A 53065-nucleotide genomic window follows, 5' to 3' on the forward strand; every position below is an offset into this window, starting at 1 on the left:
TGGTGGACCAGATTTCACGACACTCGCGGCTCGGCAGGAACAAGACTTTCAAGAAGGCGTAAAGGCAGTGTTGAATTATTTGGAGGGATTTTGGATGGGACTGGAAAGGCAACGATCCGCTGGCTTCAGGCAGCCGGTACAGCACGAAGTGCGAACGACGGCCTCTTAGCAGTGCTGGCGAGGGCCATGAGAACGTAGAACGTTGAGCGGCGGATGCGAGCTGGATGTTCGGGAGGGTCATATGGAACTGACCTGGATCAGTCACTACGACGCAGGCGTTCCTGCCAACGTCGGTTATCCCGATTGGACCGTGCCGGATCTCCTGCGACACTCATCGAACCGTTTTCCAGATTCTCCAGCACTGTTGTTTTATGGCACACGCATCTCTTATGGAAAACTGGACGACCTCTCGACCCAATTTGCGCTTGCGCTGCAGCAACTCGGCGTCAGTCAAGGAGATCGCGTCGCTCTCATGCTTCCCAATATTCCACAGACGGTCGTCGCTTATTACGGAATTTTGAAAGCCGGCGCCGTCGTCGTACCGATCAATCCGCTCTACGTTGAACGAGAAATTCAGATGCAACTGACCGATGCAGGGGCGGAGACAATCGTGGTTCTTGACCTACTCTATCCTCGCGTTCGAGCGGTGCAGGACGCGACGACGCTCCTCAAGCGGATCATCGTCACCAGCGTTCGGGACTATCTCCCCTTCTTTAAAAAACTCCTCTATCCCATCAAGGCTCGGTTAGCCAAACGTTGGGTTTCCATCGAGAAAGCTCCGCCTGTGTATGGCTTTCTCGAACTCCTACGCACCAACTCTGTACAGGGCGCGGATCATACCGACAGTCTGCCTCTCGTACGCCCGATCGATCTCGCACAATTACAATACACCGGTGGGACGACGGGAACAGCCAAAGGCGTGATGCTCACGCACCACAATGTGGTTGTGAATACACTTCAGGGCCGATACTGGTCCCCGAGCTTTCGTGAGGGTCGTGAAATCTTCCTGGGTGCCATCCCATTTTTCCACTCCTACGGTCAGACCACCTGTCAGAACCTAGCCATCGCGACAGGATGCGCAGTGGTCCTTCTCCCTCGGTTCCAACCAGCCGAGGTCATCAAGGCGATCCATGCCCATCGCATTACCATGCTTTCGGGCGTACCCATGATGTATTCGATGATCACTGAACATCCGGATGCGAAGCGCTATGACTTACGTTCATTGCGGGTGTGTCTGAGCGGAGCCAGCTCGCTTCCTGCCGATGTGCAGGAGCGTTTCGAACGCCTCACCGGAGCAAGAATTTCAGAGGGCTATGGCCTGACTGAAGCCAGTCCCGCGACCCACTGTAACCCGATGCACGGGGAGCACCCATCTGGTTCGATGGGACTTCCCTTCCCCGATACCGAGGCGCGGGTGGTGGACTCAGACACTGGACTGGAGGAAGTGCCGGATGGCGAAACGGGTGAATTGATCGTGCGAGGACCTCAGGTCATGCTGGGATACTGGAACAGGGAAGACGAAACACGCGCCGTGCTGCGAGACGGATGGCTACACACGGGCGACCTTGTCCGTCGGGATGATCGCGGATACTTCTACTTTGTCGATCGTAAGAAGGACATCATTAAGTCCCGGGGAGAAACGGTGTATCCGCAGGAGGTCGAAGAAGTCTTGCGTCAACACCCGGCGGTGAGCGAAGCCGCAGTAGTTGGGGTTGCGAACCACGAGTACGGTGAGGTCATCAAAGCCTACGTCGTGGCGAAACCGGGATCGTTCGTCACCGAGCAGACATTGATCACGCACTGCGCCGGACTGCTGGCGCGATACAAGATCCCGTCGACCGTGGAATTTCGCCAGGAGCTGCCGCGAACGGTCATCGGCAAGGTGCTGCGGCGGACATTGCGCGATCAGGCGGTCCGAACGAGCGATGCCGAAACGGTTCAACATCAGGCAGTGTGAGTAGGTGACCCATGAAAGACCTTGTGATCGTAGCCGGCGTACGAACTCCGATCGGCAACTTCGGTGGCGCATTGAAGGATGTGTCTGCTCAAAAGCTCGGAGAACTGGCGGTACGCGAAATTCTCGCACGGACCCGCCTGGATCCAAAACTGGTCGAAGAAGTGATCGTCGGTTGTGTCGGGCAGCCGAGCGATGCCTACAACATCGCCCGTGTCATCACCCTCCAGGCCGGTCTCCCCCTCCGGACTCCAGCCTATACGGTCCAACGAAATTGCTCCTCAGGCCTTCAGCCGTTTGTGAACGCCTACCAAAATCTCCAAAGTGAGGATGCCGATGTGCAAATCGTGGGCGGTGTCGAGAACATGAGCCGGGCCCCCTATCTCTCCCGAGACATGCGCTGGGGCAAACGCCTGCGGCATGCCGAGTTCGTCGACAGTATTTGGGAAGGATTGACGGACCCAGTCTGCGGCCAGCTCATGGGCCGGACAGCGGAAACCTTGGCTGAGGAGTTTGGTATCAGTCGTGTAGAGCAAGACCGGTTTGCGATCGACAGCCACCGCCGTGCATTCAAAGCCATACGGGAAGGTCGTCTGAAAGAGGAGATCGTGCCCGTTACCCTGTCCAAGTCAGTTGCAGGGCGCGAAGTCGCTCCACTTGTGGTAGCTCAGGATGAAGGTCCGAATGTCGGTCTAACCGAACCCCAACTGACCCTCTATCCTCCACTCTTCAAGGAGGGAGGCACCGTCACCGCGGGCAACAGCTGTCCGCTCAACGACGGAGGTGCTGCGGCGCTCGTCATGTCGGCTGAATGGGCCAAGGAACTTGGAATGCGTCCGCTCGGTCGCGTGAAAAGCTATGCATTTGTGGGCGTGGACCCGGCACGCATGGGCATCGGGCCGGCGGATGCACTCCCGGCAGCACTCAAACGAGCCGGCCTCGGTTTGGCCGATCTCGAACTGATCGAGGTGAACGAAGCGTTTGCCGCTCAGTACCTTGTCGTCGAACGATTGTTGGGACTTAAACGAGACCTCGTCAATGTCAACGGCGGCGCCATCGCCTTGGGCCACCCGGTCGGGATGACCGGCACCAGGCTCGTCATCACAGTCCTGTATGAAATGCGACGGCGTGGCGTGGCCCTGGGCGCCGTGACGATGTGCGTGGGTGGCGGACAAGGAGCGGCGATGGTCTTGGAGCAGGTGTAACCCGCACATGTCCATCGTCGCCCACCGCCCCATGACGACGCCGGATTATGAAGAGCGTGAGGCGAGACATGTACATCTATAAGGTCGGGATCGTTGGAGCTGGCACCATGGGAGCGCAGATCGCGGAGGTGGTGAGCTACGCCGGGGTGCCGGTCGTGCTGGCCGATGTGAACCACACGCTAGCGCAGCGGGGAATCGAGGCCGTGCGCGCAATCTACCAGGCGCGGGTAGACAAGGGGAAAATGAGCCCGGAGCAATTGGAAGAGAAGATGTTGCTCGTGACTCCATCGTCGGGCATGGAGGCATTTAAGGACGTCGATCTGGCGATCGAAGCGGTTTCGGAGGACATGAAACTCAAGGATCTGGTGTTCCGCGAGTTGGATCAGGTCTGCCCGCGTGGCGCGATCTTGGCGAGTAACACATCGGCGCTGTCTATTTCTGGACTCGGCGCAGCGACGAAACGTCCGGACAAGGTACTCGGTCTCCATTTCTTCAACCCGGCCTACGTCATGCGGCTCGTAGAGGTGGTGCCGGGGCTTGCAACCGCGCCGCAGACACTCGATGACGCGGTGAATTTTACCGAAAGCATCGGAAAACTGCCGATTGTGGTGAAGGAGTGCGCGGGATTCTTGGTCAATCGTGTGTTGATGGCCTATGTGAACGAAGCCGTTCGTGCCTTGCAAGACGGAGCCGCCATGCTACAAGAAATCGATCGGGAGATGGTGTCATTCGGCATGCCCGTCGGTCCACTTGCTCTCCTAGATGCGGTGGGTCTGGATATCTCCTTCGAGGTTGCTCGCATTCTATACCGCAGCTATGGGCCCCGCATGATGCCGGCTCCCCTGCTTGAAGCCATGCTGAAGGCGGGCCGTCTAGGAGTCAAATCGGGTCAGGGCTTCTACGACTATGTCAGCGGAGAGGAAGGCGGTCGTGATCAAGAACTTGAACGACTCCTCCAAGTATTCAGACCTGATTCCAATCATGCTGCGGCACGATGGAGTCGATCGCGATTGCTCCTGGCCATGACCAATGAGGCAGTCATCGCGCTCCAAGAAGGAGTCGCCTCTGCAGCAGATATCGACCTGGCGATGATGGCCGGGATCGGTTATCCCAAGGAAAAGGAAGGTCCGTTGCATTTCGCGGATCAGCTGGGCATTGATCAGGTTCTGCATGAGCTTGAGGATTTTGCGGAGACATTGGGTCCACGCTTTTGGCCTGCGCCGATGTTGCGCCGAATGGTGGATGCCGGATTCACAGGGCAGATGGCTGGGCGAGGCTTCTTCACATACTGAAAGTCGCCGGATCGGCGTTCGAATAGGGCGAGGAAGGAAACGCATCATGACTGTCATGTCAGGTGCCATGCACAGTTGCAAGATTGAAGAAGGCGTCGCGCTCGTGACCCTCAATCATCCGCCCGTCAACGCCCTCACACCTGAACTACTCACGGAGTTGAGCACCACGTTCGACTCGCTCGCGAACGATAAAGCCGTGAAGGCTGTGGTGCTCACGGGCGCGGGCCGATTTTTTGTCGCAGGTGCTGATATTCGCGTGCTGGCCTCCATTCCGTCGTCAGTTGAGGGCGAAGCGATGGCCCGCCGAGGGCAGATGATCTTGAACAAGATAGAGGCTCTTGAAAAACCGGTCATTGCGGCGATCAACGGGGCCTGTTTGGGGGGAGGATTGGAATTGGCCATGTGCTGTCACATCCGCCTTGCAGCAGAAGGCATCAGACTTGGCCAGCCAGAAATCAATCTGGGCATCATGCCGGGATTCGGCGGCACCCAACGCCTTCCTCGGCTGATCGGCCAATCCAAGGCCATGGAATTGATCCTGACAGGCGAGCCCGTTTCAGCTCAAGAAGCCATGAGCCTGGGTTTGGTGTCTCAGGTGGTATCCGCCGATGACCTCCTGCGACAAGCGCTGGGACTGGCGCGCACGATGGCTGCGAAAAGCCAAGTGGCGCTCCGGACGTCGCTCCAAGCGATTCGTCGGGGGAGTGAGGTGAATCTTTCAGATGGTTTGGATCTAGAAGCCCGGCTTTTCGGAACACTGTGCGATACCGACGATCGGAAAGAAGGAACAGCCGCTTTCTTGGAGAAACGACAGCCTCGGTTCAAGAACCGTTAGGCCTTCAGGGGACAGCGGGAAGGCTTTATGCAAACTCGACGATCGACAAAATTGGGATTGGCCCTAGCGGGTGGCGGTTTCACGGGCTATCTCTTCGAAGTCGGCGCCTTGACCGGGCTGGACGATCTCCTCGGTGAATCGTTCACCAGCAACGATTTCGACATGTATGTCGGCGTGAGTGCCGGTTCAGCTGTGGCTGCCCTGCTCGCGCAAGGGGTCAAGCCTGAAGAGATCCTCGAAACCAATCTGTCCGGGAAACGTCCCTACTATTTTGAGCACCGAGATATCTTCAGGCCTGCAATCGGGGAAGGTGTGAAAACGATCTGGCGGACGACCAAACAATTGATCCCATTGCTGAAGCTCTATGCGCGCCACTACCGGGAGATGACGCTCATCGACCTGCTCGGTAAGGCCCAGGATGCGCTCCCCAGCTGCATCTATCGATTGGAGCCCTTCGCCGGATATCTTGAGAAAACGTTCACAGCCAAGGGACTGGGGCTACGGTTTGCCGACCTCCGCAAAGACCTGTATATCCCGGCCATCGATTTGGAATCCGGGGAATGCGTCATTTTCGGCGAAGAAGGCCGACGGAACATTTCCATCGCCCAGGCGGTGACCGCTTCCTCCGCCGTACCGATCTATTTCTGTCCGGTGCGCATCGAGGGCCGCGATTATGTCGACGCGGGAATCGGTCGGCCGGCGTTCTTCGACTTGGCCGTCGCGAAGCACATCGACCTCATGGTGATGATCAACCCGATGGGTCGCATTCCACTCCCCGATTCATCATGGTGCGGTTCAGCCCACGCCAAACGTCCGTCTCGCCTTCGTGACAAGGGGTTCTTGACGATCGGCGAGCAGGCCAGCCGCATCAATCTCGACGCACGTATTTCGCAAGCGCTGACCATGTTCCGGCAAGACCATCCCGAAAAAGAACTATTGGTGGTCACACCGGGTGTCAACGATGCAGTTCTGTTTGAGCGGAGTTTTCTGAGCTATCAAGACCGCGTGCATCTCCTGCGAGCCGGCTATCTGTCGGTCGTGACGTTGGTGCGCGAAGCATACGAGAACGTTCAAGCGCAGTTTGCACGCCATGGGATCGTTCTCGAACGAACCAGCTTTGAGCACCGTGTTGCGTCACGCATGGCGCTCCTCGATCAGATCGTGGCGGCCTCTTCTCCTCCACAGCGACCGGTCACAGGCGTAGCGATTGGTCTCGACGCCTCTCGAACCGCTCTGCACCAAGCCAAGTAGGATGCGATGACGATAGTGAACAAGCACCCCTTCTTTCAAGGCTCGCTCGCCGTAGCAGAAGCCTCCCGGGATCGAACTCCTTATTCAGGTTTTCTGGCCGGCCTCTTCGAGGGGGTGGTTCGCCGCGAACTCTTCCGAGCGCAGTCGATCCCACCACTCCGCGACACAGCGAAGGAGTTCCTTGAACATCTTCGCCTCCTTCTGATCGAGAAAGTTGATGCAGAGAGCATCGACCGAGAGGGGGAAGTCGGCGAGGAGGTGTTGGTGGCTCTCAAGGACATTGGCGCCTTTGGACTGAAAATACCCACAATCTACGGAGGACTTGGCTTCACTCAATCGGAGTACCACCGTGTGGCGACCTTGCTCGGAAGCCATGACGCCGCGACCACGGTGCTGATTTCGGCGCATAACTCGATCGGAGTCGCGGAACCAGTCAAGCTCATCGGGAACCGCGAGCAGCAACAACGATTCTTGCCTCGCCTCGCTCGCGGCGACATTTCAGGCTTTGCGCTCACGGAAAAGGGAGCCGGCTGCGATATTTGGGATCTCCGAACCTACGCCATCCCGGTGCGAGAACAGGGCACCTTGGCGGGCTATAGACTCACCGGAGATAAATTGTACACGACGAACGCGCCTCGCCAGGACAATGAGTTTTTAGCGTCGCTCTTGGTGGTGATTGCTCAAATCGTACAGGAGCCTTGTGAGGTCACTCGCCCCAAATCGGAACGGCGGTTCGGCGCCTTTGTCGTCGACACCCGCACACCGGGGTGTCACTGCGCCAGGCTCCATTATATGGGTGTGCGCGGCATCTACAACGGCACAGTCCGGTTAGACAACATCTTCGTCCCAGTGGCCGACCGTTTGGGAGACGAGGGAGAGGGGTTACGACGGGCCCTAGAAAGCTTGACGATAGGCCGGCTCACCTTGCCCGCTGCCTGCTTGGGAAATCTAAAACAATGTTTGTGGCTGGCGCGAAGCCGGGCGCAACAACGCGTGCAATATGATCGTCCGATCGGCGAACATACAGATATCGGTGCCAAGATTGTGCGCATGGCCGCGCGGGTCTTGGCACTAGAAGCGTTGGTTACCATAACAGGGGCCTGGGCCGACGCCAAGATCGATGTGCGGCTTGAGTCGGCTGCTGCAAAAATTCTCGCCACCGAATGGCTGCTCGACTCAGTGCTCGACCTCTTTCGCATTTATGGCGGGCGTGGGTTCGAAACATCGGAATCGCTCCGACTTCATGGGGACCTGCCGGCACCGATCGAGCGCATGGTCCGAGATGCGCTGATCAATGTGATTTGGGAAGGGACGAACGGTATCTTGACCCTCTGGATCGGCCGTGAAGGATTGACCGAGTACGTATCCCACGGTAAAGCCTTCTTGGAATCGCAGATCGGCGAAATGGTACGTGCCCTGCCGTTCTTCGCCAAAATCGCGAGCCGTTCCCTCAACCGCTTGCCTCGGATCGGAGTGTGGTCGGCTTCCACCGCGCCTGAGTCGGTATGGGAGCGGTTTGTTACGGCGAAGTCCCGAGAACTCGCACAGAAGTCGCTGTGGGCCGCAGCCCATCATCGTCAAGGCCTGGCGCGTAAGCAACTGTTGACGACATGCCTGGTCAAAGCCGGGATGCAACTCTTTGCGGTGGAATCGTTGTTGTGGTACGTAGCGCAGCCGGCCGCGCGGACTCATCCGTTGGCCGAAAGGCTCTTGCAGCACTTTTGTTCACAGATCGAAGACGAGTTCAATCCGAAGCCCTTGCTCTCTTTCACGCAATCCCTATGGCAGGACGACTCGCATGTGTTCCGCTTGGCGCAGGATATTCTTGCCGGCAGGGCTGACTGGTTGGAAGAGGGGATCCTTGCCTGGCACCCTTCCGGACACAACCAGAAGAACCAGCTCGCGCCCACGATGGGAGAACAATTGGCGGACTTTCCAATGAAGCACTGAGCGATGTAAGCAGGAGTGAGCCGTTTCATCCAGACCGCCCCTAGACAGGAGGATCAGTCCCTAATGAGGTCAGCATGACAGAAATTGCGGGATACTTTGAATTGGTCAAGGGCCGGTATGGATTGAGCAGTGATTACGCCTTGGCAAAGAAACTCGGGATCGCCCAGCCGGAAGCCAACCTCATGCGACGCGGGCTGAAAATCCCCAAACCTGAAGTGTGCATCAGAATCGCCAAACTGCTCGACAAGAACCCGGTGGAGCTCTTGCTGGCGGCGCAGAAAGACAAGGCTCCCCGGCAGGCCAAGGAATACTGGACCCTCGCGCAAACGGCCGTTGACGTCATGCTTCATGTCCCTAAAAGCCCGAAATACATCCCACGGAAGGTGGCAGCCATCGGCCAAGAACTTCGCCAGCTTGAAACGCAAAGGCTGACGTACAAAGGGGCGGAAGCCAACGCCGAGGCGGTCCGGCTGGTCCAAACGGCCGAACATTCGATTGATGCGCTGATGGAACGCTGGAATATCTGGCAGAAGGGCGAGGCCCTCTATCCGAATTACCTCCTGGCGAACCAGGAGGCCGTGAAACGCGGCGTCATCGTCCGACGTCTGTTGGTGTTGACGCAAGAGCAAATGAGGCAGGAGTCGGATGTAGCCGATGCCATACAGGTCATGGAAGATCAACAGCGAGCCGGGATCAAGATATTCTACGCGTTCCGGGGGGAGCTGGAACGCGCTCCCACGTTCCAGCGCTTTGAGGAAGATTATAAGCGACAGGGCGCGGCGAGAGACCTCAATGCCGCCATGTTTGACGGGGAGATTCTCATTTTCTCTCAATCCTACGGCCAAGCGCAGCTGGGCGTGGTCGGTCCGCCGACACCCATTACGATGATCAACCAATTGGAGATCACGTGGAAACCGGACTTGCTGCGGGATCTCGATCCCGCCCCGCTCTTCGACATGACCCGGTATGTGTTTGAATACGGAGGACCCCACGCATTCCAGACGGAACTGACCAGGTTCAAGAGGTCTGTCCGATGAAATTTCTCTCCGAGCCGTTCAAGATCAAGGTTGTGGAATCCATAAGCCGAACCACGCGCGAGAAGCGGGAGCGGTTGTTCGGCTAGGCAGAACCGATGACTGTCTGAGGAACCATCATGGCCACTCTGTTCAAAGGGTTCGAGCGGATCGAAGAGGCCCGAGAGCGGTTAGCAGGCCAGAGTTTTATGGTGGGACTGTTCGCCGGACGGCCAGACTTTTCACTCCTCCTCATGCCGGAAGAGTCACCGGAAGACAAGGCTGATTGGGAAGCATTCCGTCCGCGTCTGGAAACGTTCCTCACGACGCAGGTCGATCCCGATGAAATCGAACGGACCACGAAGATCCCGGACTCAGTATTGAAGGGACTCTTTGCGCTCGGTGCCTTCGGCATGAAAATTCCCCGTCAATATGGAGGGCTCGGGTTCTCCTACACCAACTACGGTCGTGCCCTCATGCTCATGGCGAGCTGGAGCAACGCGCTCGCCCTCACCGTCGCCGTGCCGCAATCGATCGGCATTGCGATGCCGATACTCATGTTCGGCAACGAGGAGCAGCGGCGCAAATACCTCCCCCTTGTGGCCTGGGAAGCCGTTTCGGCATTCGCACTCACGGAGCCGATGACCGGATCCGACGCCGCAAACATTGCAACGGAGGCTATCTTAGATTCCACCTGGACGACGTTTGTCGTGAACGGCGAAAAGCTGTGGTGCACGAACGGTCCCATCGCCCACTACGTGACGTTGATCGCACGGGTACCGGCCAAGAGGACACAGCAGAATGGACACACGAGGTGGGAGCCGGTTCCGGACGGTAAGGGAGCCGATGACCACGTTCACACCGCTTTCATCCTCGACATGCAGACACCCGGCGTTCGTGTCCGACAACGATGTCAGTTTGAAGGCTGTAGGGGGATCGAGAATGCTCATATGACGTTCATAGATGTGCGCATCCCGACGGAGAATGTCATCGGTGAAGTGGGCCGTGGGCTCAAATACGCCTTGACCATCCTCAATGTGGGCCGAGCGGTCAGCATCCCCGCAATTTGCCTTGGCATGGCCAAACAAGCGTGGCAACCCACCCTCGATCGGGCCAACCAGCGAGTCACCTTCCAGAAACCTCTGGGCACCCGGCAGACGCAACGCATGAGGCTGGGCCGCATGGCTTCGCATCTCTTCGCGATGGAGGCTCTCGCACTCACGGCGTGGCGAATGGCGGATCAGCATACCTATGATGTCCGGATCGAGGCAGCCCTGGCCAAGCTCTTCTGCTCCGAGAAGACTATTCAGGTCTTAAAAGACGCCCAAATCATCTTCGGAGGGATGGGGTACGAAACAGCCCATTCTAAGAGGGTTCGTGGAGAGCCTGCGTTCGGCATCGAACAGCTGGTCCGCGACGCCGAGATGTACCGAATCGGAGAAGGTGCCACCGATATCTTAAGGCCGTTCGTCGCGCGTGAGGGGCTCAATATGCATCTTGAACAGGTCGGACGCCTCTTCGACGAACGAACGACAGGCGTTCATCGACTCATCGAGTTGCAGCGACTTGTGAGGTTTTATGTTCCTTGGTACGTGAATCAATGGAGAGGTGGCCGATTGCCGTCTGGCTCAGAGTTCCGACATCCAAAGGTCCGTTCCCAATTGCTTTTCGTCGAACGTGCGAGCCGTCGCCTGGCACGAACTATCTTCTATGCCATGCTGCTCCATCGCCAAGCGCTTCGAGATGATCAAGGCAGACAAACTCGGATCGAGATGGTCGGTGAAGATCTTCTGGTGATCGCAGCGACAGCACTCTATGCCGAAGCCCAGGAACGGACCGCCGGGCTTCCGGAAGTGTGGGACCTGGCAGATGAAACTTTCCGAGAAGCCAAGCAACGTGTCGAACAGCACATCAAAGAACTGATCCGCAATCAGGATACCGTGGTGGCGGCGGTTGGGGGAAAAGCCCTCAGCGGTCGATACGCTACGCTCAATAATGGAATCATACGGCGTGGGCTTCAAGACTACGTGAGACGAGAGAAGAACGCTCTCAGTAGCTTGGAGGAAAGCGAGCGAAAAGCAATCTGAGCCGATCGGCTGTGGAGGGTCAGCACTGCCAAGTCATCGAGAATGAGGCTCATCTTTCTGGTGATAAGCTCGCGGTCGATCATGGGCGGGAAGGCTCCGCGACCAGCGATGACAATTGCCGGGCAACATGCCGGCGCTCCAATTCCAGGTAAGGCCGAAAGTCTTGGTACGCGTTGAATGCGTGGAGGCGCAGACGGGCGAGGTCTTGGGGCATCCCGAACAGGACGCGGCATGACTCAACGATTTTCTTGAGGAAGAGGGGGTCCGCCCGGTTGAGGATCGCCAGATCTATTTTGCATCCCGGGAATTGCGCCTGCAATGCCTCTTGCATCTCCAGAACGGTCTGAAACGACGCGTCAGGTGTCTCAAATTGAATCGCCAGGTCTAGATCGCTGCGATCATGGGTCATGCCTGTGACCGTTGACCCAAACTGGAGGATCACGCGAACCCCGAAACGCTGGGCGAGCTCTCTCAACCCCCACACTGCTTCTGTGTTGCCTTCCTCGCTCATTCCACGCTCCCAGGGTTTTCATCCAGACCGTAGCCTAGTGAGAACCACTTCAAATGTCTATGTGCCCCCAGTTGTTGCGTGTGTTGTAATATCATGCGGACCCGTGGGTCGTTACTGTGACCGCCATTGGGCCTTGCCAAGAGGGGGTGAGTCTATGCGCGCATGGTTGATGGACTCCTACGACGGGATCGAACGATTGCGGCTTGGAGAGGTGCCCGATCCTCACCCTGGGCCCTCAGACGTGCTGCTGAAAGTACGATATGCCGCGCTCAACCCCGCCGATGCGTTTCTGGCGCAAGGGCTCTATCCAGCCAAACCCACCCTTCCACACATCCTTGGGCGTGATGGCATCGGCGATGTCGAGATGGTGGGATCGCGCGTGGAAGGCATTCTCGTGGGTGAGACAGTCGGGATTCTGCGCTGTGACACGGGAGTGGAAACGCCGGGAACGCTGGCCGAGAAAGTCGTCCTCCCTACGGAAAGTCTCGTCCGTATCCCCGCCGGTTGGTCTCTCGAAGAGATGGCCGGTGCTCCGCTGGTCTTCTTAACCGCCTGGCAGGCCTTGACGCAGTGGAACGATCCGTCTGCCCCTCCCCCGGAACAATCCGTTCTCCTCGTCACCGGCGCCTCAGGCGGAGTCGGCCTCGCATCAGTGCTGCTTGGACAATCGATGAATCTCATCGTGGTGGCCTTATCGCGCGATGCAGAGAAAAGAGCTAAGTTAAAATCGCTCGGCGCTGATTTCGTGTTTGACCCTGAGGAAAGAAATCTCGTGAAGTCCATATCTGCTGCGATCAGTCCGAAGAAGGTCAATCTGGCCATCGACTGCGTTGGTGGCAAGCTCTTACCTCAAGTCATTGCCCTTCTCGGTTATGGTGGAAAGATCAGCATCGTCGGAAGGAGCGGAGGCTCGGTCCCCGAGTTCAATACGGCGACCTTGTTATTCCGCCGCATTCGCATAGGCGGTGTCTCGGTCGGAGATTATACGGCCCAGGCCGCTCAGACTGCATGGAAAGAGATTATCGATCGGCTGGAGATGATCGGACGCCGCCCGCCGGTGGATAGCATCGTCCCGTTCGAAGAAGTCAAGAAGGGATTCGCACGGTTGGCACAGGGCCCGATGGGAAAAGTGGTGATACGGGTGGCTGGCTAATGGCTGAGGAGACCCCATGGCGGCATTTTTTCAGCACGACGAATCCTTTGGCAGGAAAGATAGTCTGATGTCCTGTGGAAGCATACACCCTCCCGTCACTGGAGAGAGGGTCACATGAAGACAGACATATTCGTTCGTCTGACGGCGTTTCTCTCCGTGTTCATCGCAATGGCGTTGTGGGAGGTTTGGGCTCCTCGTCGACGTCTCAGCACCACAAAGGTCGGACGGTGGGCTGCTAATTTTTCAATCGTCGTCTTAGATGCCGCGACGATCCGACTGTTCTTTGCAGCCGGCGCCGTCGGCGCCGCTATCCTTGCAGCCGACCGAGGATGGGGGTTGCTCAACCAATTTGATTCGCCGAGGTGGCTGGAAGTACCGCTCGCCGTGGTGGCGCTGGATTTCGTTCTATACCTCCAGCATGTGATGTTTCACGCCGTGCCGCAGTTTTGGCGGTTCCACATGATGCACCATAGCGACTTGGATTGCGATGTGACAACGGGCCTTCGTTTTCATCCCATCGAAGTCACCTTGTCCATGGTCATCAAACTCGCCGCGGTGGCCGCGCTTGGTCCTTCGCCTGTCGCTGTCGTCGTGTTCGAAGTACTGCTTAATGCAACGTCGATGTTCAACCATAGTAATGTCCGGATCTCGCCTGCGGTCGATCGTGCCCTTCGTTGGCTGGTCGTCACTCCTGATATGCATCGCATCCACCACTCTATTGAGCCGCGAGAGACGAACACCAACTTCGGGTTCAACCTGCCATGGTGGGATAGGCTGCTTGGGACTTATCGCGCCGAACCCACTACAGGTCAAGAGAAGATGGTGCTCGGTCTTGAGCACTTCAGAGACCAGGCTCGCCTCACTTTGCCGAGATTGCTGGTGCTCCCTTTTGTTGGGACAACCGGCAACTATCCGCTCAGTCGAGGATCAGGCTCGAAGAGCACAGACTGAATCCCCCATTCGTCAAATCGACAGGAAGTGACCGGCGGCCCTCACGAAGTGAAGAGATGATACTGGAGCGGTTTCAACTCGTCGCCAAGAACTATCATACGGGCTCCTGGTCGCGGCAAGCATCATGTGACGCATAACTTCAAGCACTGAAGGTGTCTATCCGGCGGCGGCAAGAGAGAGGCTTCCCCTGATGAGCCGCTGGTACGCGCAAGCGAGGCTTGGAGCCGGCGACCCGGATTGAACGGGCGACCTGTGGTTTACGAAACCTTCAAAGTGGGGGCCTCGAAACCCACTGAAAAATCGAGAATCACCGCGTCTACACTCACGAAACAGCCTCTTGGACTCTTACCCTTGCTTTCCCGGAATTCCCCTACATTTCCCGTCTATTCCCCTACGCTTTTCACTACGATCTTGTTATCGAAATCCCAATTTTGTATAAAAACCAACTTAGAGTCGATTGCAACGACATCTGGGTTCTTTGGTCTCATCCTACCTCGCAAATAGACACCTAATAACTCCTGATCACCTCCACAAAAACAGTCGAGGTCGTGCCCTCACTATAGAACGAATTTTGACTCGGCACTAAAATCTTGCGGGCGGAGAGTTGACTGGTATCTAACCCTTGCCAGCCAGCCAAGAGAGCGCTCCCCTTGACCTATCAAGTTCTTTGTAGCATTTGGTGCTGCAATGGGCTTGCAGTTTAACTCGTCAACATTGGTAGTGTTCCGATAGTTTTAGACCGCTTTTGTTGCACCGAACATAACTGATCAGCGAGTTTCTCCAGTGTGTTAGCCACCTGCCTCATCCCATGCGGGTTGGTTGGGGAATCGAAAAGAAACGCATTGCTAGGTTCTTTCTCTTCCAAATTTAAACGTGAGAGCATTTCTTTACGAAGTTGAACGGCGAGGCTTCTAAACTGCTTATTGTAAGCGACGATTTGCTCGTCCATGAATTGTGATGATTGTTCAGCGGCCTTCTTACGCTCATCGTCATTTTTGGTTTTAGTATCAGAGAGGCTATCCAATTGTTTATCCGTGACATCACTGAAATTCCGTAATAACTTTGCAAGAGTTAAGGCTGCTTGTTGCAAGCTGCCTATACCCCACGTTGAGTATGAAGTCACTTTTTTGGCTTCCGGCAGGACGTTTTCAAGTGGCTTTGCACAAGGCTGTGGCATCCTGAGGCCGTCGGGAAGAGAAGTCCGTTCGCTTACGCAGGTTTTATCAAGCTGCTCTTGTGTTAGACCCGTAGCGCCTGACAAATTCGCACCTTCAAGACGAACACCCTCTAGATCGGCGCCACTTAATTGCGCACCCTTCAAGCTAGCGACAGCTATATGATGCCCCTTGTCGGTGCCCCACATAAAGTCGGGTAATTCTATCCACATCATATTTGCCCGTCCAAAATCCGCACATTGGAACTTCGCGTCCCTCAAGTTAGCCCCTTCGAGGTTGGCTCCATTGAGCCATGCCATTTCACCACTTACTGATCGGAGGTTTGCCTCTCTTAGATCAGTCTCCAATAGATACGCGCTCCTCAAGTTGGCCGACGTAAGATCTGCCCGCTGAAGCTTTCCGTTCATAAAATAGGCCCCAGCAAGATTCGTAGTTCCCAAGATGCTGCCGCGTAGATCCACCGTTGACAGGTTCGCCCTTTGTAGATCCGCGTTTCTAAGATCTGCGTTGACTAAAAACGCATCGGCTAGGTTCGCATATGTCAGTAATTTATTCTTCAACCGAGCACCGGTCACATTTTCAATGTTTTTTCCATCCCAATCTGCTGGCTTCACCGACACTTCTGCATTTTCTAGATTCGGAAATGGACTATACGTAACCCAGGCAAGGATTTTAGGTGCAAACGTTTGATACCAGCTGGCCTTAGGAAACTGGTTTGGCAGATTGCTATTAGATATATTGCCTGGCTGCGTTTCTATTCCCATGATGAAGTGTTGATGGACCGCCTGAAAGCTACCGAAAGAAAGAAGGCACAATATAAGGCCAACAGCGCTGGACATGCGTATAGAGACCCAATAAGAAGGAGGAGTAATGTCTAGCGTGTTCCTACTAAGCGTTTCGCGAGCTAAGAGACAAGAGTGAGTGCCAAAACCTATAGCGACTATGATGATAGCTATGTGGACACCTGTCATGTACCAGGATTGCAATGACAGATATTTTAGCCATACAAATGGAAGAGTGAAGGCGGGTAGAAGAAACCACACAAGTACAAGCGAGGCAAATGCCTGCACCTTGGATAAGGGTGGTGGTTTTTGGCTTAGATGAAAAAGAAAGTAATAGAGTAGACCCGTGGGAAACCAGGGCGCAATCTTTTTGTCTATTGATTGTCCATCTGCGAAAACCGCTGGCAGATTTGATAATCGTTCCCAGAGACGCTGGAGCTGAATATGGAGGTACCCATATGTAATAAGGAGAATAATTGGAGCAACGAAGTAGAACCCACCAATTTGGACCTTTGTTCCGATAATAGGAAGCGGAGATGAATAAGTGTTAGTTAGAAGATTTGCATCTGACGTTGTGGCGATTGTTAGCCACGTGTACACACATCCAAGGATCAAGAGTAAGAATGTCTTTCCGTTATATCTGATCGACACATCAACCTGTGAGAGGGCATCGAATAGTTCCGCATCTTGAGGTAACTCTGCTCCTGACAGATTTGCCCCTCCAAGATTAGTCCCTTGGATGTTCTTGACTTTAGTAAGATTAGCCTTTTGAAGATTTACATTCCTAAAATTTGCGCCAAAAACATCCAAATCTGTAAGATCAACTCTTCCCAGATCAGGGAAAAGTGTTGGATCGCCTTGTCTCCAATTATTCCAAGAGCCTACGCCTCTTTTAATCTGCTCATGACTACTGTGCATCCGATGTGGTTCTCGCCACACTTTTAATGCTTTGAGAAAACGGTGAAGCAATGTCTCTTTTTGTTGTACTTTCATTATTAATGTTCTTAATTGGCAAGAAGTAACGGTCGATCGATATTCTACGAGTGATGCAAAAAAGACGCAACTTGAGCGCACACTATATACGTGTGAATATGTTTCACATCGCTACGATGATCTGCTTTAGATACCAACATTTTCTATTTCCTTTTTCTGGCTCAACGCAGATTCGTGTGGGTGAATGCTGCTCAGTTCTGAGGCAAGAAGGCCGTGAGAATCTTGAGCCGCAGGTACTCCTCATCCCGATAGCCATAGGCGCGCCGTTGAATCACCCGGATCTTGTTATTCAGTCCTTCGACGAACCCGAGCTTGACCTTGTTGCCGGGTGTGCAATACGCCGCGATGCCATCCCAGTGCCGTTCGATTAAACCGGCAAACTGCTCGAAGGGACGGAGCCGTTGCCATGTGAGCTGCTCCCGCCAGCGGGTGAAGAACTGGCGCGCCCAGCCCTCCCGGCGATAGGCCCAGAGTTGCCCGAACTCCTCCTTGAGCAGATAGGCGGTCGCCAGGCGCTTGTTGGCCCGCAGCAGCTTCCGGAGCGAACGGCGGCCGGCCAGCGTGAGATTGGCGCGGTGAGAGAGCAGCGTGTCGCGCTGGCCCTTGATGAAGGCCCGGTCCTTCGCGGCGACCCGCTTGTATTCGGCGCGGCGGACCTGATCCATCGCCTCAGCCAGATGGCGCAGCACGTGGAACTTATCGAAGAGAATCTGAGCCTGCGGGGCATGGGTCTGCACCGAGGTGCGGAAGGCCTTCCCCAGGTCCATCACGGCCAGCCGAATGCGGGCCGTCTGCTTCGGGCCCAAGTCGCGAAAGCACCGATCCAGGTCGGCCTCAGTCCGGCCCCGGCCCCCGACCCAGATCGGGCACCCGCGTTCCAGATCGCTGACCACGAGGCGATAGGTGTGGCCTTTTTTGATCGACAACTCATCCACGCCGATCACTCGCGGGGCGGCTGCGGCGTCCTGGTCAACCAGGCCTGCATGGACTGGGTGTCCAGGTCCTTGACCGTGTGCTCATGCAGGTGCAGCAACTGGGCGACGGCCTTGTTCGACATGTCCCGACACAGGGTGCCAACTTGGTGGGCGAACCGTTGTGTAGAGCGCGGATTCTGGGCCAGCCAGTCGAGCCGCTCCACCTTCACCCCCCGACAACGCGAGCAGGCCACTCGCCGCTGCTCAAAGGCCACATCGATGCGCCAGCCCGCTGCATCGGGACTCCCGTACCCGGCGCGTCGTGCGGTCGTAGAAGGTCCGGTGCCGCGTTCCACAACCCGAGCACACCGCCGTTGTTTTCGCCGGACCAGGGTGACGAGCCGGGCGTGGGGATCGCCAAAGACCCCTCGCAGCCGGCTGCGAGCGCGGAATCCCGGAAAGGAGAACAAGGCGGAGAGTGTCTGGATATGTTTCATCGGTCCTCCAGGTCACAGGCCGCCAGGAGTCTGCCACAGATCTCGGACAAGATTCGAGAACCGGCCAATCAGGCCCACACATAGTCTGGCTGCGGGGTTGGAGAAGAAGCGGCTCTCTCATTGACCCACTCCAATCTGCATAGAGCCAAACAATGAATAAACCGGCGGCCCTCACGGAGTGCGGATAGAATCAGGTCAATTGAAGGTGTTTATCCGGCGGCGTCAAAGTGGAGAGGCTTCGCCTGGTGAGCCGCCGGAACGCACAAGCGAGGTGTGGAGCCGGCGACCCGGATTGAACGCATAGTATATGCGCGACCAGATGTGGATGCTGAGTTGTTAAACAAGCCTGAGAGAAAGGGCCATGCCTTTCTCCCATTCCTCGATCATGCGCCTTGCTATATCTGCAAAGTCAGGGTGGTCCTTGGCATAGAGGCGAATTTCGCTCAGAGTGTGTGCCATCGCCTGTTCGATGCCAGCAAGAATCCCTTTGACTTTCGAAGGAGGGAATGCCATGCGCGTCTCCCCGAGCCTTCTGAGTTCCTTGGCATTCGGCCACCTGGTCGTTCCGTTAAGAGTCAGCGCCATACTATCTTTGGGGAGGTACACGGCAGTGGTGACAAGATCGTAGACCGGCGCAATTCTCGCTTCCAGGCGAACATCTTCATAGATAACGGCGAAATTCTTCAAATGGGCGTCACCATTGCGAAGCGCGCAGTTCAGTGCAATCAGTGTGAAGAGCTTCTCCAGATCTTCATTGACATGTGGGGAGTTTGCAAATTCCTGAAACCGTTTCATGATCGAGGTTTCATAACTACCCTTATACTTTTCGTCCGTCCTTCGGGCGTTCAGCACACAAAAATCCTCGAAGCCGCGATAGGTCCCGTCCGAGCGTAGGTCGAAGCGATCAATCACGAGGGCCATGCCATCTTCGGCCAGCCGATATGGAGGCACTTCAAGTCCGCACTTCTCTGCCGCCCTGAGGCAAAAATATTCGTTAGCCGCGAGCTGTGGGTACTCGTTCGGCTCCCATAATTTCACTATGTGAGTGGCGCCACGGTAACTATGAGAGAGACGGGTTTCGGCGAGCTTCAAGGCCGCTGATGCTTGTTCATCGCGCACGAGGATTTTTGGCTGTACGCCACTGATGCCCGAAAAGGTTGCAAATTTCTCGATCAAATATGGGAGTAAGTCTCCGCCTCTTCGACGCGCCAGAATTTCGTCCACGGACTGGAGGGGAACGTCCTCATGGAGTTGCTCTTTGTCGCCGGTATAGCGGATGCGTCCGACCTGAGAGCGTCCCACGATGGAGAGCAAATCGAACTCGTCAAACGTTCCAGTAGCCTTGGCGAAGGCAAGACGCAAGCGTTCGCGCAACACCCCTTCAGGGAGATTCATTTCGCAGATTGGGGGCAAACCAAAGGCGGTATCCCAGGAGGCCAATCGCACCGGCATGGTCACTGAGACGGCACGTTGCGGTATCGTATCGGGCAGATAGACAAATGTGCTGCCACGATCACGGTACCGGTCGAGCAGGCCGGCTTCAGCTCCGTCTGTCCAGACCTTCATCATTGCGTTGTTCTTCTATGAGCTCGTCGAGAGTGGGCCTTAGTGAGCCTGTCTCGTGAAACGTTAGCTCCATGCCCAGCGCTGACAAAAGCCGAGTAATTTTAGAAAATCCAAGCTCGCCAATGCGGCCATTCTCCAATGCATCAAGCGTCGTGCGACCAATAGAAGCCCTCCTGGCTAGTTCGGACTGGCTGAGTCTAAGCTTTTTGCGCTTAGCGGCGATTTTGGCACCGAGCGATGCAAGATCCATCATATTGACTAATATATGAGTCATTATCCATATTTTCAATCATTCTGACTAGTATAAAGAGCAATGGGACAACATTTTAAGCGCTTGAAATGGTTATGTAGGCTCCTCTGAAATTAAGACGGTCAAAAGTGGAACTTTCTGGCACACTGACGCTGATCAGAGGGGGAGCATAGTGGTCACCTGACTCTGATGGCTCGCTCGTAAAGTTGTTGTAAGGATGGATCCGGCGACCCGGATTGAACGGGCGACCTGCGGTTTACGAATGGCTTAAGTGTTAATACCATAATGCTCGGTGTTTCAAATGGTTTCCCCGTTTCTTATATGAATACCGAGACTTAGGAAGATTCCAGCAGCTCTATAGATCTCAGAGGTTCTCACGGATTCGACTAACTTTTAACACAAATTTAGCACAGCCCGGCTGAGGTTCGAGTGGCTGAACAGCTGGAAAGAGGGATTTCCATGTTTGCATGCAAAGCTATTTGATCATCTGATGATGAAGTTCTCCGATGTCACCCCTCTTTTCCAGGAAAATCTCTTCGAAGCGGATTTTTGATGCATATGGTTCCGCGCCCAGCTTGATTTCCAACACATCGCCGTCCGACATGTATTGCGAATAGAGATACAGCCCCTCCCCACCCCCCTGATCCATGACGCAACGAAACTCTGGCAGATAGGCCCTCACCGAGCCCTTCCGGTTGATCCTCCAGGCGACATGCTCAGCCGCGACCGTCGCCTGCATCAAAGCCAGGTGACCTTGTCTGGGACCGGGATTGCCGATGCAATCCCCAACGGCGTAGATGTTCCGGTGGATTGATTGATCGGCGCGCCAAGTGTTCCAGTCTGCGGGAACGAATCCGCGTTCATCGGTCAGACCAGAGTTTTCCAGGGCCTTGATGCCTCGGTAAGGCGGTACCAGTACGCACAAATCATACGGCAGAGTTGTCCCATCATTAAAGTAGAGCGTCTTCGCGTCTATTCTCACGAGACCAACCTCCAGGTGGACGATGATCCCGCGCTTTTCGAAGAGATCTTCCAGGTATTCCCAGATTTCCGGACCGCCTGGGGGTAAAAGACATTCCTTATCGCTGATCAGGTGAAGACGCGCATTATCTCGAATCCCCGCCGTGCGCAAGTGGTGATCGAGGTCCATGAGGACCTCCATCGGTGGGCCATCGCAGGGTGTATAACCCGCACCCACGCCACAGAAAAACTCTCCACCTTGAAACTTGAGCAGAGCTTCTCGCGTCTCGAGGATTCTTCCGGGATCGCATACCGAATAGGCAAACTCGCGTGATCCAGGTAGGACTTCGTACGCGTGACGTGAGCCCGTCGCCAGGATGAGGTAATCAAAATGACGACGCCCGCTCTGACACACAATTTCATCGTGGTGCTGGTCCACGGAAACCATAGGGTCACAGATGAACTCAATGCCGGTGTCCCTAAAGTTTTCAGCAAGATTCATGGTGATTTGTTCAAGGTCGAGATTCTCAAACAACACCCGAGGAAACGATGCTCGGAATGTCGTGCGCGGCTTGTCTGAAATGATGAGGATCCGATGCTTATCATCGAGAAGATGGCGCAGGTCCCACGCTGCCTTGATTCCCGCAAATGAGGCGCCAACAATAATGATTGTTTTGGTCATTGTATTCCTTGCCTTTGTTTTGTTAATTCCACGTTATGGAGTTTTCAGAGAAGCTCCGTAACGGCCTAGTCACATCTGCGCCGGCCTCTGGTCCGACACGATGATCGAAACAGTATGGTTATTGGATATTTCCACCGCGGCTTTGCCAACCCGTCGGGCAGCCCAGCCGAGCAACACCCCTATCGTGAACCCCGTCAGATCGACACCGGCCATCGCCCATTGTCCCATTGGTACGCTCATGAACAGATGACTATTTGTCGTCAACCCATTGAGAAGGGGCAATGCTCCCAACAGGAATGCCGACCCGTACAGTTGATCTCTCCACGCCCTGATCGAACATCGTCGAAATAGACTATGAACAAGACAAAGGCCCCAGACGATAAAGAAACAGCGGATCTCCCAGCGCGATCGCTCCGTGAGCACCATGGGCAACAGTCGATTGGCCCAGAAGAACGCACCCACGGCCACCGGTAACCCAGCCATTGTGGCGACATTGAGGATTTCAACAACGCGATGACTCATCGCGCTTGAATGACCCGCCTGGGATTTCTGTCGCTTGGTGGTCCATAAGACGAGTCCTGTTGCGATCATCACGGTGGCCGACAATCCCATGATGAAATAGAGCCACCGCATCGGACTGCCTCCCAATCGAGCGAAGTGCAGAACAGAGAGCAACGGCAGGGTGCCTTCGCTTTCACGGAGAAGTGGGATGTTCACCGGCATATATATCGACCACAATATTGCGAGACCTGTGACGGCAATCATGAGATGAAAGGGGATGACGAGAATGCCAGTCAGGTTATGAGCATCCAACAAGACACGTGGATAAGGCCGAAGACGAATCATCATCACGTCCTTGAACGTCCACCGATGACCACATACGCCGGTGGCAAGGGTGATGAGCATCACGATCGCCGCGATACCGACCAGCCAGGCGCCGGGCCACCCGAATAGCAATCCGTAGTGAAAGTGATAGAAGAAATCTCCCCCCTGGGTGTCGCGGAAGGTAATCATTTTTCCTGTGACCGGATTGATCGTTTGGCCTGAGAAGGTTCGTTTCTCCTGCAATTTGACCAAGAGGACTGGCGGCCGATCTGTGGGAATAGACACATCCCAGCGATCAACCTGAACGAGTGACTCCGTGACAGATGGGACGGTATCGTTGAAATCACGCGCATGTGCCGAGACCTCGAGTAACTCCGGTTGCATCCAATAGGTGATCTCGTTGTCAAAGACGGTAAGCGTCCCCGTCAGAAAGACCGCGAACAACAGCCAGCCGAAGAGGAGACCGCTCCAAGAATGTATCCCTTTCATCGAGTGCGTGAACTGCCTTGCCTGGCATCCTTTAGCGCTGCGATGATAGATGCCTCCATGTCATGGCCTGGAGCTTCCGGATGGACGACCCTGCCCAAGTGTAAGGATTGTGCTTCATCTCTGATTCTGGGCGGCGCATGCCATGTGCAAGAACGGTCCATTGTGCTGAAAATGGTCTGCCAGATTGCCGGTCAATGGCGCCGCTCGTTCATAGACGGTGAAGTTGTAATGGTCCTTCGCGGTGAGGCCATACTTGTTGATCAGCATCTGATGTTGCCGTTCAGTCTGGATGTGGTAGCGCACCTTCGCGATTAATTTGAGCCCGGCGCGTTCCTTCGGCACTTGATACTCAAACGTATAGTCACGACTCGCCAAGGGCATAAGCCGATTGTCGTGCAGTTCGATGATCGCCGGTTGCCACAGGATCCATCGCCCCATCGTATCGGACTGCTGTTCCAAGACCTTACCGTACTGATTCTCCACCGCAAACTCGACCGTGAAGTGGCGATCAGGGTCCCCTGTGGGGAGTTTATGCCCCGCGCCCGCATTAATCAGGGTTAGCGTGACCCGGACCTTGTCGCCGGGTTTGGGCTCGGCCGGGACGGCCACCACCTTCACGTCGATTGCCCGCTTGACCATCGCAGGGTCGTGTCCACCCCGCCAGAGATGCTGCCGTCCCTGACGAATGGGACCACCGACCGCCACCGGCCGTTCGATCTCCGGCATGTGGCAGTTTTGGCAGATAAATCCACGTTCTTTCATCCAGTAGCCGTCCTTGAATTCGGCATAGGTTCCGCAAGGCCCTCCGTTATAAAACTGGGCCGGTCCTCCCACGACGCTATGGCAGCGATAACAGAGTTGCGTGGTCCGAAACATCGGGTCATATTTCGTCGGATGCGGAGCCTTGGCGTCCTCGAACGGCCCTAGGATCACTCCGTCCCGCAATGGCAGGCGGCGCAGGTCACGCCTTCTTGTTGATAACTTTGGTCGTAATGTGGATTCGGCTCTTGCACGGCGCGTTCAACCCTGTCTCGTGGAATGTCCTTGATCAATGTCGGCTGCTGGTTTTCCAGCGGCGCGTGACAGTTAAGACAGACCCAAATGTGTTTATCCTTCGTCCAATAGGCATGGAAAAATGGATCATTGTAGGCCTGCGAGTGGATGCTGGTTTTCCATTCGTTGTAGATGTCGGTATGACAGGTTCCACAAGACTCCGCTTTCAAACTCGTCAGGCCTTCAGGAACTTTCTGATAGGGAATGGCATGGGCATAGTCAGATCGTAATCCAAAGATGACTGTCGGCTTCACTTCGGTATAGTACAAATAGGTGAGGCCACCCAGTACGACGAGTCCGATCAGTATTCTCTTCAACCACTTCATTGATAGCTTCGTCCCCTTGCTTCAAAGTGCACTATTTCACGATACTGCCTTTGCTATGGCTGTGAAGGACGCACAAATTTACGATACACCACGGGCATCAGAAACAGCAGACCCAGCAACGTAAAGGCAAGGAGCAGTCGAGGAGAAGCCAATTCGGCGAGCGTATTGATCGTACTCAGCTGACGACCGGCAAAGGTATAAGCAAGACTACCCGGAATGATGCCGAGGGCTGTTGCGACGACATAGGTTCCCGCCTTCACCCTTGTTAACCCTGAGAGCAGGTTCACGAGAAAGAATGGAAACAGTGGAATGAGCCGTAGGGTGAGGAGATAATTGAACGCGTTTTGAGTAAAACCTTCCTGAAACGCCGCGAGCCGGTTGCCAAACCGCTGTTCCACCCAGCCATGAAACAGGTACCGGGCTGCCAAGAACGCTAGTGTGGCACCCGTCGTGGCACCGATGTTCACATAGAGGGCGGCCCACAAGCTCCCAAAGAGGAACCCTCCGGTGAGTGTCATCAGGGTCGCACCCGGTAGCGAGAAGGCGGTCTGAGCGACATAGGTTAGGATGAACAACCCAACAGCCGACCAATAATGTTCTTCGGTAAAAGCGAAGAGCTTATCCCGATTGGCCTTGAGCACGTCGAGAGAGAGATACGCCATGAGGTCGAAAAAATAAAAGGCTCCAATGGCCGCAAGAAATAGCGTGACGACGACGAGCCTTCCCATCATCGAAGATGGCGTCGGGGCGTTACGTGTGAGAGCGGTTTCCTCAAAGACCATTAAACTCCTCCATGCATATTTCACTCACTGGGATACATTGACGGGTTTGGGACAGAAAGGGCATGTGACTCTGAACAGGAGGGGTGTGGCTTCTGTTCAGCTATATCATTATATATGTAGACATCTCCATATGACATGGGGATAACATAGCTTCCTCTTAAAGGGCAAACCGATTTTGAAGGTATGGGCAGTCACGGCACAGGTCGGATATTCAGCCCTACTTATAGTTTCTGGAGAAATTGATGAGCTGATTGTTTGAGTTAAGACAAGTGATCACGTTACCTGCGTCAAAACAATCAACCAAACAAGGGAGCTGACATGTACGTCTGGAGTAAACGGCTTGTCATTGGATTACTAGCAGCCTTTGGGCTCGCGTTTGGACTATCTTTTATTCAAGTTCACGCAGGAGAAGAGGGTGCGCTACAAAAGCTCGTCACTCGCTGGATTGTTCTCAACTATACAGGCCTGGTTATCTGGCTTTTCGTTTGGATGATCGACCAGACCCGGGTACGGGGTAAGAACGTGTGGCTCTGGTTGTTACCATTTCTTGTTGCACCATTGCCCACGCTGATGGCGTTAGTCCTGTTTCTTCAACGCCGAATAAAGGCGTAATTGAACCAAAACCGGACGTTCCGGAGAAAGGAATCGCTGTCGGCCACGATCAGCTTCGGTGTGATGGGGTCCGGCCTTGGATTCCCAAAGAATGCTTTGAGGTCTTGTGTACTGGTCAATTCTCACCGTTAATTCACACGCCTGGCCGCATGTTCACTCACATAACGATCCATGAGTTCGGCCAAGGTCCGTTCTTAGGCTTCCTGTTTCTCAAAGAACCGACCTCGACCGTTGGCCTGACGTCGACTGGCCTTGTTGAACAGTGGAAAGTAGGATGACCGATTTGATGTTTCACACCCACACCGGAACATCTCTGGATGGCAGCAACATTCGACGAGCATTGAATGCCGCGCGAAGGCTGGCAAAGATTTCAAATTTCCATTTCCATAACCTCGCCATACGTTTGCACAATACGCACTGTACAGGCGGCATGGACCTGCACAGGGTGCAGCGTCTCCTTGGGCATAAGGCACCGGTCGTGACTCAACGTTATGCCCATCATTACCCGGAAAGTTTGCGAGAAGGGGTAGAGACGCTTGAGGCAGGACGCTCGGTTGCACAAAATTAGCACAATCGCAGGTTTGACATGGTGAGGCTTCTCTAAGTTATTGAAAGGCTGGAGACGGCGACTGGGATCGAACCAGCGACCTGTGGTTTAAGAAAGCTAACTGGAAGAAAACACTGATTCCGCTTTACCAGAAAGTCGGTAGCGCTCAATGCCCGAACCCCGTTGTGGAGCGGCTCCCAGGCCAGTTCAGTCATGATGACCATGGGAGTTTTGGACGACCGTTCCAAGCCAACCGAGTTCACAAATACTTCGCAACCAGGCTCGCCGTTCAGGCGCAGACCCAAGAAGATACGAGATGGTTACAGTTGATGGGCCAACGTTTGGCCCATTCGTCCGGTAGCCGACTCATGAACTTTAGAGGTTCGGGAAGTGCTTTCTGAGTAGTGACGGAACAAATACCGATCCGCTCCACTCTCGACGATGATACGCTTGCGACTAATTCCAACGAAAAACTTTGAAGATGTGCGCGATCGCGATACTATTCAGCCGGGCGATGAACGATGAGAGCGTTCATGTTCTGCTGATCGTACCTCTATTAAGGACAGAAGTAGGAGGGATTCATGAGAGCGGTGATCATTGTATGCCTCACGCTGTGCGCGGGAGTAGCCCATACCGGCATCGCGGCTGCGCTGGGAAATTCAGACCAAGGGCCTGGATGTGGACTGGGAAAGCTCGCCTGGTCTGACTACGGAGGACAGAAGCAGATTGCGCCGCAAGTCTTCATGGCGACGACGAACGGGACCTTTGGCAGCCAGACCTTCGGCATTTCGTTTGGAACCTCAGGATGCACAAATGATGGCGTGGTCATGAAGAACAAGCGTATCAACTTCGCGGCCGGGGCTTTTGACAGCCTGAAACAGGAGATGGCACAGGGACAAGGCGAGCATCTATCCTCACTCGCTACCCTGCTTGGCATCGCACCGGAGGATCAGCCGGTGTTCTTCTCCATGGTCCAAGACCGCTACACGTCACTCGTGTCGCCCGATGACGCCAGCCCGCTGATGGTCCTCCACGCCATTGAAGAAGCCATGGGCAAACATCCCATTTTGGCAAAAGTGGCCCAGTCGGACACGAGGCGCCATTGAACTTTTGATAATTCAGCATTTGTTCGCCTGAAAGATCGGCAGGCGTCCGAGCCCAAAGCCTGAGATATGGCTTCGCCCAAGCGTCAATTTGCAGCCCGCCACTATCCGACCCGTGGTGCCGCTAAAGGTCCTCCTCAACGTCAAGCCAGAGTCGAATCGCGAAAACATCATTCTGACCTATGGAGTCTGTGTGAGTTGGAAATTTTGCGTTTGATTCGCAGTGGACACATCCTTGTCCGCCGACTCTGTGGTGTAACCAGTTGCCCTGGCCTGGACAGTATACTTGCCGGCCATGCTGGCCTGGCCCGCCGAAGATGGAGTGATGGGAAGTGTGCCGAACGAGGTGAGCGCTGGCGCTCCAGGAGCCAGTTGATCGAGGAAATATGTTGAATCGCCCTCGGGATGTCCATCGATAAGCGTGGCAGGACCTGAACGGATAGTGACGGTGGGACCTCCATTCAACGCTTGTTTTGCTAACACGAAGACTGTTACATCGTCCGTTGCCGGGCTGAGGACAACTTGACCGCTAATACTTCTCGACGGTGTGGACGCCGCCAATGAAAAAGGTGCACTCTTCGTGCTGATCGGTGTGCGGGTCGTCTCTGCGACCGGTACCCTTGAGATGACGGCTGGCGCATGGTTATCAGCGGTCATCACGACATCATAGTTGCCGGACACAAGCCGAGCCAGAAAGAACTTACCTTGTAAGTCCGGCATATTCGCATTGTTATTTGGCACCGTCGCACGGACTATCTCGCCGTTGAGTTGAGCAGTGACGAGAAGATGCTCAGTGAGCAGGGCCGTGTCAACAAAGCCCTCAATCCCGTTCAGGACATAAGGGATGATCCGGATGACCGGCTTCAGAATGTACTTCCCGCTGCCCGTGTTGACGATGGAATGACAGGCGTCAAAGTCCAATAGGAGATCGACCCGCTGTCCGCTCTTCACTGTAAATTGATTAATCAGTTTGATGCCGGACCGGATGGCACTCGGTGTCTCAAGAGGAATTCTGTTGCTTGGCTTATTGGGATTTTGGCCCTCCAAGACGATCCAATTCGCATTGGCTTGGTTACCAGTATTCTCACTCAATACGAGCCGCAGCTGGGTATAATGCCCGGCGGGAAGCGATGCTTCCCCTAAATTTTCGAGCGCGAAATTCGGCTGCGTGGGATCATTCAGGCTCAGCAGATTGATCGTGCGAGGTGGGTCGAGCGTGATATCGGTCCACTCCGAAGCACTCTCATTGGCCGAGTCACTCTGGTGAATTCTAACTTTATTCACTGTTACATTGACTTGCTCATACCCGCAAGCCGGTGCATCGGTGAGAGAGACACTGACAGTTCCTGGTGCGCTGACGCCGCCACCGTCCGCGCCGCCGCTACAGGCGGATAGGAGCCCGATTGAGAGCCACGCCGCTATCCAGAGAATTGAGCGACAGGGTGCTGGATGCTCCATCGTTATGCCTCCTGTGATCAGATCCGTACGAGGAACGTATCAAAGCCCTTTGTCGACGAACAATTTGTGGAAGTTGCGTAGGCTGGCGGGAGAGCGGGCAAAGTGCATGCTCAGTAGTCTTGAGATCAAGATCACGACGCAGCGGTATGCCCATCACTATCTAGAAAGTTTGCGAGAAGGAGTGGAGGCGCTAGAGGATAGACGCTCGTTTAGCACAAAATTAGCGCAGGCAGCGGTTCGATCTGGCGAGGCTCCTCTATGCTATTGAAAGGATGGAGCCGGCGACTGGAATCGAACCAGCGACCTACGGTTTACGAATTTCAGGAAAGCCAACTTCAGACAACGTAACCCCACAAGAAACCACAAACCAGGACTCCCCTGACAGGGGGTGAGATCGCGACAGTTTGCCCTGCCCTGGTAGCAGCGTGGTAGCAGAGGAGGTTGAGTAGAGTACTACATCGTCTTTGGAATTCTGGTGGAAAGGGCGGTTGTGAAGGCAGTGGAATCGGCTGGGGAGATTCGCATAGAGGGGAATCGGAGAGAGACACCACCGATAGCTGGGGGGGTCTGGTGTATCAGAAACAACTCTGCTACAGTAGAAACTGTTGCTAGTACGAGTAAGGGGGGCCTTCATGACCACGAAAACATTAGATCAGCACATTGAAACGAGCCTTGATATTGCAGGGGGGGGAAACCCCGTATTGCGGGCCATCGTATTACCGTGCGCGATATTGTCATGTGGCATGAACGGTTTGGGAAAAGCGTCGATGAAATTGCCAGCGACTACGGCCTGACGCTGGCCGATGTCCATGCCGCCCTCGCCTACTATTTTGATCATCGCGCCGATATCGACAAAGACATGGCCGACAGCCAGGCCTTTGCTGAGTCCTTACGCCACGCCCTCTAAGCTCAAGCACAAGCTGAATGCCGGAGGAAATTAGGTTCTATCTCGACGAACACGTTCCCAGAGCCGTTGTGCAAGGCTTATGCGAACGAGGCGTTGATATCAAGACAGTAGGTGAAGCAGGTCTCCGCAGCGCATCCGATGCCGTCAGGTCCTCGACGCCGACGAAATGGATCTCCGATCAGCACGTTCCCTTCAGCAGCACATCCTTATCTGGGAATCTTGGCCGGGAGGACAGGGATGCCTTCGGCTTGAGCCGCCTTGCGTAGGGTTCTATCAAGCGAGGCAAGCGGAAGACCAAGACGCATGGCCAATTCAAGGTATGCGGCATCGTAACTGCTCAGTTGATGCCTTCTCCCTAACGCAAGCGTGGCCGTCGTGGCATGGTGTTCCGTATGAACATCCGATTCAATGGCAAGCTTGCTCAGCAAATTGAGAAACAGCGTGGTGTCAGCTGGCGTCTTCTTCTTCGAACGCTCTGCGCCTAGCAGCACATTGCCAACTTCGAGAACCCAATGTTGGGCCACGATCGCTTTCTCGGGCCCAGACAGCTTTCCGAGCAATTCATCGGTGTCCTTGGTGGCCTCATGGTCAAATAGCCACGTCATCGTGACGGAACAATCAAGCACAAAGTTCATCGTCGCCCAACATTCTTCAACTTGAGAATGTCCTCCGTGGTCAATTTAACAGGATGCTTGGTGCGCAATGCCCGAATCCCTTCGATCGCTTGTACGGCCTCTTCTCGACTTGCTCGTTTTGCGGGCACCAGCTTGGCGACAGCTTCATCATGACGGGTGATCGTGATTTCTTCTCCTTGAGCGACCCGGCCGATCAATTCAGAGAGTTTGTTCTTCGCTTCGGCAAGTCCCACTGTCGTAACGGCCATGGTCATATACCTCTCATACCCGGACACCATTTAATCTGGCTAGATACTGGCTAGCTTAACATAGCACCGGGCATGCAGCAACTAACTGCGTTAGACGATGCTCCCCTCTTTGGTGAATTCCCGTAGGATCGCCCCTCTCAATTGGTGAGGTCATGAGCCACGTCGAGAGTCGACCGTGCTCAACCTGATGGAAGAGGACTGCGCTTTTTCGCTCGCCAAGCCTTCCCAGGTGCGTAATAATTTGCTTGATCGAGATGGCTTCGATAACACCGGGACGAATGTGCCCCTGGAAGTACCAGATGTCCTGGAACTTCTTATCGAGCCTGTAGGAGTTGTGGTTGTGCATACTGATGGTCCACTCCAATTGCCCCATTGAGCCATCCCCGCATTTCTCCGTGCTCTGCGCATGTCCTGACACCGGCACAACAAGCAGCCAGGCTACTGCACAGATGGGCAACCAGAGTCGTTGCTTCTTTCGAAGAGCCTGCCGACCTCTGCATTTATCCATCCCCGAACCGCTCAGTTGACAGAGCCCCCACCGATTTGAAGACATGGATATCACCCCATCGTGGCGGTTGGGTGCATCATTGACTGAGTGTGTGTCTCAGACGGCCCGACAGGTCCTCACGGAGAAGTGCTTGGCGCACCGCGTCAGCTGGTTCGCCTCTGCTTTGACCCGACACCAACGCGTCCACCTCTCGTTGGACCTCTTCATCGACGGTATAGTGGTAGAGAATCTCCGTTTCAAAATGACTCAGGTCGCCGTCCTGTTCACTTCTCGATGACGGAAACAACGCGCGATAATCCGCGCGAATGCGTTCTGGATCTGTTCCTTTCGGATAGAGCGAGGCAAACAACGGCACAGTCTCCTCTTCACGAGCCACGATCCCCCGTGGCCGCATCCCGCTCAGCGGGACATCGAGCAGCGCGGCAATGTCGAGTATGCCCGTGCCATAGTCGGAATCCCATTGTGTAGAGTTGCACTGAGTGCCGGGCGGGTTGGTTCCGTTTGCTGGGCGCCAGGCGCTTGTCTGAAGAGCGGCGCGGAATGTTTCAGTTAGCAATCCTCGTTCAGCAAGCGTTTGAAATGCCGGCTCGTGACGATGCACCGACAACCAGAGCGCGGCGGACCCAGCCACATGGCCCGTGGCAAACGTCGTGCCTTTGCCCATGCCATTGATAGGTTCATGCTGTTCATTGAGGGTGGCCCGCCAGACTGATTCGCCTGGCGCCATGATATCCACAGCGGACCCGTTCGATGAATGCTTCCATGGTTGACAACGCACATTGCCGGCGGCGACCGCAATGGCAGAATGGAATCGAGCCGGCCAGACGACGGTGCGCACATAATTACCTGCTGCGGCGACAATCAGGACACCGTTCTTCTCTGCCGCTTTCACCGCCTTCCACATCGACAGTGTGGGAGACCCACCCATCGCGATCGACATAAGCCGTGGCTGTCCCACAATCTTTCCCTCTGCCACGTCGTGGATGGCCTGCGAGAGATAACTCGTGTTGAATTGGCTCACCGTTCGGTGCACCCGCAGAGGAATCAACTGAGCGCCACGCGCGATCCCATTGACGCATCCCGCCGCATTCGCCAGCTGGCACCCGAACGGGCTGACAATGACGCTCCCACTCGCGGTCCCATGCCCGGGGTTATCCAACCGTCGATCACTGAGCAGCGGATCGACTGCGTTGTTGCCGCCTTCGTAGTAGTTCCGCCCGTTCGTGGCATCGATCGGCCGCTTGCCTCGAGCCTCCGTCCAGGTTTCAGGGTGCTGCCAATAACCTGTATCGGGATGGGCGATGAGAATTCCCTCTGCCTCCGCGCCCTCCTGAAGTAAAAGGGTCGGGAGTCTTTTACCACTGCTGAGCGAGCGAAGCTTGGTCTTGCAGTGTGAAGAGAAGACGCTGGAGGGATTTTCCCGCCGTCAGCAATGAAGATAAGTCGATGAATAGACCGGCGGCCCGCACGAAATGCGGATAAAACCAGGTCAAGTGGGGGTGTTTATCCGGCGGCGTCAAAGGGGAGAGGCTTCGCCTGATGAGCCGCCGGAACACACGAAGTGCGGTTTGGAGCCGGCGACCCGGATTGAACGGGCGACCTGCGGTTTACGAATTGTCTCTAGTCCCAACTCCAACCATCTAAGTCCACAGAAAACCATAACTGCCGACGCACCGGAGGAGGCCATAGATGGCCCTGGTTTGCCCTGTTCCGGTAGCGCCGTGGTAGCAAGCTCGGACTCAACAGATCACACCTGAATCACCCACCCCCGGGTGGACAGTTTAAAATTTCTGAAGTCGTGGCCCCAAATTCAAACCAACCGTTCAAGATATATAGGGGAGCCAAAAACTTAAGGGGCCCCAAGCACCATATACGCCCCCCACGACCCACCGACCCAAACCACCCAGCACCCAACCCGCAACACGAACCACGAGCTATGAAATGCGCGTTGCGTGACTCGTGCTATGTCTTTAGAACCCACCAAGTACCTATCACAGGTGCAGTAGTGTGTATTCCATCTTTGGTATTGCAGGCGGCCCTTCAGGGCAGGGCATTCGAGACCCAGGAGGTTTTCACCTTCCATTGCTCCTGGCTACCATTCATCCCCATGCATCCTGGCAGGGCATTCTTAGCCGGTTTCGTAAGGCCTAAATTTCATGGGCAATGCCGCAATCTTTTGACATTGTGGCCATTCTCTTCGGGCGCTGCTTGGCCTGTTGCGTGTTCAGCGAGGTCTCCGGGGCGCGATCAGGTGTAGGGGGAGACTCTATCCATCGGTTGAGGAATAGATTCAGAGGGGTAAACCTTCAAGTTGCTAAACCTCTTACTATGAAGAGCTCTCTTATCCAGAGCTTCAATGGACTTTTGAGAGTTCAAATAGTTCATGCGGCAATAGCATGCATAGGTGACGTAGACATCTTGTAAGTAGTATTCAGCGATTTCTTTCCATCTACCGCTTGCCCACATTTCTCTCACGTGTTCACCAGAGCCAGATTTTGTTTCCACCTGCAATACCCTGGCAAGCACATCCAACTTCACAGCTCCCTGGAAATCCCAGTTAGTCCATCCTGCCATTATGTCAAAAACTGATCACGTCTGGAATTTGGCAAGATTGATTTCTACGGTTGGTTTCACTTGATGAATAATCGATCGCTTCTTGATGTCTGGCTTCTTTAGAAAATCGCCTCTAGCGAAGACAGATCCGCACTGAATTCGAACGTGCCACCACCGGGCATAGGGATATTGGCGCTCACCTCACAGGAAAATGACGGCTGCGGGCCGGATCGCAGGTTGAGGAAAATGTTCCCGCTGACGGTTTTCCACTCTCCCCATTCCGGGGGATGGCCGAGATCTGGGACTTCGACAGTGCCCTCGACGAAGGTGACACAGCCACCTAGGAGGCACAGTGTGACCTCGACATCGACTTCCTTAGTGCGAACCGTGCCGAAAGCGTAGGACACGGTCACCTTCTGGTCGAGCAACGCGTTAAGGAAGCGCCCCAATGTGACATCCACAGTGAGGTCCGATTGCACAGAGACCTTGAGCATCTTGACCTCGCCGACCTCCAGCTCGTGGGACCAGTCGATCGAGGTTGCCACTTTCAGCCGCAGTTCCGAACGGCTGTCGGCGGCCACCAGCGATCCGGCCGCGTTGCCACGGAACATGGTCTGGCTTCCATGGCGAAGCTCGGCCACGCCGTGAAACCCGACACTATTAGGCTCTACGGACGGTCCCCCGGGAATCGTGACCGGCCCCACATCGCCCACCGCCAAGTGAAACTCGCCCTGGATTTTGGCGGAGAATTCCTCAAAGCCGACGGTGGTGTTGGCGGCGCCAAACGCAAGAAGCTGTCCGCCCGGCGAGGCGAATCCGGCGAAGCGAACTGACAGGCCGCCCTGCAACCCCCCCTTGTCCGAATGCGGTTTCAGCAGCGAGAGCTGGAAGCCCAACATCGCCATCGGCTGCGACAGGGTCACGTAATCGCCGTTGGTTTTCCGCAACAGATCGGCGAGATAGAACGCGCCCCGCCGTCCCCCGTCTGGGCGAATCTGATACTCCGGTGAATAGAAGATCGAACGCTTGTGCAGGCCCTTGATTGTCTCGTACGGGTCCTTCCGCTGCCAGGAGCGCTCCTCGCTCGTCAGCGACCGCTTCACCCGTTTCACCGCGACATGGAAGCGGGCCTGCAACTGGCGAGCGCGTCGCGGTCCGAACGGCACGGACGCGACCACGGCGGCAGGGAGGTCCGTGCGTAAGGCGCCCGCGCCCGTTCCGAGGACGATGTGCCAGGCGCCGCCTTCCAGTTTCACGGTGAAAGAGGCTGCCTGGTTGGGAACCGTGATCGCGAAGCCGGGTGCTAATTGCTCGTATTCTTTACGTAGGCGGATTTCGAAGCCCTTGGATTCCTCTAGCTCGTTCGGGAACTGGGGCTGCCCTAGACTGGGAAGTTTGCCTCCCCAGCGACTATTGAACCACTGCCGTAGCTTGTTGCCGTCGAACCACACCGAGGAGCGGGAAACAGAATGAATATCGGGGATCGTATTGATCCCGACGCGGGTCAGGCTGGCAAGCATACTTCCGGCAATGCTGGATAGATCGCGAGGCGCGAACTCGCGCTTGGGCAGGATCTCAAGGAATCCTTCGATGGCGGGCGCCAGCTTGCGGGCGATCTCTTTCTGTAGCGCCGAGAATTGCCCTGGGGTGAGTGGTCCGGAGGGCAGCAGGGGAGCCATCATGGCGTCCAACTGGCTGTCCAGGTCATCCTTAACCTTTCCGATGCCGCCGAGCATGTTTCGATAGAGGTCCTTGCGGGTCGTGCTCAGCTCCACCCGGCCGCCGCGGCTGAGTTGCACAGCACCCGAGGCAAGGGCCTCCGCCAGCCTCGCCACGTTATCTCCCAGCCGGTGCCGGAACTCGACCGAGATTTTTTGGGACTCGATCGCCGGCCTGACCACGCGGTAGATCGCGGTTGCGCGCTGCGAGAGACCGAGTGTGGGAGGGGGCAGGTGTGGGCTTCGCAGGACACGCTCGACCGCCGGCACGGTATCGGCGAGGTTATGCTTCGTCAGAGCCGCATGGCGGGCGTCGGGATCTGCATTGTCCGCGGCGCGCGCCGCCGCCATAGCCTTGTTCTCAATCAGGGTCTGTCGGCGGGCCTCCATCGCCGGGCCAAGCCGGCGCCATAACTTCGCTTCCCCGTTGCGCTGCATACGCGCTACCAGACCTTGGGAAACGAAGGTTCGCGGATCGAAGATTCCCTCACGCATGATGTTCAGAGTGGAGTGCAGTTCTGGCGGAAGGTCGATGAGGGGACCGGCGGGCTCCGGATCGCGCAGGGAGGCAAGGCCCTTGCCCTTCTTGCGCTGGTCCTGGTGGAACATGCGGAGTTCGGCCTCCACTTCCTCTGGCAGCAGCAGGTAGGCCGAGAGATTGCAATCGAGCGAGAGGCCCAGCGCCTGGAAGTGCGACTGGAATTTCACAGCCCGCTGATTGCGTGGGATCATGCGAACAATCAGCGACGGGTCCTCGAGCATGTCCGCCACCATCTGCTCAGCGCGCGAAGCAGCCTGGCCTGCGTCTTCGAGCACTTTTCGGACGTCCCTGGCCAGCTGCAGAGCCCCGTTGACCACGTCCACCATGTTGAATTCGATGTGTGCGGCAAGATTCGCGTTGTCGGCCCCGAAGATGGCGGCCAAAGCGGGAATCTTGAGGCTGCCGCTGAGACCGGCATAGAACAGGTTTCGCAGGGAAGAGTTGGCCGGCAGCTCGACGGCGAATTCCTGAATGACGAGCAAGGCGATCTCCAGAAACATCTGGAGATTCAGGCTGGGCAGAGGCCGCTTCAACACGATCTCGAACTGGCACAGGGCCGGTATGTTGGCTCGCAGCTCGAGACCGGTCTGACCTGTTTCATCGGTGAACCAGTCGCCCATCATGATCGGGGGAATCACCCAGAATGGGGGCGTCGCCGATAGAAACGGAGGGATTGCGGCGAAGGGGTTCATCATCAGGCCGATCACCGGATTGATGGTGATCATGGTGGCACGGCCCATGCGGAACTCGAAGTAGAAGTCTTTCTGTGTGCGGGATTCTGGCGGCGGGCCAAAGAACATGCCCCAATCGAGGACGCCGCCGGGCATGAGCAGAAATAGGGTCGGGCTGAACGAGGTCTGGCGAAGATGCAGGGTCAGAAACCGGTTGCGGTTATCTCGGCCGATGATGAATTCGAGTCCGCGTCGGTCCGGAGCCGGATTCGAGCCGCGAAAATCGAAATCCCACTGAGCGATTGGAACAGCGCCAGCCGCAGGAACCTGGAGTTCGAGGTCCATCGATGCTGCTGCGTTGGGTGAGGTCCCTTGGGCTAGGCGGAATCCGACACCTCCGGCGAATGGGCGGTTGGGAGTGACGACGTCGCTGCGCAGTGTCAGCTCGAAGGCCGGCGGGTCCCAGCCGTAGCCAATGCGGAGGGCGTGGAGCCGGATGTCAATGTAGTCGACGTCGGTGATCGGGAAGTGAATCAGGGGAGCGGGCGGCGTGCCGGCGCTGCCGACAGGGACGGGCCGCAGCTCAATGAAAACGCTGGTGCCCGAGCTGCCCACAATCAGCTCTGGCGGAGGTCCAGTGAAGATCGCGTCGAGCAGGGATGGGTACTGCACCAAGCGCAGGCCGCCCGCGATGGTAAGCGGGTTTGCTCTCCCAGAAAGGCGCAACGTGATGCCCATGTTCGTGAACTCGAAGGCGAATAGAACGTCGCTTTCCTGCGAACTGAGGACGGCTTTGATCTGCGCCGCTGTACTGCGGAGTTGTTGTGCGGCGGGTGAGTTCGTGCGGAGCTGGTAAAGATCGAGGACGTTGTTGACCGACTGGTCGATCCCCGCGGCGAGCAGCGTAGTTCCCGAAGAGGGGATGCGGATCACAATCGGATCTGCGACACCGACCAGCAGCGAGATCTCCACATCCGAGCCGCTAACCGTAATCGTGAGGACGGCATCGAAGGTTTCCCCGTATACATTGCACAGAATCGACGCCAAGAAGCGCGTGTTGGGCTCGCCGCCGGGAGGGACATCAACGACGAAGCGTACTTGACTCGGTGTGATCAGTAGCAGCGGGTTCACCGCAACGGACGCCGAGGGATCTGCCGCGGCCGCGTGGGGCGTTCCCGGTACCATGCCGGCGAAGATGCGGAACAGGTCCAGAGGCTGCACGTCAGGGCCGGGCGTCAGCAAGAGATCGCCGTGTAGGGCGTCACCGGCCGCCAGTGGGAGGTTCAGCATGAGCTTGCCCACGGTGCCCTGCACCGTACCGATCAACGGATCAAGCAGACTGCGCAGCGGGTCCGGCAGGCCGACGCGACGCGCCACGTTGCTGAGATTCGGCAGCAGCGACACGTCGGATTCAAAGCGGAAGCCAGTTCCCAGCGCAAGAGTCAGGCGGTCCAGACGAAAGAGATCGAGCCGGGGACCGACGCGGTGCAGGGGCGGCAGTTTCAGGGGCGGTAGGCCTGCTGCGGCGGTGAACTCGAGTTCGGGAATCTGCGACGCATCGGAGGGCGTCGACAGCCGGACAGATACCGGCAAGTTCTGCACCGGCGCGAGCTGCTGGAGTTCGCCGCGGGTGGTGATCTTCGCGGTGCCCTGCGCGGTCCACTGCCACTGGGATCCATTCTGCGCGCCCGTCAGTTCGATGGATACGCTTCCGGCCTGCAGGGGAAGCGGCCCCAGCGGTCCGTTGTATGGCGCGGTGCTTCCGGGCTCGGCCAGGAGCAGGGCCAGGCGGATACTCCAGCTGTTTCCGGCGAGCCTGAGCGCGAAGCTCGATTCGAAGTCGGGGAACCCGGCGTCGGGCGGCAGCGAGACAATGCGGCGCTCGCGCAGGGTCTGCGCCAAACGCGTCCAGGATTGGCGCAGGTCGGCCGAGAAAGCGATGGTCCACGGCCCGCTCCCCGTATGGGACAGGGTGAGCTTAAGATCCGCGCTGCCGAGCGCCAGAGGATTCGCTTCGGGCTTCAGTTCTAATTGGTCGAGCGCGATGCCGAAATGAAAAGCCTCGGCTAAACCAGCGCCTTCGTGGTGCAACTGGATGAGCGCGTGCCCGCTGCCGGAACCAGCCATCATGTTCTGCACGGCGGGGGGTAGTGCGACGTCCGCTTCGCCGCTGAAGTCGATGGCCGACGCCACACCCTTCGACCAGTGCATGACTTCCGCTCGCAGCCGCAGGGCGTCGAAACGGACCGCGGCCGCGCCTCCGACGGTCACAGACCCACTGGAGGCGTGGGTGTAGGTGACCTGGTCGAGCGAGAGCGCGCGCGAACGGCTGGGCGAAGTGACCTGAATGCGGAATTCGATATGGTGGGTGCCAGTGAGGTTTGCGCCGGCAAAGGGGATGGGGCGGTTAGTCTCATACTTGAGGCTGAGCTCGCCCCGGAACGATTGGTCGAGAATGGCAGACGGATTGCGGAGCACGACGCCGAGGTCGGCTGGCAGTGCACCGGCTATGCCGAGCTTGAATCCTGCCGTCAGCGGATGATTGGGGTCGGTCAGCCGAAAGGGACCGAAATCGGCGCGCAGCGTGGCCTCCCCTTCGATGGAAATTTCACATCGTTCCACGGCCGCGCCAGCTGCCCGGAGCCGCACGCGAAGCAGGAGATTCGAGAACTCGAGTAGCCCCCCGGTATCGAGCGCCGGCTCGCCCTGGGCAGGCGGCGGGATAGGGTGGGCGCCCAGTAGATCAAGCCCCTGGCTGGTGATCACGGCGAGCCAAACGGGGCGGTCTGGAACACCATCGTTGAGCGCGGCGTCAATGCCGAATCCCAGCCACAATCCTTTCGCCTCCGAGAGGCCCTGGACCAATCCCGGTGATCCATCGGTCTGTGTGGCACCGAGCACCTGATCGGCATTGGGCGCGTTACCGATTCCGAGACGGAGATCGGCAAGTCCAGATGGGTTTCCCGCGAAATCAAAGAGTCCGGCAGTGGCCTCGAACGCCCAGCGCGCCTGAGGGTGCACGGCGTCGGGCGGGATTTGGGTGAGCCCTATCCGCTTGAGCTGTGCGAGCAGCGCGTCGCTCATACGATTGGCTCGGGATTGGGAATCGCCGCCGGGTTCGTTTCCACAGTGACAGTGAGCTTCAGCGTTTTGTCGTTCAGCGACAGATGGGTTGTGATTGCCTGGTCACCAACCTTGGCGAGTTTGCCCTGGGGTGGGAACATCGCCAAAAAAGTTGAGAAGGCCGCCAGCATGGGCGAGCTGATGTCGGCAAGGGCACGTTCCGGAAACAGGGCGTAGTTGTTGTTGGAGCCAGGAATAAGGCCTCGTGGGAACTTGTCGGCGATCGGGTAGGCGATGACGGCGGCGTGAAGCGCCAGGGCCGCCTGGTCTGCGCTGTCGCCCGGCTTCGATAGCAGGTCACGGTACTGGCGGATCTTGTCCGCCGCAGCGCTGCTCAGCGACATTTCAAAGGAGAGCGTGTCTTTGAGTTCTGTACGGAACCCGAGGGCGCGCGATTGCAGCCTGAGCAAGAAAGCGGTGAAGTCAGCGCGCAAGGCTCCGATGCGCTCGGCAACGGTTTCAACAACCTGCTTCGCGCCGCCAGCCAGCTCTTCGAAACTGCTGGACACGGACTTCGCCAGGTCTTCGCCCAGTGCCACGGCGATATGCAGTATCTCGGCCGGGTAACCGGTGAGCTGTTTCAGGACGCGCTCGGCTTCGTCAGCCATGCCAACCGCCCCATCGCGAAGGAAGTTGCGCAGGTCCTCGATTGCCTGATCGACAGACCTGGCCAGCGATGGATTCCAAGCGGTGAGTTCCCAGTCCATCACCTCAGGCTTGTTGATCTGGTTGTTCCTGGTCCAGAAAACCAGCCGTGCCTGGCCGTCCTCGTCGATTTCGATGGCCCACAGTACGCCATCCCACCAGCCGCACGTTCCACTGTTAAAATATTTGCTCTTGAACAGATTGGGTTTGAATGGGAGTAAGCTCGTCAGGGCGCTAAACAGATTGCCCAGCATCGGTAGCCCAGACATTGCGTTGTGCAGTGCAAAAAACGGCTGACTGTGGGGGTTGTGTGTGTGCCCGATGGCTAAGTGATGGTTGTGGTGCTTCAGCAGATAGTCGACCCTGTCCTTGATCCCGCTGATGTTGCGGCGCGTGGTTTCCGGCGTCGTGCCGTCTTCGGCGTTCAAGGAGATACCAAAGCTTCCGGTGATCGCCGCGAAACTCTCTTTGTACAGCAGGCTGTCGAGCAATTGGCGGTCGGAGTTGTTCATGTGTTGGGTCTGGTGGGCCATGCGGACGGCGTCCTGCTCTGTGGGCCAGGAGCTAGTAACGATCAACTTGGAGAGAATCTCGCCGAAGTCAACGCGCGGGTTGCCTCCGTAGGCCAGTCCGCGATAGGCCAGCACCTTGTCCATGAGCATATCCGCGGGAACCGCCACGCGGCCGGCGATCCACTGTCCGATCGAGTTGTTTTCGTCGCAGTTGTAGAAGTCCCACTGGTGCCCGTGCGCGATCAGCATGCGGCACCGGTCGGTGTAGTCGGCTGAGTCCATGCCGACAATGCCTTTGGGTAGATCCCGGACGATGCTGTCGATCGGCTGACCGTCATGGATCACCTTGGCGATGTCACCAGCCTTGCTCAGCCAAGTGTGTTCTGTCATGGCCTTGACGCCGTCGATGATCAGGAAGTCATAGATCGGAAAGGCCGTGTTTGCACTACCCGTCATCACCTCGTTCATGAGGCTGACGCACTCCGGGTCTCGCAGAAAATGATCGTGATTGCCGTAGGTCCGGAAATAGCGTCCGGACTGGTGCAATTTGCGCAGCTCCGTGTAGATACTCGGATGCGTCTTGAGGATCTGCTTGAGGAGCTTCGGGCGTCCTTTGTAACGCTGGCCGTCGATGACCTCTTCGCGGTTCAGTTCCTCAATGTCGGTGTAGAACCAAAGCTCCTCGCAATCGCCGTTTTCGATCACCGTGTACTTCCGGCTGTTGGCGTATTGGAGCGCCGCAAGGTACAGATCCTTGTTCTTGGTAAAATGCGCGATGGATTGAAACAATCGGAGATTGTCGGGGTCGACCGGATGCGCATCTTGCTCGCGGTCGCGATGCACGTCGGAAAATATTAGGTACTTTCTCTTGGCGCTGGGTGGACCGGATCCCGGCGCAGAAAGCTTGCGCCAGGTGTGGGGATCTCGCGCCTCGGGCGGGTTAGCGATCAGTTGCCACCAGGGGAAGGCATTCTTGCGGAGAATGGCCACGACCAGGTGGAGGAATTGAATGAGCGATAGCTCTGGCGCATCTTTACCGGCGGCATCGATCGCGTTCTGATATGCCTCCCGAGCCCGCTGCGCCTCGTCGCGATCAGAGCGCTTGGTGGCGCCGAAGATCTCGGTGAGCCAATCGCTGAACCGCGAAGAGCCGCCTTGTGCTGCGGTTCGGATCATTTGCCCGAAGGTAGCCGTCAGCAGGCCTTCGCCGGTGGCCATGCGCGGTAGCGTCATGCCGGGGAGCGGTGGAAAGTTGCGCGAGGGGCTCAACTCCGGCAACCGGACAATGGCGTTCATCCATCCGCCGGCCAGAGAGCCGATCTGCGCCGGAGACAAGTTCGCGAGGATGCGTTCCCAAGTGGAGAGGAAATCCAGGAAGCGCAGGTCGGAAGAGGCGGCAAAGCTTTTCACATACTCTCGGCCGAAATCGGGCAAGGAAAAGTTGCGGCTGAAAAGAGCCTGCATGGCATCGTTCCAGGCCGCTCCGCCCAGGCTTTGCAGGGAAAGCAGAAGGCCGGGCAATTTCGCCACGGGATCGGCCGGCCCGATGTCTGCGGTGAACCAGTTGTGCCAGCCAGCCTGGAAGGCGGCGGGTCCGCCGGTTTCGAGCCCGCGAAAGGCGGTTAGAAACACGCGCTCGATTTCCAGCCCAGCGTTCTGCAAGGCACTCTGGATAGCCGCGCCCAACTGTTGCGCCAGGGCGGCGACATCGATGCCCGCGCTGGGGATTGGATCAGGCATTAGGTTGCGGAACAGGTCCTGCCATTCGAATTCGCCGACGGACTGGCTGGCCTCGGAGGGCACGCGGTCGAGTGGAGTGCGGGTGCCGTTCCATCCCAGGCGGTCCAGCAAGAAGCGCAGCGGATCGGACAGCGAGAACTCGCCGGATTGGGCCGGCTGAAATGACAACTGGTTGACCGGGCCGCTCTCCAGGTGCAAGATGCCAGAAAGGCTGAACGGTGTCAGCGACGGAATATCGGGGAAGCGGATTCCGGTGTTGGGAAAGTGCAGGCTCCATCCACCGCCGCCGAGGGGGAGGCTGAAGCGCGGAAAACCTAGATCGATGCGGAGCGGTTGAGGCGCGTTGGTGAGCGCGGGCGCGGGCCCGGCTCCGAAGTTGCAGTCGATGGTGAACAGGGGCGGGCCGAAAGAGGACGGCGAGGAGGGAATGGCTCCGTTTACCAGGCCGAATTTCTGGCGGACCTCGAAACCCAAGGGCTGGACAGCGGGCTGGCCAGGGAACACGCGCGCCAACAGTTGATTCACTTGGCCCATGCCGCCCTGGGTGAAGCGTGCCTGGCCGCGCGCGAAGACGGCGAAGGCGGCCTCGCCAGCCAGAACCTCAACGCCGATTTCGCCCTGCAAAATTTCCGCGAAGCCGCCCGGCATCGCCACGGGTGTGTTCGCCAGCGCCAGGACGAATCCGCCGGGACCGTCCCGGCGGAAAACATAGCGGATGGTGAGATCCACTCCGCCTTGAATGCCGAGAGCGGAAGCGCCGGTCCACCGCGCACTTCCCTGTGCGGTGACGGGGGCGGCGGTGGTATCCAGCACCAGGGTGCCGGTACTATCGGCGACGAACAGGAGGGTGAGTGTGAGGCTGGTGAGCGAGATTTGGCCGCCGATCAAGTTCGGGGCCGATTGAAGAACTGCGATCAGCGTGAGCAGGTGTTTGTTATTAGTATCCTTCTGATGCGAGGCCTGGACATCGACTTTCTGGGAGCCGGGCAGGAACAGTACGGTGTCGTTGAGTCCGATTTGCGCCGGAACTCCAGACGCATTTTCGGTGATCGTGATCTGCCCGAGAAGTCCGGGGACTGCATTCAATGAGAATGTCGGCATATGTATTATTACCGTTTTTAGAAAAAGGGGGTTTCCTTATAACACAAGACAGCACGTGAAGGAAGGTGGACACGAGGAGCGATTTATTACCTCAAGGTACGTGGTGAGACACCACAACCAGGAACCCCGGTACAACACCGCTTCGACAAACAACCGGTCGTCCTTCGCCGTCACGCCCACCGTCTCTTTGCGGCCTGGCTGTAGAGGCTCGATCTTCTCCCATTGGTCATCGCGCAGCCCGTACCATCTCACCATCCAAATGCCCTCCTTCGGCCGCTGAATAGTGAATCACACCGTCATCGCCTTGTGAATCCTGAAAATTAATTGATGACACGCCCTAAGTAGGTTGCGGAAAAACTCGCTCGCTCATCGGGTGAAACCCGTAGAAAGCAGGATTTTCTTCTGGATAGGTGGGTCGTGATAAAGGGGTCGGGAGTCTTTTACAACTGCTGCACGAGCGAAGCTTGGTGTTGCAGTGTGAAGAGATGACACTGGAGGGATTTTTCCGCCGCCAGCAATTACGATAAGTCGATGAATAGACCGGCGGCCCGCACGAAATGCGGATAAAACCAGGTCAAGTGGGGGTGTTTATCCGGCGGCGTCAAAGGGGAGAGGCTTCGCCTGATGAGCCGCCGGAACACACGAAGTGCGGTTTGGAGCCGGCGACCCGGATTGAACGGGCGACCTGCGGTTTACGAAACCGCTGCTCTACCAACTGAGCTACGCCGGCACCTTGGCGAAACAGAGGAAAGACAGGATGAGGCTCCGTTCCGCATGATAACGGCCACCGGCGAGCCTGTCAATGAAGCGAATCGACATCGTCTGATGCGCTAGCCCGCATTATTCATGACAGTTCGTCGCGAAATCGCCAAGCCGCGTCGTGAGACCGGCGCGTGGAGCACGGAGGACCTGAGGCGTACTCGTGCAGTACGTCGAAGGTCCGAGGGGCGAGCCCGCCGGCCGAAGGCTCGTCGGAACAGCAGATCGGCGATTGCAGCAGAAGTGTTCATGAATAGTGCGGTCTAGGGACCAATAGGCTTTGGATTTGGAGCTGGACCAACAGAGTCGGCTGACGGCTCAGGTTGTCGGGGCGTGGGAACCGGCTTCGGGTTATTGCCTCTCGCCACCGGATGTATTCGCACCATGCCTCCCCGTCCGGTTCCGGGCAAACAGAGCGCATCTTGCTTGTTCCCGAATTGTTCACTAGCCACACGCGCCGCCTGGCCTCGAGCATATGTACAGAGTTCGCCGGCGATGACCGTCCCGTCTCGATCCACATCGGCAACGCCTTGCAACCCTCTGAGAAGATGGTACGTAAACAACCCGTGCTTACCTTCGTCATACGCATGCGCTTCCTGCAGGCTTCGATTGCCCACCATCCACATTTCCACATCTTTCCTTGCCTCGCTGACAGGTGATTCCCAGGCAGGCGAGGGGATGTCGACAAGAGCGGCACCCGGAGCGGGGTCCATCGAGACGTCAAACATCAGAATAGCCCGTCGGATTGGAAGTCGGTAGAGAACTTCCTGTAGCCGGACGAGGGAATAGAGCTGATTTGCCCCGGAGAGTGTCCCATTATACGGCACGAGCGAGATCGCACCGGTCCCGGCCTCTACCAGTGCTCGTCCGGCAAAAAATACATAGACAACGGTCTCCCGGTCCACCTTCTTTCCAAGCCATCGTTCAAACGTGTCCTCCAAATCCCGTACGAGCGCTTGTCGATCGAGCAATATTCGTATGCGTTCGCCGGGGACACCGCAGATGATACGCAAATATTCGGCCATGACTTCTGCATCATGGCGGGCATACTTGACCGCCGGAACCTGTTCGTCTCGAAACGTCCCGACGCCGATCGAAATAATGACGGCTTTCGGCTGAGTGAACGCCGCCAGTGAAGTCGGCATGGTATCGACATCCGGAACCAACGCCAGGTCGATGGCTCTTGGTTTGACCCCAAACGTAAATGTCTTGGGCGGGGGAACGGAGGCCACCGGGCTACTCGTCCTCAAATTCAACGTCAATTCTCCATGAAGGTCTTCTTGGGATGCCGTCACCCGTTGGGTGATCGAGGTGCGTTTGCTCTCTCCCGGTTTGAGGATGCCGATTTGGACTTCCGGGGGAAACAAGGCGTCCAGGTGAGCTTTTCCTTCAGTCGTGACGGTCACGTCCTTTGCTTCTCCTATTCCCTCGTTCTTCACTTCGATTTCGATCGTGAGGGATTCGTTCGGCTGAAGGAATTGGTCTCGATTCTCATCCCGGATGATGGCACGAAAACTCAGCTGAGCCGGTGCGGTCGAAGCGCCCTGCGGCGGTTCCGCCGCTGTCTCGACCGCTGTAGGAACCGACGTGACGGCTCCCGTTGTCGGTGCCGCCATTGGAACCCCAGCGTCTTTTTGAGCTGCGTATTCTCGGATCTGCACGGATTGCGCGATCTGTTGAGCCAGCTCGTTGTTCGCCGAATCGATCGCGTCCTGAACAATCCCCTCCAAGCCCGTTACCTGACAGGGCTGTTCCCCGACCGTCACCGTACCACGGCCGGCACCTTCGAGTTTTTTACTAAAGAGCACCGTTCTGTCTCTTGCCAAGAACGCCATCTCAATTCCCACCGTCGCCGTCGCCGGGTATGTTCCTTGTGTTTGCTTTGGAGCCGCAAGCTCTATCCGCCTCAGTCCTACTCCGACCTCAATCACGTCGCCTGTCTCGATGGTATCATCAGTCTGGGTCTGGGCCGCGATACCGGTAAAGACTTCCGTCAACTTCTTAGGGACAGAGGCGACAACCATGTCCGCCAGAGCGAATGATCTCGTTTCACCACAACCGTCCAGGTATGGCACTTCAGCCGTGGTCACGCTCGGTGAGAACCAGATGACTGGCCTCAAGGGAATCGGTTGGGAATTGGCCGGCCCCTTCCCCCGTTTGAGTAGGGAACAGCCGACACCTGACAGGGCGAGTGCCAGCACAAGATAGAAAGAGATGAAGCGGCGCCATGGCGGAAAATTGACGGTCAGCATGGGTTGCAGCTTGGTCACCTTGTGGTTATACCGAATTCACCCCGGCGTCACAACCGAGGATGACGCGCTGACAGCCCGTTTTCCCTCGGCTACCAGGATGCTGAAAAAGTCCGCCAGCGGCGTTCCCTGCCTTCGCCGGAACGGCTTCGCGCAGGCAGGTCGCATCACTCAGCGGCTCAACGCACCACCGGGCAAGAGCTGCCTGGGCAGCTCGGGGCGGGCCGGGTGAGAAAGCATACGCCGCGCCCAAGACACTGGGCGCTCACCGACTCGCGCCCGTCCGCAAACGTGACGCTCATTATTCTTCGCCGCGCGGACCTCGCTGCGGCCGCACCTGCGGAGAGGCGCGTCTCGGCGCGAAGGGGTTCGGGCAGGTGAGAACAGCGGCCTTTTTGAGCATCCTGAAGGTATTCTGGCGTTGGCACTGTACCTAGTTCCAGCTATATTATCGGCATCAACCGAGTTTCTCCGCAGCCTGCTAAGGTCGCCTCATGTCCAGTCCGTCAGGATCACCTTCTCCTTCCTCTGGGATTCCTTGGTCGGCTCTTGCCCGATTGATCCGACTGCCGAACCAGACCGGTACCTATCTCTTACTCCTGCCCACGATGTGGGGGTTGGTACTGGCCGACCGTGGGATTCCCCCACTCCATCTATTAGTCATTTTCATCGCCGGATCGTTCTTAATGCGGAGCGCGGGTGTGATCATGAACGATTTGGCGGATCAATCATTCGACCGGCAAGTCACTCGTACCAAAACTCGTCCCTTGGCCTCAGGTGAGATATCCCGACGCCATGCGGTGCTGCTGCTCAGCCTGCTCCTTATCGTGGCGGTAAGCCTCCTGTTTTTCCTTCGGCCTATCGTGACCTGGCTTGCGCCAATCGCGTTCGTGCTCGCAGCCCTCTACCCATACTCCAAACGATGGATTCACATCCCGCAAGCCATGCTTGGCATCGCGTTTGGCTGGGGAACGGTCATGGCATGGGCTGCGGTGCGAGGGCAATTGGATGCACCGGTCTGGTGTCTCTTTGGAGCAACGGCCGCATGGGCCCTGGCCTATGACACAATCTACGCGATCCAGGATCAGGAGGATGATCGTCGCATTGGAGTCAAGTCGGCCGCGCTATACCTCGGGTCTTCCGTTCATCAAGGAGTGGGCTTGGCGTTCGGTGTCATGCTGACCTTCTTGACCGCAGCAGGGTGGCTCGCTGAGCTGGGATGGCCATATTACGCGGCTCTCTCCGGCGTGGCGGTATTTTTTCTGCTTCAGATCGGCCGGCTGCGAAGGCCGATGACACCGACTCACGCATTTGACATGTTCCGGAAGCACGTATGGGTCGGTCTCGCGATACTCGCCGGACTCCTTGCGGGGGTGTTGACCTAACGGGCTACGGAAGACCTCGATGTGTGTGCTTCGACAGGCTCAGCACGATCGGTAAGCCCCACTCCATTCAATGTTCAATGACCACCCCGTTCGTCCTGAGGCGCTTGAAGGATGAACGGCCGGCTTTTCCGCATCCTGCTAAGGCTTTTCGGTCGGCTTCTGCACGACAGGCTCCGCCTTGGGGGCACGTAACGTGGCGACATACATGGTCACGGCCTTCGCGTCCGCATCATTCAGTCCCAATGCCGGCATACGCGTGTGTGTATCCATAGCCTGTGGATTCTTCAGCCAGCGATAAATCCAGGTCGCGTTCAGCCGAAATCCTGCTCGATCCAAGGCAGGGCCGATCTTGCCACCCTCGCCGGCAAGATTGTGGCACCCGTTGCAGCCATATTTATTTTCGTAGAGTCTTTTCCCGCGATCGGCCAATTTTGCAGCTTCCGCTGGCTTGACGGTCAGATCCGGCCTTGGAATACTGACCCCCTTGCCCGGTCTGGTGGAGAAGTTGTTGAGTGCAACCTGTGCCGCATCCATCTCTTTCTTGGCTTGCACCATCGCCGCTTGTTCAGCCGCATAGGCGGATTCATCTACGTCCACGTCTTTCTTCAACTGCTCACTCTTCCGCTCGGCTTCGTCGCTCGCTTTCTTCTCCGCCGCTTCATAGGCCTGTTTGGCCTGATCAAACTTGGCCTGGGCGGTCTTCAGCCCTTCTTCAAGCGAGGTCTTGCGCGCCGCGACATTAAACTCCATCTTCATCCCGTGCAACGTGCGCACGTGCCCGACGATCGCCCAAATTTCATCCTCAGACAATGTATATTTGAACGTCGGCATCGTCGGAACCGCAAAGTCGTCGTCTCCGATCGGATCGCCACCCTCCTCGCTCGTGTCCAACATGTCGCGTGAAATCGTACTGAAGAGGTCCTCGTCCTTGAACGTCCCCATTTCGGATTTGTTGGACAGATCTTTCGGTTTCGGATCCGGCATGGCCGACCAATTAAACCCTTGGTTTTGCTTACCGCTTTCACCGTGACAGTCACTGCAATAGTGAGTATAGAGCTCGTGTCCCCGCTTCTCTTGCTCGTTCGCGCACCCAGCCGTGATCAAGGTTGCGCCCCCCACTACCCCAACCAACAACCCAATGACACTTAGCCGTGCCGCCTTCATGCTCACTGCCCTTTCTTGAGTTTTCTGATCAGGACAAACTGAAACCCCAAGGCCAATGCAACGGCTACCGCCGCGTACATATAGCTGGAATAGTCCGGCGGCGCATCGGCTCGGAAATACCACCAGGACGAGACGGCTTTTTGAGATCCCTTTTCGACCAACTCACCCGCGGCATCTTTTCGTCCGTCCCACACCGCAAAGGCGATGCTGATAAATTGCCCCGGTGTAATTTGAACATCTTCATCGGGATGTTCGTTCGAGAGATTGCGGGAAAAGACTATCTTCCAGGTGCCGTTTGAGTAGGCGCCTTTTGCGTTCACGTCTTGATGCACTTGCGGCTTCAACGTGCCGAAGCCTTTCGCACTCATATCGACGGCCTTGTTCGCCTTATTCTTCCAAAACCAAATGTTGACCGGTCCACCTTCCACCTGCAGCATCGGTTGTCCATGGGCAAAATGTGCCTTCTTGTCCCCAACCATGAATTCGAGCGCCGCGCCATCGTCCGGATCTTGAGTGGGATCGGCATATTCCAGGAGAAATGCGACCTGTTTCCCGTCGTGCAACGCACGCACGGACACGTCTTTGACTGTGACTTCTTGAATCCGGTTCGGCCAATGCACCTGTGGCGACATTGGGAAAGACGCCGGTGCCGCGCTGCTCCAGGCTGCGGCGTTTGGATCGTCAAGGGGCAACCCGCCGGTCACGAGCGCGGCCCGAACCGCCACGCTCTCTTGGGCAACGCTGAACGGTGCGCCGCAGAGGACCATGACCACGATTACTGCCGCCCCACCCCGCAGAACCTGCTTCATTATCTGATTCACCGGCTTCATGCTGGCCTCGTTCTCCCTACACCACTCACTCCCTCCACGCTATTCCTCTCCCTTATTCCCAAGTTCGTGGAGATTGATGCGCTCCGTCGTACTCGCCCATGATGATCTTCCAAATCCATTCGTCCGGCAATTCCACTTCCCAACGGGGCATGGCAGACCTCCATGGCGCCCCTTCGATCGGGAGTCCGACGCCGCCCTTTTTAATGCGCCAGAACAAATAGCTTTCTTGCAACATCGCGATCGTCGTCGGATCGGCAAAATTGGCTGGAGCCGGATTGAAGCCCCGGGCGGCTGGTCCCTTGCCATCGAAGTTCCCGCCATGGCAAGGAGAGCAAAAGGCCGCGTAGAACCCCTTCCCCTGCATGATATTTTCAGGGGTTTTGGGAACAGGATTCGACAGCCCTGTGTACTCCCCAGGTGGTGCAGGATGAATCGTTCTGCCTTCCGTTGGTGGAAGATCACTCGATGCGGTGCTGCCGTAGGTTTCCCACCCCATCAGCAGAGGAAACAGAATGAGGACACCGTAGCGAAGCACTTGCAAGCCGCCGCTATTCTCCCCTGTCAGGAACCGTTGCATCGGCCCCCAGAAGGCATCTTTGGATTCTCTGCTCAACGTTTCAAAGATGACGATGCCGGAGGCAGTCAGGAGGAGATAGAGGAAAATCAGGCTGGAGGGGAGGGGCGCCGAGCCCGGTATGTTCGGCAGCACAAACTTCAAGAACAGGTACATGGCTACCATGAGGATGATCGGCTTACCTAGCGCGCCCATACGTTCCTCCCTAGCAGGATGTTGAAAAGGTCCTCCACCAGCTGCGTTCTCACATCGCGCAGAGGCTCAACGTACGACAAAAAGTACGCTTCGCCTCTTTGCTCGTTGCGGTCTTGCTGGAAGGCCATTTTGAACATCCTGACAATGTGCTCATTGATTCCGTGATCCATCGGCGACCAACGAAGATTCCGCTGCTTTGACAGGAGCTGATGGAGCCTGGCCCGGTATTTCGAGTTCCGATGCGCTGATGGAGATCGGCTCCCCGCTCATCTGTTGTAGAAACGCGATGACGGCCAAAATTTCATTCTTCGAGAGTCCGATCGGATCCTTGTTGATAGCGGGCATCGTGGCCGGATATTCCTTCGGCACCCCTCCATGCCGATAGTCCTGATACACGAACGCCTGCGGATCCGTCAAACTTTCATAGAGGAACCCCCGGCTCAATTTTGCACCGATCCCCTTCAAATCCGGGCAACGCGCCGATTCACTTGGGCCAATGGAATGGCACAGAGCACATTGGCCTTTGCTGAAAAACACTGTCTGCCCGATGGCCGCGATGTCGGTCGGGGTCTTGATACTGGCGATGTCGATCTTTTCCTCGGCTGGAGGGAGGGAGGCCATCTGCGGCACTGCGAGGCACGTGAGCGAAAACAACCCAAGCACGATGGCAACAAATCCCGTGACTCTGATAAATGTCGCCTTGATAAAGAGGAGGATCAGAATCCCGAATCCGACAATACCAAGAGCAATCAATTGTAGTTGTGCGACTTCACTCATGGGTCCTCGAATGTTAAGTGCCGAGTGCTCGCCTCGCACGCCTCGCGGACTCGTCGACGCGGGCTGAACGGGCGAAGCGGGCTGAGTGCTGCGTTTTAGACCTAAAACTCACAATTCAAAACTCTCTTCACGGCCTTTGCCGCTCTTCCGGAGCTCCTCCGGCCATCGCCGGAATGCCGTGCGGCAACTCTCCCTTCCCTGTTGGTGCAGCAGCCTTGGCCTTGTCACCCATGGTGGCGACCCAGAAGATGAAGGCCACGAGGATACAGAAGAAAAACGTGCAGAAGCCCATGATCAGCGACGCGCTGCCGAGGGCCGGCGAATAGGCATAGGGCGACGAATCACGCATGACTCCATACACATGCCAATGGACGCGGGACGAGGACCGCGCGTAGCCCATCAGCGCCATGAGGAGGATGATCATGACGGCATTGAGGACCAGGGCATACCCGGCGCGCGGAGGCATGCTGCCCCATACCATCTCCGTCGTCGTCCTGGCACTCTTGAGCAACAGTGCCGTCAACGGCGCGATCGTCAGGATGACGAAGATGACGATCAGCACCTGAGATGTGGAAAAATAATTGATGCGGACGATCGCCGGCACGAAGTATCCCCACACCCCGAGGACGATGACCGCGAGGCTGGCCAACACCAACACGGCGCCCATCACCGCCTTTCCCAGCTTCGCCCACCTGGCGGTGTCTTGCTTCCCTGCCCGCCAATACATGACGAAGCTCATGAACGTAATGAGAATCATGAGGTTCGCCACCGTCATTTTGGCCGACATGACGCCCAGGACGCCGAGCAATGGGTGATGAGCCCCTCCCATCTTCTGGGCCTCTTCGATGCTGGCGACCAGCGAGTGCGGGGTCATCCACACAGCAAGACAGAACAGCAAGCTGATCAGCATCAGCAACATGGCCCGCCGATATTTTGCCTCCGATCCGGGAATGCGATAGGTAATCCCCAGCCAGAAGTAATAGTTCGAACCAAGAAACAGGACTCCGATCAACA

37 protein-coding genes, 1 tRNA gene and 2 pseudogenes (1 of these 40 only partly in view) are annotated in these 53065 nt (G+C 56.7%); 16 read left to right on the top strand and 24 right to left on the bottom strand.

The window, feature by feature from the left end:
- The 9 genes from P0120_21650 to P0120_21690 form a co-directional block, all read left to right on the top strand.
- Window positions 1-169: the final stretch of an iron-containing redox enzyme family protein gene (locus P0120_21650; GenBank protein MDF0676914.1), read on the top strand. The gene continues 575 nt to the left of window position 1, outside the view; the window shows 169 of its 744 coding nt (coding positions 576-744); its start codon lies beyond the left edge, outside the window; its stop codon occupies window positions 167-169.
- 72 nt (window positions 170-241) lie between these two features.
- The gene (locus P0120_21655; protein ID MDF0676915.1) at window positions 242-1957 is read left to right on the top strand and encodes a long-chain fatty acid--CoA ligase; all 1716 of its coding nucleotides are present in this window, start codon (window positions 242-244) and stop codon (window positions 1955-1957) included.
- An 11-nt stretch (window positions 1958-1968) separates the two neighbouring features.
- On the top strand, window positions 1969-3159 hold the full coding sequence (locus tag P0120_21660) for a thiolase family protein (protein MDF0676916.1): 1191 nt from the start codon (window positions 1969-1971) through the stop codon (window positions 3157-3159).
- A 68-nt stretch (window positions 3160-3227) separates the two neighbouring features.
- Window positions 3228-4451 (top strand): 3-hydroxyacyl-CoA dehydrogenase, encoded by a 1224-nt coding sequence (locus P0120_21665; GenBank protein ID MDF0676917.1) that lies wholly within the window; start codon window positions 3228-3230, stop codon window positions 4449-4451.
- A 46-nt stretch (window positions 4452-4497) separates the two neighbouring features.
- A complete protein-coding gene (locus P0120_21670) occupies window positions 4498-5286 on the top strand; it encodes an enoyl-CoA hydratase (protein MDF0676918.1) in 789 nt (262 codons plus the stop codon).
- A gap of 27 nt (window positions 5287-5313) precedes the next feature.
- Window positions 5314-6537, top strand: a complete 1224-nt coding sequence (locus P0120_21675; protein MDF0676919.1) for a patatin-like phospholipase family protein — start codon at window positions 5314-5316, stop codon at window positions 6535-6537.
- A gap of 6 nt (window positions 6538-6543) precedes the next feature.
- On the top strand, window positions 6544-8487 hold the full coding sequence (locus tag P0120_21680; GenBank protein ID MDF0676920.1) for an acyl-CoA/acyl-ACP dehydrogenase: 1944 nt from the start codon (window positions 6544-6546) through the stop codon (window positions 8485-8487).
- 74 nt (window positions 8488-8561) lie between these two features.
- Window positions 8562-9524, top strand: coding sequence for a helix-turn-helix transcriptional regulator (locus P0120_21685; protein MDF0676921.1), 963 nt, complete (start codon window positions 8562-8564; stop codon window positions 9522-9524).
- Window positions 9525-9640: 116 nt separating this feature from the next.
- Complete coding sequence (locus P0120_21690; protein MDF0676922.1) at window positions 9641-11587, top strand: acyl-CoA dehydrogenase family protein; 1947 nt, start codon at window positions 9641-9643, stop codon at window positions 11585-11587.
- 79 nt (window positions 11588-11666) lie between these two features.
- Here the strand turns inward: P0120_21690 and P0120_21695 are convergent, their stop codons facing one another.
- Window positions 11667-12098: a nucleotidyltransferase domain-containing protein gene (locus P0120_21695; GenBank protein MDF0676923.1), complete on the bottom strand. Its 432-nt coding sequence runs from the start codon at window positions 12096-12098 to the stop codon at window positions 11667-11669.
- A gap of 154 nt (window positions 12099-12252) precedes the next feature.
- Between P0120_21695 and P0120_21700 the strand changes: the two genes are divergently transcribed.
- Both P0120_21700 and P0120_21705 read left to right on the top strand, forming a co-directional pair.
- Window positions 12253-13251, top strand: coding sequence for a zinc-binding alcohol dehydrogenase family protein (locus P0120_21700; protein ID MDF0676924.1), 999 nt, complete (start codon window positions 12253-12255; stop codon window positions 13249-13251).
- 114 nt (window positions 13252-13365) lie between these two features.
- Window positions 13366-14202 carry a sterol desaturase family protein gene (locus P0120_21705; GenBank protein ID MDF0676925.1) on the top strand — a complete coding sequence of 279 codons (837 nt, stop codon included), beginning with the start codon at window positions 13366-13368 and terminating at the stop codon, window positions 14200-14202.
- A 700-nt stretch (window positions 14203-14902) separates the two neighbouring features.
- On the opposite strand, the gene P0120_21710 is transcribed toward P0120_21705, so the two are convergent.
- The 9 genes from P0120_21710 to P0120_21750 all read right to left on the bottom strand — a co-directional run bounded on the left by P0120_21710 (window position 14903) and on the right by P0120_21750 (window position 25496).
- Window positions 14903-17152 (bottom strand): pentapeptide repeat-containing protein, encoded by a 2250-nt coding sequence (locus P0120_21710; GenBank protein MDF0676926.1) that lies wholly within the window; start codon window positions 17150-17152, stop codon window positions 14903-14905.
- 191 nt (window positions 17153-17343) lie between these two features.
- A complete protein-coding gene (locus P0120_21715; GenBank protein MDF0676927.1) occupies window positions 17344-18087 on the bottom strand; it encodes an ISL3 family transposase in 744 nt (247 codons plus the stop codon).
- Window positions 18088-18092: 5 nt separating this feature from the next.
- A complete protein-coding gene (locus tag P0120_21720) occupies window positions 18093-18563 on the bottom strand; it encodes a helix-turn-helix domain-containing protein (protein MDF0676928.1) in 471 nt (156 codons plus the stop codon).
- A gap of 336 nt (window positions 18564-18899) precedes the next feature.
- A complete protein-coding gene (locus P0120_21725; GenBank protein ID MDF0676929.1) occupies window positions 18900-20132 on the bottom strand; it encodes a type II toxin-antitoxin system HipA family toxin in 1233 nt (410 codons plus the stop codon).
- 722 nt (window positions 20133-20854) lie between these two features.
- Complete coding sequence (locus P0120_21730) at window positions 20855-22021, bottom strand: FAD-dependent oxidoreductase (GenBank protein MDF0676930.1); 1167 nt, start codon at window positions 22019-22021, stop codon at window positions 20855-20857.
- A 69-nt stretch (window positions 22022-22090) separates the two neighbouring features.
- A complete protein-coding gene (locus P0120_21735; protein ID MDF0676931.1) occupies window positions 22091-23335 on the bottom strand; it encodes a PepSY-associated TM helix domain-containing protein in 1245 nt (414 codons plus the stop codon).
- 114 nt (window positions 23336-23449) lie between these two features.
- On the bottom strand, window positions 23450-24268 hold the full coding sequence (locus P0120_21740) for a hypothetical protein (protein ID MDF0676932.1): 819 nt from the start codon (window positions 24266-24268) through the stop codon (window positions 23450-23452).
- A complete protein-coding gene (locus tag P0120_21745; protein ID MDF0676933.1) occupies window positions 24265-24714 on the bottom strand; it encodes a multiheme c-type cytochrome in 450 nt (149 codons plus the stop codon). The genes P0120_21740 and P0120_21745 overlap by 4 nt, the downstream gene beginning before the upstream one ends.
- Window positions 24715-24767: 53 nt before the next feature.
- Window positions 24768-25496 carry a TVP38/TMEM64 family protein gene (locus tag P0120_21750; GenBank protein MDF0676934.1) on the bottom strand — a complete coding sequence of 243 codons (729 nt, stop codon included), beginning with the start codon at window positions 25494-25496 and terminating at the stop codon, window positions 24768-24770.
- 318 nt (window positions 25497-25814) lie between these two features.
- Between P0120_21750 and P0120_21755 the strand changes: the two genes are divergently transcribed.
- From P0120_21755 to P0120_21765, 3 genes are all read left to right on the top strand, one after another.
- Window positions 25815-26108 carry a hypothetical protein gene (locus P0120_21755; GenBank protein ID MDF0676935.1) on the top strand — a complete coding sequence of 98 codons (294 nt, stop codon included), beginning with the start codon at window positions 25815-25817 and terminating at the stop codon, window positions 26106-26108.
- A gap of 274 nt (window positions 26109-26382) precedes the next feature.
- Window positions 26383-26676, top strand: coding sequence for a tyrosine-type recombinase/integrase (locus tag P0120_21760; GenBank protein MDF0676936.1), 294 nt, complete (start codon window positions 26383-26385; stop codon window positions 26674-26676).
- 560 nt (window positions 26677-27236) lie between these two features.
- A complete protein-coding gene (locus P0120_21765) occupies window positions 27237-27761 on the top strand; it encodes a DUF3015 domain-containing protein (GenBank protein MDF0676937.1) in 525 nt (174 codons plus the stop codon).
- A 177-nt stretch (window positions 27762-27938) separates the two neighbouring features.
- Here P0120_21765 and P0120_21770 read toward each other — a convergent pair whose 3' ends face one another.
- A complete protein-coding gene (locus P0120_21770; GenBank protein MDF0676938.1) occupies window positions 27939-29216 on the bottom strand; it encodes a DUF4382 domain-containing protein in 1278 nt (425 codons plus the stop codon).
- Between the two features lie 694 nt (window positions 29217-29910).
- Between P0120_21770 and P0120_21775 the strand changes: the two are divergent.
- Window positions 29911-30123 (top strand): annotated as a pseudogene (locus P0120_21775) (DUF433 domain-containing protein).
- Between the two features lie 206 nt (window positions 30124-30329).
- Here the strand turns inward: P0120_21775 and P0120_21780 are convergent.
- The 8 genes and pseudogenes from P0120_21780 to P0120_21815 all read right to left on the bottom strand — a co-directional run bounded on the left by P0120_21780 (window position 30330) and on the right by P0120_21815 (window position 47147).
- Window positions 30330-30758, bottom strand: coding sequence for a type II toxin-antitoxin system VapC family toxin (locus P0120_21780; GenBank protein ID MDF0676939.1), 429 nt, complete (start codon window positions 30756-30758; stop codon window positions 30330-30332).
- Window positions 30755-31012: a type II toxin-antitoxin system prevent-host-death family antitoxin gene (locus P0120_21785; protein MDF0676940.1), complete on the bottom strand. Its 258-nt coding sequence runs from the start codon at window positions 31010-31012 to the stop codon at window positions 30755-30757. The genes P0120_21780 and P0120_21785 overlap by 4 nt, the downstream gene beginning before the upstream one ends.
- A 578-nt stretch (window positions 31013-31590) precedes the next feature.
- Window positions 31591-32817 (bottom strand): S8/S53 family peptidase, encoded by a 1227-nt coding sequence (locus P0120_21790; protein ID MDF0676941.1) that lies wholly within the window; start codon window positions 32815-32817, stop codon window positions 31591-31593.
- Window positions 32818-34186: 1369 nt separating this feature from the next.
- A complete protein-coding gene (locus tag P0120_21795) occupies window positions 34187-40081 on the bottom strand; it encodes a hypothetical protein (protein ID MDF0676942.1) in 5895 nt (1964 codons plus the stop codon).
- Window positions 40078-44118 (bottom strand): hypothetical protein, encoded by a 4041-nt coding sequence (locus P0120_21800; GenBank protein MDF0676943.1) that lies wholly within the window; start codon window positions 44116-44118, stop codon window positions 40078-40080. The genes P0120_21795 and P0120_21800 overlap by 4 nt, the downstream gene beginning before the upstream one ends.
- 126 nt (window positions 44119-44244) lie before the next feature.
- Window positions 44245-44370 (bottom strand): annotated as a pseudogene (locus P0120_21805) (IS5/IS1182 family transposase).
- Between the two features lie 402 nt (window positions 44371-44772).
- Window positions 44773-44848: transfer RNA gene (locus tag P0120_21810), tRNA-Thr, on the bottom strand.
- A 292-nt stretch (window positions 44849-45140) separates the two neighbouring features.
- Complete coding sequence (locus P0120_21815; GenBank protein ID MDF0676944.1) at window positions 45141-47147, bottom strand: hypothetical protein; 2007 nt, start codon at window positions 47145-47147, stop codon at window positions 45141-45143.
- 473 nt (window positions 47148-47620) lie between these two features.
- Here P0120_21815 and ubiA point away from each other — a divergent pair, with 473 nt between their 5' ends.
- Window positions 47621-48511 (top strand): 4-hydroxybenzoate octaprenyltransferase, encoded by an 891-nt coding sequence (gene ubiA, locus P0120_21820; protein MDF0676945.1) that lies wholly within the window; start codon window positions 47621-47623, stop codon window positions 48509-48511.
- A gap of 138 nt (window positions 48512-48649) precedes the next feature.
- Here ubiA and P0120_21825 read toward each other — a convergent pair whose 3' ends face one another.
- The 5 genes from P0120_21825 to P0120_21845 form a co-directional block, all read right to left on the bottom strand.
- Window positions 48650-49675 carry a c-type cytochrome gene (locus tag P0120_21825; GenBank protein MDF0676946.1) on the bottom strand — a complete coding sequence of 342 codons (1026 nt, stop codon included), beginning with the start codon at window positions 49673-49675 and terminating at the stop codon, window positions 48650-48652.
- A gap of 2 nt (window positions 49676-49677) precedes the next feature.
- Entirely contained in the window at window positions 49678-50505 is an 828-nt protein-coding gene (locus P0120_21830) for an ethylbenzene dehydrogenase-related protein (protein ID MDF0676947.1), read from the bottom strand.
- A 52-nt stretch (window positions 50506-50557) separates the two neighbouring features.
- Window positions 50558-51274 carry a cytochrome c gene (locus tag P0120_21835; protein ID MDF0676948.1) on the bottom strand — a complete coding sequence of 239 codons (717 nt, stop codon included), beginning with the start codon at window positions 51272-51274 and terminating at the stop codon, window positions 50558-50560.
- A gap of 150 nt (window positions 51275-51424) precedes the next feature.
- On the bottom strand, window positions 51425-52051 hold the full coding sequence (locus P0120_21840) for a cytochrome c (GenBank protein ID MDF0676949.1): 627 nt from the start codon (window positions 52049-52051) through the stop codon (window positions 51425-51427).
- A gap of 127 nt (window positions 52052-52178) precedes the next feature.
- A partial coding sequence (locus P0120_21845) for a hypothetical protein (protein ID MDF0676950.1) occupies window positions 52179-53065 on the bottom strand: 887 nt, incomplete at its 5' end.

Source organism: Nitrospira sp., from assembly GCA_029194675.1.
Lineage (GTDB): Bacteria > Nitrospirota > Nitrospiria > Nitrospirales > Nitrospiraceae > Nitrospira_D.

Excerpts from the sequence above, each read along its gene's own strand:
- P0120_21655 (MDF0676915.1), top strand. The coding sequence starts at position 242 with ATGGAACTGACCTGGATCAGTCACTACGACGCAGGCGTTCCTGCCAAC.
- P0120_21660 (MDF0676916.1), top strand. The coding sequence starts at position 1,969 with ATGAAAGACCTTGTGATCGTAGCCGGCGTACGAACTCCGATCGGCAAC.
- P0120_21665 (MDF0676917.1), top strand. The coding sequence starts at position 3,228 with ATGTACATCTATAAGGTCGGGATCGTTGGAGCTGGCACCATGGGAGCG.
- P0120_21670 (MDF0676918.1), top strand. The coding sequence starts at position 4,498 with ATGACTGTCATGTCAGGTGCCATGCACAGTTGCAAGATTGAAGAAGGC.
- P0120_21675 (MDF0676919.1), top strand. The coding sequence starts at position 5,314 with ATGCAAACTCGACGATCGACAAAATTGGGATTGGCCCTAGCGGGTGGC.
- P0120_21680 (MDF0676920.1), top strand. The coding sequence starts at position 6,544 with ATGACGATAGTGAACAAGCACCCCTTCTTTCAAGGCTCGCTCGCCGTA.
- P0120_21685 (MDF0676921.1), top strand. The coding sequence starts at position 8,562 with ATGACAGAAATTGCGGGATACTTTGAATTGGTCAAGGGCCGGTATGGA.
- P0120_21690 (MDF0676922.1), top strand. The coding sequence starts at position 9,641 with ATGGCCACTCTGTTCAAAGGGTTCGAGCGGATCGAAGAGGCCCGAGAG.
- P0120_21695 (MDF0676923.1), bottom strand. The coding sequence starts at position 12,098 with ATGAGCGAGGAAGGCAACACAGAAGCAGTGTGGGGGTTGAGAGAGCTC.
- P0120_21700 (MDF0676924.1), top strand. The coding sequence starts at position 12,253 with ATGCGCGCATGGTTGATGGACTCCTACGACGGGATCGAACGATTGCGG.
- P0120_21705 (MDF0676925.1), top strand. The coding sequence starts at position 13,366 with ATGAAGACAGACATATTCGTTCGTCTGACGGCGTTTCTCTCCGTGTTC.
- P0120_21710 (MDF0676926.1), bottom strand. The coding sequence starts at position 17,152 with ATGAAAGTACAACAAAAAGAGACATTGCTTCACCGTTTTCTCAAAGCA.
- P0120_21720 (MDF0676928.1), bottom strand. The coding sequence starts at position 18,563 with ATGAAACATATCCAGACACTCTCCGCCTTGTTCTCCTTTCCGGGATTC.
- P0120_21725 (MDF0676929.1), bottom strand. The coding sequence starts at position 20,132 with ATGATGAAGGTCTGGACAGACGGAGCTGAAGCCGGCCTGCTCGACCGG.
- P0120_21730 (MDF0676930.1), bottom strand. The coding sequence starts at position 22,021 with ATGACCAAAACAATCATTATTGTTGGCGCCTCATTTGCGGGAATCAAG.
- P0120_21735 (MDF0676931.1), bottom strand. The coding sequence starts at position 23,335 with ATGAAAGGGATACATTCTTGGAGCGGTCTCCTCTTCGGCTGGCTGTTG.
- P0120_21745 (MDF0676933.1), bottom strand. The coding sequence starts at position 24,714 with ATGAAGTGGTTGAAGAGAATACTGATCGGACTCGTCGTACTGGGTGGC.
- P0120_21750 (MDF0676934.1), bottom strand. The coding sequence starts at position 25,496 with ATGGTCTTTGAGGAAACCGCTCTCACACGTAACGCCCCGACGCCATCT.
- P0120_21755 (MDF0676935.1), top strand. The coding sequence starts at position 25,815 with ATGTACGTCTGGAGTAAACGGCTTGTCATTGGATTACTAGCAGCCTTT.
- P0120_21760 (MDF0676936.1), top strand. The coding sequence starts at position 26,383 with ATGACCGATTTGATGTTTCACACCCACACCGGAACATCTCTGGATGGC.
- P0120_21765 (MDF0676937.1), top strand. The coding sequence starts at position 27,237 with ATGAGAGCGGTGATCATTGTATGCCTCACGCTGTGCGCGGGAGTAGCC.
- P0120_21770 (MDF0676938.1), bottom strand. The coding sequence starts at position 29,216 with ATGGAGCATCCAGCACCCTGTCGCTCAATTCTCTGGATAGCGGCGTGG.
- P0120_21780 (MDF0676939.1), bottom strand. The coding sequence starts at position 30,758 with ATGAACTTTGTGCTTGATTGTTCCGTCACGATGACGTGGCTATTTGAC.
- P0120_21785 (MDF0676940.1), bottom strand. The coding sequence starts at position 31,012 with ATGACCATGGCCGTTACGACAGTGGGACTTGCCGAAGCGAAGAACAAA.
- P0120_21795 (MDF0676942.1), bottom strand. The coding sequence starts at position 40,081 with ATGAGCGACGCGCTGCTCGCACAGCTCAAGCGGATAGGGCTCACCCAA.
- P0120_21800 (MDF0676943.1), bottom strand. The coding sequence starts at position 44,118 with ATGCCGACATTCTCATTGAATGCAGTCCCCGGACTTCTCGGGCAGATC.
- ubiA (MDF0676945.1), top strand. The coding sequence starts at position 47,621 with ATGTCCAGTCCGTCAGGATCACCTTCTCCTTCCTCTGGGATTCCTTGG.
- P0120_21825 (MDF0676946.1), bottom strand. The coding sequence starts at position 49,675 with ATGAAGGCGGCACGGCTAAGTGTCATTGGGTTGTTGGTTGGGGTAGTG.
- P0120_21830 (MDF0676947.1), bottom strand. The coding sequence starts at position 50,505 with ATGAAGCCGGTGAATCAGATAATGAAGCAGGTTCTGCGGGGTGGGGCG.
- P0120_21835 (MDF0676948.1), bottom strand. The coding sequence starts at position 51,274 with ATGGGCGCGCTAGGTAAGCCGATCATCCTCATGGTAGCCATGTACCTG.
- P0120_21840 (MDF0676949.1), bottom strand. The coding sequence starts at position 52,051 with ATGAGTGAAGTCGCACAACTACAATTGATTGCTCTTGGTATTGTCGGA.